The organism is Tardiphaga sp. 709 (assembly GCF_032401055.1).
Taxonomy (GTDB): Bacteria; Pseudomonadota; Alphaproteobacteria; order Rhizobiales; family Xanthobacteraceae; genus Tardiphaga.
The window spans coordinates 2,968,877-3,025,404 of sequence record NZ_CP135529.1 but is presented as its reverse complement, the minus strand read 5'-3'; the positions used below and the strand labels follow the sequence as shown (position 1 = coordinate 3,025,404).

54 protein-coding genes, 1 tRNA gene and 1 pseudogene (1 of these 56 cut by a window edge) are annotated in these 56,528 nt (G+C 61.9%); 33 read left to right on the top strand and 23 right to left on the bottom strand.

The features are described from left to right. Window positions 1–151, top strand: partial view of an alkylphosphonate utilization protein gene (locus RSO67_RS14885; RefSeq protein ID WP_011665834.1) — the 3' portion only. 68 nt of this gene lie to the left of the window's left edge; 151 of the gene's 219 nt are visible here — the last part of the coding sequence; its start codon lies beyond the left edge, outside the window; the stop codon is at window positions 149–151. 12 nt (window positions 152–163) lie between these two features. On the opposite strand, the gene RSO67_RS14880 is transcribed toward RSO67_RS14885, so the two are convergent. The 4 genes from RSO67_RS14880 to RSO67_RS14865 all read right to left on the bottom strand — a co-directional run bounded on the left by RSO67_RS14880 (window position 164) and on the right by RSO67_RS14865 (window position 1,848). Continuing rightward, on the bottom strand, window positions 164–370 hold the full coding sequence (locus RSO67_RS14880) for a type II toxin-antitoxin system HicB family antitoxin (RefSeq protein ID WP_315844058.1): 207 nt from the start codon (window positions 368–370) through the stop codon (window positions 164–166). Further along, a complete protein-coding gene (locus RSO67_RS14875; protein WP_315844057.1) occupies window positions 370–564 on the bottom strand; it encodes a type II toxin-antitoxin system HicA family toxin in 195 nt (64 codons plus the stop codon). Before RSO67_RS14875 ends, RSO67_RS14880 begins: the two co-directional genes overlap by 1 nt. 89 nt (window positions 565–653) lie before the next feature. Next, a complete protein-coding gene (locus tag RSO67_RS14870; RefSeq protein WP_089267679.1) occupies window positions 654–983 on the bottom strand; it encodes a potassium channel family protein in 330 nt (109 codons plus the stop codon). A gap of 169 nt (window positions 984–1,152) precedes the next feature. Further along, the gene (locus RSO67_RS14865) at window positions 1,153–1,848 is read right to left on the bottom strand and encodes a DUF1013 domain-containing protein (protein ID WP_315844056.1); all 696 of its coding nucleotides are present in this window, start codon (window positions 1,846–1,848) and stop codon (window positions 1,153–1,155) included. A gap of 245 nt (window positions 1,849–2,093) precedes the next feature. On the opposite strand from RSO67_RS14865, the gene ispH reads away from it, so the two are divergent. Genes ispH through rnhA form a run of 3 tightly spaced genes read left to right on the top strand, consistent with a single transcriptional unit; the run spans window position 2,094 to window position 4,491 of the window. Beyond that, window positions 2,094–3,059 carry a 4-hydroxy-3-methylbut-2-enyl diphosphate reductase gene (gene ispH / locus RSO67_RS14860; RefSeq protein WP_315844055.1) on the top strand — a complete coding sequence of 322 codons (966 nt, stop codon included), beginning with the start codon at window positions 2,094–2,096 and terminating at the stop codon, window positions 3,057–3,059. Between the two features lie 5 nt (window positions 3,060–3,064). Then, window positions 3,065–4,045: a homoserine kinase gene (locus RSO67_RS14855; protein WP_315844054.1), complete on the top strand. Its 981-nt coding sequence runs from the start codon at window positions 3,065–3,067 to the stop codon at window positions 4,043–4,045. After that, window positions 4,042–4,491 (top strand): ribonuclease HI, encoded by a 450-nt coding sequence (gene rnhA, locus RSO67_RS14850; RefSeq protein ID WP_089267674.1) that lies wholly within the window; start codon window positions 4,042–4,044, stop codon window positions 4,489–4,491. Before RSO67_RS14855 ends, rnhA begins: the two co-directional genes overlap by 4 nt. A 155-nt stretch (window positions 4,492–4,646) precedes the next feature. On the opposite strand, the gene RSO67_RS14845 is transcribed toward rnhA, so the two are convergent. The 6 genes from RSO67_RS14845 to RSO67_RS14820 all read right to left on the bottom strand — a co-directional run bounded on the left by RSO67_RS14845 (window position 4,647) and on the right by RSO67_RS14820 (window position 12,360). Next, complete coding sequence (locus tag RSO67_RS14845; RefSeq protein WP_089267673.1) at window positions 4,647–5,132, bottom strand: peroxiredoxin; 486 nt, start codon at window positions 5,130–5,132, stop codon at window positions 4,647–4,649. Window positions 5,133–5,237: 105 nt separating this feature from the next. Continuing rightward, the gene (locus RSO67_RS14840) at window positions 5,238–5,783 is read right to left on the bottom strand and encodes a DUF924 family protein (RefSeq protein ID WP_315844053.1); all 546 of its coding nucleotides are present in this window, start codon (window positions 5,781–5,783) and stop codon (window positions 5,238–5,240) included. Between the two features lie 53 nt (window positions 5,784–5,836). After that, on the bottom strand, window positions 5,837–7,525 hold the full coding sequence (locus RSO67_RS14835) for a long-chain fatty acid--CoA ligase (RefSeq protein ID WP_315844052.1): 1,689 nt from the start codon (window positions 7,523–7,525) through the stop codon (window positions 5,837–5,839). Between the two features lie 135 nt (window positions 7,526–7,660). Next, window positions 7,661–9,145 carry a D-alanyl-D-alanine carboxypeptidase family protein gene (locus RSO67_RS14830; protein ID WP_410001858.1) on the bottom strand — a complete coding sequence of 495 codons (1,485 nt, stop codon included), beginning with the start codon at window positions 9,143–9,145 and terminating at the stop codon, window positions 7,661–7,663. Between the two features lie 239 nt (window positions 9,146–9,384). Beyond that, window positions 9,385–11,181 carry a glucan ABC transporter ATP-binding protein/ permease gene (locus RSO67_RS14825; protein WP_315844051.1) on the bottom strand — a complete coding sequence of 599 codons (1,797 nt, stop codon included), beginning with the start codon at window positions 11,179–11,181 and terminating at the stop codon, window positions 9,385–9,387. A 105-nt stretch (window positions 11,182–11,286) separates the two neighbouring features. Beyond that, the gene (locus tag RSO67_RS14820) at window positions 11,287–12,360 is read right to left on the bottom strand and encodes an ABC transporter substrate-binding protein (protein WP_315844050.1); all 1,074 of its coding nucleotides are present in this window, start codon (window positions 12,358–12,360) and stop codon (window positions 11,287–11,289) included. A gap of 235 nt (window positions 12,361–12,595) precedes the next feature. Between RSO67_RS14820 and RSO67_RS14815 the strand changes: the two genes are divergently transcribed. From RSO67_RS14815 to RSO67_RS14800, 4 genes are all read left to right on the top strand, one after another. Then, window positions 12,596–13,027: a hypothetical protein gene (locus RSO67_RS14815; protein WP_116660111.1), complete on the top strand. Its 432-nt coding sequence runs from the start codon at window positions 12,596–12,598 to the stop codon at window positions 13,025–13,027. 150 nt (window positions 13,028–13,177) lie between these two features. Continuing rightward, window positions 13,178–13,576 (top strand): phosphoribosyl-ATP diphosphatase, encoded by a 399-nt coding sequence (gene hisE, locus RSO67_RS14810; protein ID WP_068729301.1) that lies wholly within the window; start codon window positions 13,178–13,180, stop codon window positions 13,574–13,576. Between the two features lie 67 nt (window positions 13,577–13,643). Further along, entirely contained in the window at window positions 13,644–14,225 is a 582-nt protein-coding gene (locus tag RSO67_RS14805; protein ID WP_089267665.1) for a YqaA family protein, read from the top strand. 46 nt (window positions 14,226–14,271) lie between these two features. Beyond that, window positions 14,272–14,859: a hypothetical protein gene (locus RSO67_RS14800; protein ID WP_315844049.1), complete on the top strand. Its 588-nt coding sequence runs from the start codon at window positions 14,272–14,274 to the stop codon at window positions 14,857–14,859. A gap of 2 nt (window positions 14,860–14,861) precedes the next feature. Here the strand turns inward: RSO67_RS14800 and RSO67_RS14795 are convergent, their stop codons facing one another. Further along, window positions 14,862–15,425, bottom strand: a complete 564-nt coding sequence (locus RSO67_RS14795; RefSeq protein WP_315844048.1) for a TetR/AcrR family transcriptional regulator — start codon at window positions 15,423–15,425, stop codon at window positions 14,862–14,864. Window positions 15,426–15,580: 155 nt separating this feature from the next. On the opposite strand from RSO67_RS14795, the gene RSO67_RS14790 reads away from it, so the two are divergent. From RSO67_RS14790 to RSO67_RS14755, 8 genes are all read left to right on the top strand, one after another. Then, complete coding sequence (locus tag RSO67_RS14790; protein ID WP_315844256.1) at window positions 15,581–16,225, top strand: glutathione S-transferase; 645 nt, start codon at window positions 15,581–15,583, stop codon at window positions 16,223–16,225. A gap of 234 nt (window positions 16,226–16,459) precedes the next feature. Continuing rightward, window positions 16,460–17,428, top strand: a complete 969-nt coding sequence (locus tag RSO67_RS14785; protein WP_068729293.1) for an NAD(P)H-dependent flavin oxidoreductase — start codon at window positions 16,460–16,462, stop codon at window positions 17,426–17,428. Window positions 17,429–17,452: 24 nt separating this feature from the next. Next, the gene (locus tag RSO67_RS14780; protein ID WP_315844047.1) at window positions 17,453–18,226 is read left to right on the top strand and encodes a thioesterase family protein; all 774 of its coding nucleotides are present in this window, start codon (window positions 17,453–17,455) and stop codon (window positions 18,224–18,226) included. 90 nt (window positions 18,227–18,316) lie between these two features. Next, window positions 18,317–19,804 carry an ATPase domain-containing protein gene (locus tag RSO67_RS14775; RefSeq protein WP_315844255.1) on the top strand — a complete coding sequence of 496 codons (1,488 nt, stop codon included), beginning with the start codon at window positions 18,317–18,319 and terminating at the stop codon, window positions 19,802–19,804. Between the two features lie 59 nt (window positions 19,805–19,863). Beyond that, window positions 19,864–21,858, top strand: coding sequence for an ATP-binding protein (locus tag RSO67_RS14770; protein ID WP_315844046.1), 1,995 nt, complete (start codon window positions 19,864–19,866; stop codon window positions 21,856–21,858). Window positions 21,859–21,972: 114 nt separating this feature from the next. After that, a complete protein-coding gene (locus RSO67_RS14765; RefSeq protein WP_068729285.1) occupies window positions 21,973–22,221 on the top strand; it encodes a hypothetical protein in 249 nt (82 codons plus the stop codon). Between the two features lie 103 nt (window positions 22,222–22,324). Beyond that, window positions 22,325–22,984: a hypothetical protein gene (locus RSO67_RS14760; protein WP_315844045.1), complete on the top strand. Its 660-nt coding sequence runs from the start codon at window positions 22,325–22,327 to the stop codon at window positions 22,982–22,984. Between the two features lie 136 nt (window positions 22,985–23,120). Then, a complete protein-coding gene (locus RSO67_RS14755; protein ID WP_315844044.1) occupies window positions 23,121–24,749 on the top strand; it encodes an inorganic phosphate transporter in 1,629 nt (542 codons plus the stop codon). 110 nt (window positions 24,750–24,859) lie between these two features. Here RSO67_RS14755 and RSO67_RS14750 read toward each other — a convergent pair whose 3' ends face one another. Beyond that, window positions 24,860–26,020, bottom strand: a complete 1,161-nt coding sequence (locus tag RSO67_RS14750) for a patatin-like phospholipase family protein (protein ID WP_093758150.1) — start codon at window positions 26,018–26,020, stop codon at window positions 24,860–24,862. Window positions 26,021–26,225: 205 nt separating this feature from the next. Here RSO67_RS14750 and RSO67_RS14745 point away from each other — a divergent pair, with 205 nt between their 5' ends. The 4 genes from RSO67_RS14745 to RSO67_RS14730 all read left to right on the top strand — a co-directional run bounded on the left by RSO67_RS14745 (window position 26,226) and on the right by RSO67_RS14730 (window position 30,356). After that, a complete protein-coding gene (locus tag RSO67_RS14745; RefSeq protein WP_315844043.1) occupies window positions 26,226–27,008 on the top strand; it encodes a 3-hydroxybutyrate dehydrogenase in 783 nt (260 codons plus the stop codon). Between the two features lie 36 nt (window positions 27,009–27,044). Continuing rightward, window positions 27,045–27,818 (top strand): acetoacetate decarboxylase, encoded by a 774-nt coding sequence (locus tag RSO67_RS14740; protein WP_315844042.1) that lies wholly within the window; start codon window positions 27,045–27,047, stop codon window positions 27,816–27,818. 139 nt (window positions 27,819–27,957) lie between these two features. Further along, window positions 27,958–28,989, top strand: coding sequence for a transporter (locus RSO67_RS14735; protein ID WP_315844041.1), 1,032 nt, complete (start codon window positions 27,958–27,960; stop codon window positions 28,987–28,989). Between the two features lie 5 nt (window positions 28,990–28,994). Next, window positions 28,995–30,356, top strand: a complete 1,362-nt coding sequence (locus RSO67_RS14730; RefSeq protein WP_315844040.1) for a carbohydrate porin — start codon at window positions 28,995–28,997, stop codon at window positions 30,354–30,356. Between the two features lie 6 nt (window positions 30,357–30,362). Here the strand turns inward: RSO67_RS14730 and RSO67_RS14725 are convergent, their stop codons facing one another. The 3 genes from RSO67_RS14725 to RSO67_RS14715 form a co-directional block, all read right to left on the bottom strand. Next, window positions 30,363–31,376 (bottom strand): LLM class flavin-dependent oxidoreductase, encoded by a 1,014-nt coding sequence (locus tag RSO67_RS14725; RefSeq protein ID WP_315844039.1) that lies wholly within the window; start codon window positions 31,374–31,376, stop codon window positions 30,363–30,365. 98 nt (window positions 31,377–31,474) lie between these two features. Beyond that, a complete protein-coding gene (locus RSO67_RS14720) occupies window positions 31,475–32,389 on the bottom strand; it encodes an alpha/beta hydrolase (protein WP_315844038.1) in 915 nt (304 codons plus the stop codon). A gap of 189 nt (window positions 32,390–32,578) precedes the next feature. After that, window positions 32,579–33,853 (bottom strand): hypothetical protein, encoded by a 1,275-nt coding sequence (locus RSO67_RS14715; protein WP_315844037.1) that lies wholly within the window; start codon window positions 33,851–33,853, stop codon window positions 32,579–32,581. Between the two features lie 288 nt (window positions 33,854–34,141). On the opposite strand from RSO67_RS14715, the gene RSO67_RS14710 reads away from it, so the two are divergent. Beyond that, window positions 34,142–35,359 carry an MFS transporter gene (locus RSO67_RS14710; protein ID WP_315844036.1) on the top strand — a complete coding sequence of 406 codons (1,218 nt, stop codon included), beginning with the start codon at window positions 34,142–34,144 and terminating at the stop codon, window positions 35,357–35,359. A 260-nt stretch (window positions 35,360–35,619) separates the two neighbouring features. Here RSO67_RS14710 and RSO67_RS14705 read toward each other — a convergent pair. Then, a pseudogene (locus RSO67_RS14705) lies at window positions 35,620–36,058 on the bottom strand (IS3 family transposase); the annotation flags it as partial. Window positions 36,059–36,217: 159 nt separating this feature from the next. Between RSO67_RS14705 and RSO67_RS14700 the strand changes: the two are divergent. From RSO67_RS14700 to RSO67_RS14690, 3 genes are all read left to right on the top strand, one after another. Continuing rightward, window positions 36,218–37,438, top strand: a complete 1,221-nt coding sequence (locus tag RSO67_RS14700) for a hypothetical protein (RefSeq protein ID WP_315844035.1) — start codon at window positions 36,218–36,220, stop codon at window positions 37,436–37,438. 78 nt (window positions 37,439–37,516) lie between these two features. Beyond that, entirely contained in the window at window positions 37,517–38,998 is a 1,482-nt protein-coding gene (locus RSO67_RS14695; RefSeq protein WP_315844034.1) for a hypothetical protein, read from the top strand. Window positions 38,999–39,098: 100 nt separating this feature from the next. Then, window positions 39,099–42,035 (top strand): L,D-transpeptidase, encoded by a 2,937-nt coding sequence (locus tag RSO67_RS14690; protein WP_315844254.1) that lies wholly within the window; start codon window positions 39,099–39,101, stop codon window positions 42,033–42,035. Between the two features lie 280 nt (window positions 42,036–42,315). Here RSO67_RS14690 and RSO67_RS14685 read toward each other — a convergent pair. Next, a tRNA-Leu gene (locus RSO67_RS14685) sits at window positions 42,316–42,400 on the bottom strand. 177 nt (window positions 42,401–42,577) lie between these two features. On the opposite strand from RSO67_RS14685, the gene RSO67_RS14680 reads away from it, so the two are divergent. Continuing rightward, window positions 42,578–43,117: a disulfide bond formation protein B gene (locus RSO67_RS14680; RefSeq protein WP_315844033.1), complete on the top strand. Its 540-nt coding sequence runs from the start codon at window positions 42,578–42,580 to the stop codon at window positions 43,115–43,117. 31 nt (window positions 43,118–43,148) lie between these two features. Here the strand turns inward: RSO67_RS14680 and RSO67_RS14675 are convergent, their stop codons facing one another. The 3 genes from RSO67_RS14675 to RSO67_RS14665 form a co-directional block, all read right to left on the bottom strand. Further along, a complete protein-coding gene (locus tag RSO67_RS14675) occupies window positions 43,149–45,416 on the bottom strand; it encodes a TonB-dependent siderophore receptor (protein ID WP_315844032.1) in 2,268 nt (755 codons plus the stop codon). A gap of 189 nt (window positions 45,417–45,605) precedes the next feature. Beyond that, a complete protein-coding gene (locus RSO67_RS14670) occupies window positions 45,606–46,670 on the bottom strand; it encodes an AbrB family transcriptional regulator (RefSeq protein WP_315844031.1) in 1,065 nt (354 codons plus the stop codon). Between the two features lie 115 nt (window positions 46,671–46,785). Continuing rightward, a complete protein-coding gene (locus tag RSO67_RS14665) occupies window positions 46,786–47,061 on the bottom strand; it encodes a PsiF family protein (RefSeq protein WP_410001857.1) in 276 nt (91 codons plus the stop codon). A 195-nt stretch (window positions 47,062–47,256) separates the two neighbouring features. Between RSO67_RS14665 and RSO67_RS14660 the strand changes: the two genes are divergently transcribed. From RSO67_RS14660 to RSO67_RS14640, 5 genes are all read left to right on the top strand, one after another. Next, the gene (locus RSO67_RS14660) at window positions 47,257–47,778 is read left to right on the top strand and encodes a hypothetical protein (protein ID WP_315844030.1); all 522 of its coding nucleotides are present in this window, start codon (window positions 47,257–47,259) and stop codon (window positions 47,776–47,778) included. A gap of 78 nt (window positions 47,779–47,856) precedes the next feature. After that, complete coding sequence (locus tag RSO67_RS14655; RefSeq protein WP_315844029.1) at window positions 47,857–48,243, top strand: CidA/LrgA family protein; 387 nt, start codon at window positions 47,857–47,859, stop codon at window positions 48,241–48,243. Then, window positions 48,240–48,962, top strand: a complete 723-nt coding sequence (locus tag RSO67_RS14650) for an LrgB family protein (protein WP_315844028.1) — start codon at window positions 48,240–48,242, stop codon at window positions 48,960–48,962. Before RSO67_RS14655 ends, RSO67_RS14650 begins: the two co-directional genes overlap by 4 nt. A gap of 165 nt (window positions 48,963–49,127) precedes the next feature. After that, window positions 49,128–49,907 (top strand): sulfite exporter TauE/SafE family protein, encoded by a 780-nt coding sequence (locus tag RSO67_RS14645; protein ID WP_068729255.1) that lies wholly within the window; start codon window positions 49,128–49,130, stop codon window positions 49,905–49,907. Window positions 49,908–49,940: 33 nt separating this feature from the next. Further along, window positions 49,941–50,618, top strand: coding sequence for a DsbA family protein (locus RSO67_RS14640; protein ID WP_315844027.1), 678 nt, complete (start codon window positions 49,941–49,943; stop codon window positions 50,616–50,618). 89 nt (window positions 50,619–50,707) lie between these two features. Here the strand turns inward: RSO67_RS14640 and RSO67_RS14635 are convergent, their stop codons facing one another. Continuing rightward, window positions 50,708–50,923, bottom strand: coding sequence for a hypothetical protein (locus tag RSO67_RS14635; protein WP_315844026.1), 216 nt, complete (start codon window positions 50,921–50,923; stop codon window positions 50,708–50,710). Window positions 50,924–51,057: 134 nt separating this feature from the next. Between RSO67_RS14635 and RSO67_RS14630 the strand changes: the two genes are divergently transcribed. Together RSO67_RS14630 and RSO67_RS14625 are read left to right on the top strand one after the other, a co-directional pair. Beyond that, window positions 51,058–51,714, top strand: a complete 657-nt coding sequence (locus RSO67_RS14630; RefSeq protein WP_315844025.1) for a DNA-3-methyladenine glycosylase 2 family protein — start codon at window positions 51,058–51,060, stop codon at window positions 51,712–51,714. A gap of 116 nt (window positions 51,715–51,830) precedes the next feature. Beyond that, window positions 51,831–52,925, top strand: coding sequence for a DUF2855 family protein (locus RSO67_RS14625; protein ID WP_315844024.1), 1,095 nt, complete (start codon window positions 51,831–51,833; stop codon window positions 52,923–52,925). A gap of 10 nt (window positions 52,926–52,935) precedes the next feature. Here the strand turns inward: RSO67_RS14625 and RSO67_RS14620 are convergent, their stop codons facing one another. Beyond that, window positions 52,936–54,690 (bottom strand): chloride channel protein, encoded by a 1,755-nt coding sequence (locus RSO67_RS14620; protein ID WP_315844023.1) that lies wholly within the window; start codon window positions 54,688–54,690, stop codon window positions 52,936–52,938. Window positions 54,691–54,911: 221 nt separating this feature from the next. On the opposite strand from RSO67_RS14620, the gene RSO67_RS14615 reads away from it, so the two are divergent. Further along, window positions 54,912–55,469 (top strand): HNH endonuclease, encoded by a 558-nt coding sequence (locus RSO67_RS14615; protein WP_089267641.1) that lies wholly within the window; start codon window positions 54,912–54,914, stop codon window positions 55,467–55,469. Between the two features lie 26 nt (window positions 55,470–55,495). Here the strand turns inward: RSO67_RS14615 and RSO67_RS14610 are convergent, their stop codons facing one another. Continuing rightward, window positions 55,496–56,473: a tripartite tricarboxylate transporter substrate-binding protein gene (locus tag RSO67_RS14610; RefSeq protein WP_315844022.1), complete on the bottom strand. Its 978-nt coding sequence runs from the start codon at window positions 56,471–56,473 to the stop codon at window positions 55,496–55,498. Window positions 56,474–56,528 lie beyond the last annotated feature (55 nt).

Below are 56,528 nucleotides of genomic sequence, written 5' to 3'. Positions count from 1 at the left end.
GGACCTCAAGCTGAAAGGCTCGTCCACCGTGCTCAAGCGCGGCACCGTGATCAAGAACATCCATCTCACCGACAACGAAGACGAAATCGAAGGCCGCACCGACAAGGTCAAGGGCCTGGTGCTGCGCACGGAATTTCTGAAGAAGGCGTGACGGCTACGAGCTTCAAGTCTCGATGTAATCCGCGATGCTGGTCGGCGCGGGCACCGGTAATCCGTCTTCTTTGAGGCCTTCAACGTGGAAACGGATAGCATCCCGGATCTCGGCTTCGACGATCTTTACTGTATCCCCCGTTGCGACGCAGCCGGGCAGGTCCGGCACGTATGCGGAATAGTTGTTGTCGGTCTTCTCGATGACTACGGCGTAACGCATTAAGGCTTCTCCGTCAGTGCCGCCTGCTTCAGGATACTTCTAAATGTGCCAGGTGCAAGATCGTCGGAAGGCTTGCCGGCGATCGTGACGCGCCCCGGCTTCGTTGAATGTTTGAATTGCCGGTGGCTGCCGCGCATGGCGACCAGAAACCAGCCGTCATCCTCGATCAGTTTGATCGCGTCCCGGACCTTCATGGTGTCGAGCCTGCCCCTGCGACAACCCGGTAGGACGGCAGATTATCACATCCAGATACTTAGTGGAGAACGTTCGCGCATTCTTCATTCTACTCCCGCCCTTCCTCATGCTCGCGGAATGTCGAGAGTCGCGACAGGAATGCGAGCATCAGTCCGATGCCACAGATCGAGAACAGCATGGTGAAGATCTTGGCGATGGCAGTGGTCGGCGACAGCGTGGCGTCGCCGACGGTGGTGAGCGCCATCGCGCTGAAATAGGCGGCGTCGATCCACGGCCATCCTTCCACGGCGTGAAAGAACACGGCGCCGCCGGTCATGGCGATGGCCAGCAGAAACAGGATCGCGCGAAATTCCGGATCCCGCAGGCCGCGGCGAAAGCCGGCCAGCAAGCGCACCAGACCAAGCCAGAGAGATGCCATCGCAGCGTTGCCCCATGCGCCCCCGCGCAGGTTGGATGTCGCAGGATTCGATGACGTTTGGAAAGCGAAGATTGTTGGACGCCGCACGCCAACAAAAAACGCGGCGGGATGAACCGCCGCGTTTTCAATTCTGTCCTTGCCACCGCGCATCTGTGCGCAGCGCAGGCGCCTATTCGTCGTCGTCCTGCTTCTTGCCGCCGCCGATGCCCTTCAGCTTGGCGAACACGGCATCGACATTGAGGTCGCCGCTGCCGCTCTCGGCGGTCTCCAACTCGTCCTTGCGGGTGGTTTCCGAGGCCGGCAGCAGGGTCGCGCCGCCGTAAGCCTGATCGGTCGGCTTTTCCTTGGCTGCGCGCTGCACTTCGAAATCGAGTTCGATCTGCGAGCACAGGCCGAGGGTCACCGGATCCATCGGGGTCAAGGTCGAGGCATTCCAGTGGGTGCGGTCGCGGATCGAGGCGATGGTGGTCTTGGTGGTGCCGACCAGACGCATGATCTGGCTGTCCTTGAGCTCCGGATGGCTGCGGACCAGCCACAGGATCGCGCTCGGGCGCTCATGGCGGCGCGACACCGGGGTGTAACGCGGGCCCTTCTTCTTGGCGGCCGGCGGCAGGATCACCTTGCTCTCTTCGAGCTTGAGCCGGTAATTCTTGTCCTTCTCGCCCTTTTCGATCTCATCGCGGGTCAATTGCCCGTTGGAAATCGGGTCCATGCCCTTGATGCCCTGGGCGGCGTCGCCGTCGGCAATGGCGCGGATCTCGAGCGGGTGCATCTTGGTGAAATCGGCGACCTGATCGAAGGTCAGCGCCGTATTGTCGACCAGCCACACGGCCGTCGCCTTTGGCATCAGCGGGGCATTGCTCATGGCACATCTCCTTTGCGCTTCGCCCACCTCTTTCGGAGGCGAAGCCGTCTGGTCATCGGTGATGACGGGAATTAAGGCTCTATATAATCTGTCCGAGGGCAACCGCGCAATGCCCGGCAGTTCGGCCTTGACAGCGCCGCAAACCGGCCCCAAGTCCTTATTCAGACAAGCTCTTTGGCTGAATTTTGCCAATCTGACCCATCGCACCTGCCATTTTGGTGCCCAGGCCCCTGGATCGCCCCGATATGACGAGCAAACCGTCCCTGAAAATCGTTCTTTGTTCGCCGCGCGGCTTCTGTGCCGGCGTGGTCCGGGCGATCGATACGGTCGAACGCGCACTCGCGATCCATGGCGCGCCCGTCTATGTCCGGCATGAGATCGTCCATAACAAGTATGTGGTGGACAGCCTCAGGACCAAGGGCGCGATCTTCGTCGAGGAACTCGCCGAAATCCCGGACAATACATCCGCGCCGGTAGTATTTTCCGCCCATGGCGTGCCGAAATCGGTTCCCGAGGATGCCCGTCAGCGCAATTTCTTCTCGCTGGACGCGACCTGCCCGCTGGTGACCAAGGTGCACCGCGAGGCGGCGATCCACTTCAAGCGCGGCCGTGAGATCCTGCTGATCGGGCATTCGCATCACCCGGAAGTGGTCGGCACCGTCGGCCAGCTGCCGCCTGGTGCTGTGCAGCTCATCGAGACGGCTGGTGACGCACAGACCTTCCAGCCGAAGGATCCGAACAATCTCGCTTTCGTGACCCAGACGACGCTGTCGATCGACGACACCGCCGAGATCGTCGAAGTGCTGAAGAGCCGCTTCCCCACGATCAACGGGCCGCACAAGGAAGACATCTGCTACGCCACCACCAACCGCCAGCTTGCCGTGAAGAAGGTGGCGCCGGTGGTCGATGCGCTGATCGTGGTCGGCGCGCCGAACTCGTCGAACTCGCAGCGTCTGCGCGAAGTGGCCGAGCGCGAGGGATGTCGCGTCTCGGTGCTGGCGCAGCGCGCCAGCGATCTCGACTGGAGCATGTTCGAGGGCATCACCAGCCTCGGCATCACCGCGGGCGCCTCGGCGCCGGAAGTGATCGTCGAGGAAATCATGGACGCCTTCGCGCAGCGTTATGAGCTGCATGTGGAGACGGTGTCGGCCGCTGAAGAAAACGAATTCTTCCCGCTGCCGCGTTCGCTGCGTCCCGAGGCCGCGGCGTAACCGCGATGGCGGTCTATACCGATGTTGCCGCCGATGATCTCGCGGACTTCCTGAAGAGCTACGATGTCGGCGAATTGCTCTCCTACAAGGGCATCGCCGAAGGCGTCGAGAATTCCAACTTCCTGATGCACACCTCCAAGGGCGCGTATATCCTCACGCTCTATGAGAAGCGCGTCGCGGCGGATGACCTGCCTTACTTCCTCGGTCTGATGGCGCATCTCTGCGTGCGCGGCGTGAATTGCCCGCAGCCGCAGAAGAATCGCGACGGTGCGGTCTATGCATCGCTCGCCGGTCGGCCGGCGGCGATCATCAACTTCCTCGAAGGCATGTGGCCGCGTCGTCCCAATGCGATGCATTGCGCCGGTGTCGGCGAAGCGCTGGCGAGGATGCATGTCGCCGGGCGCGATTTCCCGCTGGTGCGCAAGAACAATCTGTCGGTCGATGGCTGGCGCGGTTTGCTCGCACTCGCTGCACCGCGCGCCGATACGGTTCAGCCCGGGCTGCGCGCTTTCCTGCAGACCGAACTCGACTATCTTGCCGCGCATTGGCCAACCGATCTGCCGGAAGGCGTGATCCATGCGGATCTGTTTCCGGACAACGTGTTCTTTCTCGGCGACAAGCTCTCCGGCCTGATCGACTTCCCGTTCGCCTGCAATGACATGCTGGCCTACGACGTGGCGATCTGCCTGAACGCATGGTGCTTCGAGCCGGATCTGTCCTTCAATGCCACCAAGGCGCGCGCTTTCCTCAATGCCTATGAGGCGGTGCGTCCATTGACCGGTGCCGAGCGCGCGGCGTTTCCGCTGCTGGCGCGCGGTGCGTCGATCCGCTTCCTGCTGACGCGGCTGGTGGATTTCCTCAATGTGCCGGAAGGCGCCTTCGTGAAGCCGAAGGATCCGGTCGAGTATGTCCGCAAGCTGCGCTTCCACCAGTCGGTGACGTCGATGGCCGACTACGGCGTCGAAGTGGCGAGGCAGCCCGCGTGACCACTGCGACGCCTGTGACGATCTATACGGACGGCGCCTGCTCCGGAAATCCCGGCCCCGGCGGTTGGGGCGCGATCCTTCGTTTCGGCGATGCCGAGAAGGAGCTCAAGGGCGGCGAGGCGCACACCACCAATAATCGCATGGAGCTGATGGCGGCGATTTCGGCGCTGGAAGCGCTGAAGAAGCCGTGTTCGGTGGATCTGCACACCGACAGCCAGTATCTGCGCAACGGCATCATGAGCTGGATTCACGGCTGGAAGAAAAACGGCTGGAAGACGTCGGACAAGAAGCCGGTGAAGAATGTCGACCTGTGGCAGCGGCTCGATGCTGCGCTGAAGACCCATGACGTGCGCTGGCACTGGGTCAAGGGTCATGCCGGCCACGCCGAGAACGAACGCGCGGATCAACTCTCGCGGGACGGGCTGGCGGAGAATCGCGGGCGGTAGAAGCGGACGGCATTTTGCGCTGACTGCACACCAAACTCTGCCGTCATGCCCGGCGAATGCCGGGTATCCACGTCTTGGCCCGCGGCGATGACGTGGATGGCCGGGACAAGCCCGGCCATGACGAAGTTCGTGGTTCTCTAATCGAAGATCTCAGCTCAGAGCTGACCCAGCAGCGTGTCGCCGCCGGAGACTTCGACCTTGCCCGGTGCCGGCTCGAGGTTGAGCTTGGTCACCTTGCCGTCTTCCACCAGCATCGAATAGCGATGCGAGCGGATGCCGAGGCCGTTGCCGGATGCGTCGAGCTCCATGCCGATCGCCTTGGTGAAGTCGGCATTGCCGTCGGCGAGGAACACCGCTTCGTCGCGCAGGTCGGTGTCTTTCTTCCAGGCGTTCATCACGAACACATCGTTGACGGAGATGATCGCGATGGTGTCGACGCCCTTGTCCTTGATGGCATAGGCGTTGAGGAAGATGCTCGGCAGATGCATCTTGTGGCAGGTGCCGGTATAGGCGCCGGGCACCGCGAACAGCGCCACTTTCTTGCCCTTGAAGATGTCGTCGGTGGTCTTCACGGCCGGACCTTCGGAGGTCATGACACGGAGCTTGGACTCGGGCAGCTTGTCGCCAACTTGAATGGTCATCGTCGATCTCTCCTGAAATGCGGGTGAGTGTGTTTAGACCGGCTGCATGACGCGGGCAATATTATGTGCTGCGCAAAACTTGGCCTGCTGCGCGCCATGATGACGTCACCCGCCGAAGCCGCCGGCATCCAGAAACGCCTGCTCCTCCGCAGTGGTGCTGCGCCCCAGCACCCGGTTACGGTGGGGGAAACGGCCGAAGCGCCGGATGATGTCGGCGTGCTCGTCGGCATATTTCAGATTGTCGGTCTCGCCGGTGGCGCGAAACAGCGCGCAGCAGCGCTCCTGATCGGCGAGGTCTTCCGAATGCATCAGCGGCATATAGACGAACTGCTGCATCTGCTGGTCGACGCGCTGATCGACGCCGCGTGCGACGGCCCTGATCGTGAGGTCGCAAGCGAGGCGATCGCTGGAAAAGGCCCGCGCGTCGTTGCGGAACATGTTGCGGGGAAACTGGTCGAGCACGAGGATCAGCGCGAGCGTGCCGTCGTCACTTGCTTCCCAGGATGCAAGGCTGCCGGCGACGGCGTCATCCCAAAGCGCGCGAAAGCGGCGGGTGATCTCGGCATCGAAATCGTCGTTCTTGGCGTACCAGCGCTCCCAGCCGGCGTCTGTCCAGAAGGCGATGATGTCGGCGGGAGTCGTTGCAGTCATGCTGAAGTCCATAGGGGGGCCATGCGAAAGCGGGCCCACCCTATAGCAGTGTGTCAGGCCGCTGAGGCCTGCTTCTTCTCGTCGCGGAGTTCGCGGCGCAGGATCTTGCCGACATTGGTCTTCGGCAGAGCGGTGCGGAATTCGATCTGTTTCGGCACCTTGTAATTGGTGAGCTGGGTGCCGCAGAACTTGATGATGTCCTCGGCGGTGACGTTCGGGTCCTTCTTGACGACGAAGGCCTTCACCGCCTCGGTGGTCTTCGGATCGGGCACGCCGATCACGGCGCATTCCAGCACGCCGGGATGGCTGGCGATGACGTCCTCGACCTCGTTCGGATAGACGTTGAAGCCCGAGACCAGCACCATGTCCTTCTTGCGATCCACGATCTTGGTGAAGCCGTCGGGGCTCATGATGCCGATGTCGCCGGTGCGGAAGAAGCCGTCCGCGGTCATCACCTTGGCGGTCTCGTCCGGCCGGTTCCAGTAGCCCGACATGATCTGCGGACCTTTGGCGCAAATCTCGCCGGGCTCGCCGAGCGGGACTTCGTTGCCGTCGTCGTCGCGGATCGAGATGTAGGTCGATGGCACCGGCACGCCGATCGAGCCGTTGAACTGATCGACGTCGGCCGGATTACAGGTCAGCGTCGGCGAGGTTTCCGACAGGCCATAGCCTTCGGCGACGAAGCAGCCGGTCGTCTTCAGCCACCGTTCGGCCACCGCCTTCTGTACCGCCATGCCGCCGCCGTTGGAAATCTTCAGCTTGGAGAAATCCACCTGGTCGAAACCGGGCGTATTCAGCAGGCCGTTATAGAGCGTGTTGACGGCCGGGAAGCTGTTGACCTGATACTTCATCAGCTCCTTCACGAAGCCCGGCATGTCGCGCGGGTTCGGGATCAGGAGGTTGACGCCGCCGGCGCGCACGGCCAGCAGGAAGCAGGCCGTCAGCGCGAAGATATGATACAGCGGCAGCGCGCAGACGATGAAGAGCTGGTCCACATGCGGCGGCTTGCGCAGCGCCGGCTGCAGCCAGGCATCGTTCTGCAGCACATTGGCCAGGATGTTGCGATGGCGCAGCGTCGCGCCCTTGGAAACGCCGGTGGTGCCGCCGGTGTATTGCAGGAACGCGACGTCGTCGGGTCCGAGCACCGGCTTCTTCATCTTCATGCTGCGGCCGGCGGAGACTGCATCGTTGAACCAGACGGCGCCCGGCAATTCGTAAGCCGGCACCATCTTCTTTACGCGGCGGACCACGAGATTGACGATCACCCCCTTGAAGCCGAGCATGTCGCCCATGCTGCCAAGGATGACGTGTTTCACATTGGTCTTGGCGATCACCTGCTGCACCGTGGAGGCGAAGTTCTCCAGCACGATGATGGCTTCGGCACCGGAATCCTTGAGCTGATGTTCGAGCTCGCGCGGGGTGTAGAGCGGGTTGACGTTGACCACGGCATAGCCGGCGCGCAGCACCGCGGAGGTGGCGATCGGATATTGCAGCACGTTCGGCATCATCAGCGCGACGCGGGCACCCTTGGCGAGGCCCTTGCTCTGCAGATAGGCGCCGAGCGCCAGGGACATTTCGTCGAGCTCACGATAGGTGATCGACTTGTCCATGCAGATGAAGGCTTTGCGATCGCGGAATTTGGCAAAGCTCTCTTCGAGCAGATCGACCAGCGACGGATACAGGCTGACGTCGATGTCGGCTGGCACGCCTGCCGGATATTGTTTGAGCCAGATACGCTCCATGACACTTCCCCCTCGATTTGATTATTTCGTCGAAGTATTGAGCAAAGCTGCCCTTGATAGCAAGGCGCGGCGCAACATGACGCGGCCGGAAACCGGCTGCGTTAACGATGATAGTTGAGCCTTGTCGACGAAGGTCTAAGTGCGCGGAGCTGCCGCAGCCGGCTTGGCTTCGCCGGTGGTAGCCTTCGGTGCGGGTTTGGCCGCTGCCTTCGGCTTGGCCGGCGTTGCGGCCGGAGCGGTGGTGGCTGCCGTGGCAGGCTTGCCGGCTGCAGGTTTGGCTGCCGCTGCCGGCTTTGGCGCGGCTGCATCGGGCTTGACTGCTGCCTGTTTGGACGCGGCGGGTTTGGCCGCAGGCTTGGCGGCTGGTTTCGCCTCGGCCGATGCTGCGGTTTTGGCGTCCTTGGTGTCGGCTGCCGCGTCAGGCTTCTTGGCAGCGGTCTTGGTGCCCTTCTTGCCTTTGGGCTTCGGCGTCTGCCGGGCTTCTTCCACCGCATTGGCGGCGATCAGGTCGGCCCCCACCTTCTTCGGTCCGGTATAGACGATCACCGGTTCGACCGGCGCGGCGGCTGCGGCGATCATGTCGACCGGGCGCAGCGTCGGCGGCTGCAGGCCGGCGGTGAAGAACGACATGGCCTGGCTGCCGGCTTCGTTGCTGGCGACGACTTCGTCATCGGCATCGCTGGCCGGGCGCTTGCGCTTCGGTCCGCACATTTCGTCGCGGAGGTTCGGAGGCGCGGCGTCGATCGGCGCGAGCGCGTCCACGGTGCCGAGCGCCGGTCGCAGCCAGGTGAGGCCGCCGGCGCCATTGTTGAAGCCGCGCTCCAGCAGCTGCGCGGCCTTGACGGCGCGGGCCTGGCCGGACGAGGCACCGAGCACCACGGCGATCAGCCGCTTGTTGCCGCGGGTGGCGGTGGCGACGAGATTGTAGCCGGAGGCGCAGATGAAACCGGTCTTCATGCCGTCGGCGCCGGGATAGCGGCCGATCAGCTTGTTGAAGTTCGGGGTGATGCGGCGGCCGAATTTGATCGCGGGAATGTGGACGAAATATTCATATTCCGGCAGGTCATGGATGATCGCGCGGGCGAGGATTGCAAGATCACGCGCCGAGGTGACCTGACCATCGGCCGGCAGGCCGTTCGGGTTGACGTAGTTGGTCTGCGTCATGCCGAGCTTCTGCGCGGTGGCATTCATCATTGCCGAGAAACCGTCGACAGAACCGCCAACGCCTTCAGCGAGCACGACGGCCATGTCGTTGGCCGACTTCACCATCATCATCTTCAATGCGTTGTCGATGGTGACCTGCGTGCCGGCGTTGAATCCCATCTTCGATGGCGACTGTGCCGCGGCGATCGGCGACACCGTGACCACCGTATCGAGGCTGATGCGTCCCTGCTTCACCGCCTGCAGCGTGACATAGGTCGTCATCAGCTTGGTGACGGAGGCGGGGTACCACGGATAGGTCGCGTTTTCGGCCTGCAGCACCTTGCCGGTATCGGCTTCGACGACAAGCAGCGCTTCAGCGCTCGCAGCGCGAGGCGCGGCCACGCCGAACGCAAGTGTCGCGGCGAGAACGAACCAGTTAAGTGATAGCAGGCGGCGCGATGCGAAGTGAAACTGCACTATCCGATTCCGGTCCTTTGCGGCCCGCCTGCAGTGCCGTGACACCGCGCGCAGCAATTCTTGGATTTGAGGTTCGGGGCTCTCAGGTCGGTTTGGCGTCACGCGGTGACAGAAGCAAACCTATACCGGCCGGGAGCATCAGAACAGTGGCGAGCGGGTTAAATCGGTGATGAAAGGGGCCAAATTTCGGCCGTTCTCCCAAAGCCTTCACTTCCCCAAGTCGTCACTTCTCCAAAGGATTACAGCGGCTGGGCGGCGTCCGGTAGGGCCATGCTGGCGCGTGCGTCCTCCTGAACCATGAACTGGGCGGCGGCCAGACTGGCGAAATAGCCGCCCTGCATCACGAGTTCGTCAAAAGTTCCCGCTTCGATCACGCGGCCGTTCTCGAATACCAGAATGCGCGTGGCGTTGCGGATGGTGGACAGCCGGTGCGCGATCACGAAGGTGGTGCGGCCCTTCATCACTTCATCGAGAGCGACGTTGAGCTTGGCCTCGGTCACGGCGTCGAGCGCGCTGGTGGCCTCGTCGAGGATCAGGATCGGCGGGTCCTTCAGCAGTGCACGGGCGATCGACAGCCGTTGCCGCTCGCCGCCGGACAGCATGCGGCCACGTTCGCCGGCATTGGTGTTGAAACCGTTATCGCTGCGCTCGATAAAATCGAGCGCCTGGGCGCGCGCGGCGGCAATGCGCAGCTCTTCATCGGTCGCGTCCGGTTTGCCGACGCGCAGATTGTCGGCGATGGAGCGATTGAACAGCAGCGCCTCTTGGAATACGACGCCGATGTTCCGGCGCAGGCCCGACAGGGTGAGTGCACGGATATCCATGCCGTCGATCGAGATGATGCCGGATTGCGGATCGAAGGCCCGGTGCAGCAGTGCGATGGCGGTGGACTTGCCGGCGCCGGTGGCGCCGACGAGGGCGATGGTCTGGCCGGGCAGGGCCGTGAAGGACAGATCCGCGATGGCCGGCCGCTTGCCGTCATAGGAGAACGACACGTCGTTGAATTCCACCATGCCTTGCAGCCGGCCGGGATCCATGGCGTCGATGCGGTCGCGCACGGCAGGCACGGCATCGAGCACGTTCATGAAATCGCGCAGCCGCGGCGCTTCCATGAAGATCGTGTTGATGAAAGAGACCACCTGTTCGAGCTTCTGGATCAGCATCGTCGCAAAGGAGACGAACATCACGATCTCGCCCACGGTGGTGAGACCCTGCTGATGCAGCGCGATGCCGACGGTGAAGATCGCCAGCACGGTGATGGTGGTGGAGGCGCGCGTCATCACCGAGACCAGCGCCCACCACGACAGCACCGGCATCTGCTTTTCGAGCAACTGGCTGGAGACGCCGCGCAGGCCCTGCACCTCGGCATCGATGCGCGTGAAGCTCTGCACCAGCGCGACATTGCCGAGCGCATCGGAGGCGCGGGCGGACAGGTCGCCGTAATGCTCCTCGACGTCGCTTTGCATGCCCGAGGTCTTGCGCACGACCATGGTGGTCAGCACCGTGAACACGACGCAGAGGATTACGAGCAGGATCGCCAGCCGCCAGTTCAGATAGATCGACAGCGGCAACAGGACGAGCAGTGAGACGATGGAGGCGAAGTGCTCGCGGAAGAAGCCGAGCCAGACACGCCACAGGGCATCGGTGCCGGCCAGCATCACTTTCATCAAGCGGCCGGAATGCGTACCGGTGTGGAAGGTCAGCGGCAATTGCATGATGTGTTCGAAGTAATCGGTCAGCACTGCCTGGCGCTGGCGATGTGCGAGGCGATCCGCATGAAGCGCCACCACCGCGCCGCAGACGATGGTGAACAGGCCGAACGCGACCCAGGCCGCCAGCAGCGGCCAAGGCGATGCGCTGTCCGTCTGCATTGCGGCTGTCGAGAGATTGCCGGAGAGTACGTCGATGATCCGGCCGAACAGCACCGGTTCGGCGAATTGCGCGCCGGCCAGCAGCAGGTTGGCGCCCGCAAGGATCCAGCCGAGGCGCTTCTCCTTGCCGAGCAGCTCCAGCACACGGGTGTAAAGACGGATCATGGGAGGTCACTCAGCGCAGCGCGAACGGGATAACCGATTGCGCGTAGTCTAGGCGGGGATGGCAGCCGAATACAGCTTCGGGAAAAGTTGTTCAGTTGAACTTCTTCAGTTCATCTTGCGGCCGACCGAGCCCGGCAGGAAGCTGTCATCGAAGATGTCTGCGGCTGAGGGGCGCTTCTTGAAGGTAAAATCTTCGGCGATCTCGTTGAGTGACGCCTCAAAGCGGGCGGCGTCGATGCCACCCAGCCCGTCGCGGCGGACGTCGTCGGTCAGGATATTGTCGGTAATGGCAATGTGGAGCCGCGTCAGTTCGAGCTCGCGCGAACCATTCTCCATCTGGGTCATGACGTCGGTGATCGCCTTGGCCGGGTCCTGGATCGCCAACTGCGTCCCGGCGGTGACGGCACGAATGAATGCTTTCACGGCCTCGGGTCTGGCGGCAGCGAATTTCGGATTGACGATCAGCGCGAGGCCATAGGCGGCGGAGCCGAACTCGGCGAAACGAAACACTGCCAGGTCATCGGCGGGGACGCCGCGGTCGCGCAGGTTGACCGCCGAAAGATAGGAGAAGCCGGTGACCGCATCGACCTGACCGGCCGAGAGCATCGGTTCGCGCACCGCGGCGCTGATCCTCTCCTGCTTCACGGCAGCGAGCTTGATGTTGTTTCGTTTGGCCAGCGCCGGCCACAGCCGGATCGCGAGATCGCGGTCAGCGACCCCAAGCACTTTTCCTTCAAGGCTACCGAGCGAGATCACGCCGCGGCTCTTGCGGGCGACGATGGCATAGGGTGCTACATTGAGCAGCACGAAGACGGCTTTCACCGTTGCGGCATCGGAATCGCCGCGATAGCGGATCAACGCGTTGAGATCGGCCAGCGCCATGTCACTGGCACCGGAGGCGACCCGCGCGATGGCCTCCTTCGATCCCGCGGCTACGGTGGTGGTCACATTCAGGTTTTCGCCCCGGTACAGGCCGCGGGCATCGGCCAGCACGAAGGGTGCGGCAATCGCATCGACTGCACGATCGAGCGCAAACTGGATATTGGTCGGTGTTTTGTCGTCAGGCGTCTTGTCGTCAGCGGCGGCCTGTCCCGATGATGCGCAAAAAGCGACGGAGCCCAGCGCACTCAGCGAGAGGAGGACATGCCGCCGGGAAATGTTGGTCGCGTTTCTGGGCATCAAGATACTTAACGACTGACGGACCGGCAGTTACCCCGCCGGGCATGTCTGATTGATGGCGCCATGGTGCGACATCTTGCGCGTCGTTTCTAACCGTAAAAGGCTGAACGGGAGATGACTGCCCCGATTTGGACACCGATCGTTCAGCTGCCGTTGGGGTTGGGGAACCCATAGTGGCCGAAGTGGTTGGCTATACAGAGGCCCACAGGGCCAGACGACCATGGAGGACATTGAGATGTTCGTACGAAATGGATTGTTTAATAAGACTGGCCGCGCCGCCATCGTGGCGACCGTTGCGGCCATGACCATCTCGGCAATTGCGCCGACCGGAGCAATCGCGGCGCCTGTCGCCAAGAGCACAAGCCAGGCCGCGGCCACGCACGGCACCAGCGACGCGACCGATTTCAGCAGCGCGCGCCGTCGCCACTATCGCGGTGGCGGCAATGCTGCCGGCCTTGCGGCCTTTGGCGCCATCGTCGGTACCATTGGCGCAATCGCTGCAACGCAGAGCCGTCGCGACTATTACTACGATAACGGCCCGGGTTACGGATACTACGGCGGTGGCCCAGCCTATTATGATGGCGGTCCTGCCTATTACGGTGGCGTGCCGTATCGCGGCTATGGCGGTGGCCATGGTTACGACAACTCGCGTCGTATGACCTGGTAGTTCGCGATCGGTCACAACCTATTCCGTCATGCAACTGTCACTTAACTATCAAACGCCGGTCGCGCTTGCGGCCGGCGTTTTGACGTTGTTGCAGACACTTGAATGCCAGCCGTTAACGCGCTGGCTACAGCTTTGAGATAGTGTAGTTGCATGAGTGATTCGCTCGACCGGCTTTATCAGGCGGTGATCGCGGCCAAGGATCTCGATCCGTCGGTCTCGCGAACGGCCCGGCTTTATCAGCAGGGACCGGAAAAGATGGCGAAGAAGCTCGCCGAAGAAGCCATCGAGGTCGTCATCGATGCGGTCAATCGCAAACCGGACGCCGTGATCCGCGAAAGCGCCGATCTTCTCTACAATTTGACTGTATTGTGGGCGGCCGCGGGTGTGCGTCCTGAGCAGGTCTGGGCCGAGATGAGCCGGCGTGAAGACATGCTCGGTATCGCCGAAAAACTCCCGAAACCGCCGAAACGGCCCAAATCCATCGAGCAAAGCGCTGCACGGCGGCCAATTGTCGCGCTCGAAGGTCGTCGCCTCCGCAAGTTGAGCTGAGCTTTTCGTCTCGCGCGTGTCAGCCCGGCCATAGACAAATCGGCGTCAGGATGGTTCATCGCGGACCATGCTCAGACGAATGTATGACTGGTGTATCGACGCCGCCCACAAGCCCTATGCCCTCTGGATTTTGGGCATCGTGTCCTTCGCGGAAAGTTCGTTCTTTCCGGTGCCGCCGGATGTGATGCTGATTCCGATGGCGCTGGCCCGGCCGCAAAAGGCCTGGCTCTATGCGGGCATTTGCACCATCACCTCAGTGCTTGGCGGCGTGGTGGGATATCTCATCGGCGCGGTGCTTTATGACTCCGTCGGCCAATGGGTCATTCATTTCTATGGCTATGGCGACAAGGTCGAGGCATTCCGCGCCGGCTATGCCGAATATGGCGCATGGATCATCCTGCTGAAGGGGCTGACGCCGATCCCCTACAAGCTTGTCACCATCACGTCAGGCTTCGCCAACTATAATATCTGGATGTTTATCGCGCTGTCGGTGGTTGCCCGCGGCGTGCGCTTCTATGTCGTCGCCATCCTGCTCAACCGGTACGGCGTGTGGATTCGCGAGACCATCGAGAAGCGTCTGGGTCTGTGGGTTGCGCTGGGCGTCGGCGTTCTGGTGCTCGGCTTCATCATCGCATTCCGGCTGTTCTAGATCTGGATGCTTCCCCCGGCACAGGTGCCGGGATACATTTCGCATCATGTTCAATTTGACCTGTCTGTTTGCTCCGGTAACCCGCAACTGCGTCGTCGCTGCGATCGCGGCGCTGGCCGTCGGCGCAGCCACCGTGTGTGCCTGGTCGCAGGCCATGCAGCAGCAACCGATGCCGCAGAAGTCGATCACGATTCAGGTTGTCCCGGCTCCCTCGGCGCCACCCCCGCCTGCCGCGGCTTTCGCGCCGGCGCCGATGGCTGAACAGGCGCCGCCGCCGTCACCGCCCCCGGCGCCCGAGAATCCCGGCCTGTTCAACGAGATCGGCAAGCTGTTCAAGAATTCCACCTCGCTGCTGCCGTCGCTCCCCGCGATGCCGTCGCTCGGCACCGACAGCCTGACCAAGCTGAACACGGTGGTGAAGGGAAGGGTGGTTTGTCCGGTCGCTGCCAATGGCGCACCCGACTGCAAGGTGGCCTCGGACAAACTATGTCAGAGCAAGGGCTTCAAGGACGGCAAGAGCCTCGACACCGACGCAGCGCAAAGCTGCTCGCCAAGGGCCATGATCCCCGGCCGCGCGCCGGAGCCGGGTGACTGCAAGACGGAAAATTATGTCACCCAGGCGCTCTGCCAGTAGGTCTATGCCGGCAGGAGCCCCGCGACGCGATAGCTCTCGATGAGCGCGTCATAGAGCGAGACATCCGCGCGGCTTCTTGCCATCAGCTGGGCGCCGGTGATGGCAGCGAAGATGGCGCGCGCACGCGATTCGCTCTTCTCAGGGCTCGCGGCGGTCACAGCGACGAGAACCTTGCTCAGCCATGCCACATTGATATCGGTGAAGGTCTGGATCTCTTTCTTCACCGGCTCAGGCAGGTCGTCATATTCGGCGGCCATGAAGCTGCACAGGCACATGCGGTTGCCGCTCTCCAGCGCCTTGCGGAACGTGCCGGGATATTGGCGCAGGCACGCGGCCGGATCGGTGGACTCGGCCAGCAGCGCCTCCAGATAGGCGGCCGAGTCCTCCCAATAGCGCTTGGCGACGGCGGCGCCGAGATCGGCCTTGCTCGGGAAGTGGTGGTAGATGCTCGCGGCCTTGATGCCGACCTCTGCCGCGAGATCGCGGAAATTCAGGCCGCTGTAGCCATGGGCCTGCGCGGTCAGCTTGGCTGCCGCCAGAATGGCTTCCCTGGAATTCGAACTCATGTCCCGGTCTCACAACCCCGTGTCTGCAGCCTACCAAGCGATAGATAGGCGTTGACGCCTGTAAATCAAAGCCATAAATTAGCCTACCAACTGATAGGTAGGATAAATTAATGAAAACCCAGATCTCCAATGGCGACGCGACAAAGCTGCCGATGATGACAATTCACGATTGGCACACCGGGCCCTATCCCGGACGTGTCCGGATCGCTCTGGCGGAGAAGAACCTTCAGTCGCGCGTCCAGTTCGTGTCGGTTGATCTCTGGAAAGGCGAGCACAAGAAGCCCGAATTCCTCGCCAAGAACTATTCAGGCACGTTGCCGGTGCTCGAACTCGACGACGGGACCCTCATCGCTGAATGCACGGCCATTACCGAATATCTCGACGCGCTTGACGGCGCGCCCGTGCTCACCGGGAGGACGCCGCGCGAGAAGGGCACGATCCACATGATGAGCAAGCGTGCCGAATTGGAGCTGCTCGACGCCATTAGCGTCTATTTTCACCACGCCACACCGGGGCTCGGACCCGATGTCGAGATTTATCAGAATGCGGAATGGGGCTTTCGTCAGCGCGACAAGGCCCTCAGGGGGATGGCGTACTTTGACGGGGTGCTGAAAAAGCAGCCGTTCATTGCCGGCGAGTTTTTCTCGATGGCCGATATCACGGTAATCGGCGGTTTGATCTTCGCCGGTCTCGTGAAGCTCGAGGTGCCTGCGGAGTACGAGGCTCTCCACGCCTGGTACGCAAGGATGAACGAGCGTCCCAGCGTCAAGAATCGTGTGACGATGTCAGAACCCGCTTGATCGGGCGCTTGCCGATAATCGATCAGTCATCCCGATAATGGGGCGCCACCTGGATAGTGGGGCGCCCCATTATTCCGCGTACTGAAACCAACGCCGTTCAGCCCGGCTTTTTCTGCCGCAGCGCAATTGCCATCCGCCCCAGGCTTCTGGCATCGTCCGGCGGCCTCCCGGATCGACCGGGGGCAGGCGCGCCCGATCGCGCACAAATCAAGAAAAGAAGTCGAGGAATTTTCCATGTCGATGCCGGCTTTGTTCAAGAACCGCCTGTCGCTGCCCGTGATCGGTTCGCCGCTGTTCATCATTTCGGTGCCAGATCTCGTCATCGCGCAGTGCAAGGCTGGAATCGTCGGCGCGTTTCCCGCGCTGAATGCACGTCCGGCGGCGCTGCTCGATGAGTGGCTGCACCGGATCAAGGAAGAACTCGCCGCGCATGACAAGGCGCATCCGGATCGGCTCTCCGCACCCTTCGCGGTCAACCAGATCGTGCACAAGTCCAACAACCGGCTCGAGCAGGACATGGCGCTTTGCGAAAAGCATAAGGTGCCGATGATGATCACCTCGCTTGGCGCGCGTGAGGAACTCAATCAGGCAGCCCATGCCTGGGGCGGCATCGTGTTCCATGACGTCATCAACCAGCGTTTCGCGCACAAGGCGATCGAGAAGGGGGCTGACGGCCTGATCCTCGTTGCGGCAGGCGCCGGCGGTCATGCTGGCGAGATTTCGCCGCTCGCGTTCGTCGCCGAGACCCGGCAGTGGTTCGACGGTCCGATCGCACTGTCGGGCGCCATCGCCAACGGTCGCGCCATTCGCGCCGCGCGTATCCTCGGTGCCGACTTCGCCTATATCGGTTCGGCGTTCATCGCCACCACCGAAGCCAATGCGGTGCCGGGCTACAAGGACATGATCGCGGCCTCCGGCTCGGAAGACATCGTCTATTCGAATCTCTTCACCGGCGTTCACGGCAACTACCTGAAGCCGTCCATCGTCGCCGCCGGCATGGATCCGGACAATCTGCCGGAGTCCGATCCGACCAAGATGAATTTTGGCACCGACGCGTCAGGCGAGCGTGCCAAGCCAAAGGCCTGGAAGGAAATCTGGGGCAGCGGCCAGGGCATCGGCAGCGTGTCGAAGGTCGTGCCGGTGGCCGAGCTCGTTGCGCGCTTCAAGAAGGAATACGACGAAGCGATCGATCCGCCGCTCTGATCCTGCATTGAGAAGGCCGATCTGATGGACGCTATCTATCGCGTGGACGGCAACCATGTCGTCACCAGCCCGCATGCTGCGGGTCCGTGGAACGAGACCATGCAGCACGGCTCGGCGCCATCGGCGCTGGTGACATGGCTTGCCGAGCAGATGCCCACCGCAAGCCCGATGCATGTGACGCGTGTCACCATCGACTTGTTGCGGCCGGTGCCGGTGGCGCCCCTCACCTTCGAGACCGAGGTGCTGCGGGAAGGCCGCAAGATTCAGCTCGTTGGCGTCAGACTGATGGCGAATGGCACAGTCGTGGTGCGTGCGACGGTGCTGAAGATCAGGGCGGAGGCACAGCCGCTGCCGCCAGAGGTCACTGATCCGCCGGTCACGGTGCCGCCGCCGGATCAGGGCGGGTTGCTTGAGCCGCGTTACGCCAGCAGTCCCTTCGTGACCGGCATGACCATTCGCGCGGTGCGCGGCGGCTTCCTGTCGCTGGGGCCGGGCGCGATCTGGTACCGGGCCAACCGGCCGATCGTCGAAGGCGCTGGCCTCTCGCAGGTGATGCGTGCCGTGATCGCGGCCGACTTCAGCAACGGCTCGTCACCGGTGCTGAGTTTCGACAACTGGACCTTCCTGAATGCCGATCTCACCGTGAGCCTGTCACGTCCGCCGGTGGGTGACTGGATCCTGCTGGACGGGGAGAGCTGGATCGGGCCGGATGGCGCCGGTCTTGCTGCGTCGAAGCTCGCCGATATCAATGGTTATTTCGGCCGGGCAGTGCAGAGCCTGGTTATTGAGAAACGTTGACGATCGGCGCGCTTTTAGAATTTTTGTCCTGGACAGGGAACCGATTGATATTGCCCCGGTTATCGCGCGTCAGGGGGCAGTATGAGTTCGATGCACGTGCAGGACGACAAAGCCAAGACCGGCATCTGGGGATTGGATAATATCCTCTCCGGCGGATTCTCCCGAGGTCACATTTTTCTGGTCGAAGGCGCGCCGGGGACAGGCAAGACCACGGTCGCGTTGCAGTTCTTGCTGGAGGGCGCGCGGGTCGGAGAGAAGGGTCTCTACATCACGCTCTCCGAGACCGAGAGTGAGTTGCGCGATGGCGCAGCGTCCCATGGCTGGACCCTCGACAAAAGCATTGAAGTCTTCGAGCTCCTGCCGCCGGAAAGCCTGCTTGACGAGGATCAGCAGCAGAGCCTGCTCTATTCGTCCGACCTCGAACTCGGCGAAACCACCAAGCAGATATTCGAGGCCGTGGAACGCACTCAGCCGAGCAGGGTCGTCTTGGACAGCCTGTCGGAAATCCGGCTGCTGGCGCAGAGCTCGCTGCGTTATCGCCGCCAAATACTGGCTATCAAGCATTACTTCGCGAAATTCGGCACGACGGTGATGTTGCTCGACGACCTCACGGCGGAAGTGGCCGACAAGACAGTGCACAGCGTCGCGCATGGCGTGCTGCGGCTGGAAGAACTGGCGCCCTCCTACGGTGCCGAACGTCGGCGTGCGCGGGTGATCAAGTATCGCGGTGTCAAGTTTCGCGGCGGCTACCACGATGCCACCATCACCACGGGCGGCCTCAACGTCTTTCCTCGGTTGGTCGCGTCCGAATTCCGCAACAGCATGGATCGCAAGACCAAGTCGAGCGGCATTGCGCAGCTCGATCAACTGCTCGGCGGCGGTATCGAAACAGGCTCGAGTACATTGATCCTGGGGCCGGCAGGCACGGGCAAATCGCTGACCGCGATCGTCAACGTGGTCGCAGCGGTGAAGCGCGGCGAGAAGGCGGCCATGTTTATCTTCGACGAGGAGCTTGGACTGCTGTTCGATCGGATGAAGGGGATCGGAATCGATCTCGCCGCCATGCAGGAAAGCGGGCATCTGTTCGTCGAGCAGGTCGATGCCGCCGAATTGTCGCCGGGTGAATTTGCGCATCGCGTCCGTCGTCAGATCGACGAGCACAACATCAAGACCGTCGTGATCGACAGTCTCAATGGCTATCAGGCCTCGATGCCGGAAGAGAACTCGCTGATCCTGCACATGCATGAGCTACTGCAATATCTCAACCGCAGGGGCGCAGCGACCTTCATGACGGTGGCGCAGCACGGCCTCGTCGGCGATATGAAGGCGCCGGTGGACGTCACCTATCTCGCCGATACCGTGATCCTGCTCCGTTACTTCGAGGCACGCGGCAGCGTGCGCCGCGCGATGTCTGTGATCAAGAAGCGAACCGGCGCGCATGAGTCGACCATTCGCGAGTACCGGATCGACGGGCGAGGTCTCACAATCGGCGCGCCGCTGAGCGAATTCCAGGGCGTGTTGCGCGGCGTACCCATCTATAGTGGTCAAAGCGCTCTGCTCGAGGGATCCTCGGCGTGAAACCGGGACGTTCCTCCGAACGCGCTGTCATCCTTGCTCCCACAGGGCGTGATTCTGCAGTGGCTGCCGCCTTGATCCGCGAGGCCGGTTTTTACGCGCAGCCGTGCGAGGACTTCCTGTCGCTGCTCGAGGAGATCAAGGGCGGCGCCGGTGTTGCCGTGATCGCCGACGAGGCGATCAAGACCGTCGACCTACGCGGCCTCGGCAACTGGCTGCACGATCAACCGTCGTGGTCCGATTTTCCGATCGTGCTGCTGACGCGTCAGGGCGGCGGACCGGAGCGCAACCCGGATGCCGCGCGGCTCGGACAGTTGCTCGGCAATGTGACGTTCATCGAGCGCCCGTTTCACCCGACAACCCTGATTTCGATCGTCGGTTCGGCCGTCCGCGCGCGCCGGCGTCAATATCAGACGCGTGCCATTCTCGAAGACCTCGGCGACAGTCAGGGGCTGCTGCAGACGGCGCTCGATGCGGGACGGCTCGGCACGCTCGAACTGCATCTGCCCGAACTTCGGCTTGAGGTCTCGGATACGACCAAGGCATGCTTCGGCCGCCGGCCGGATCAGTCGTTCACGTTCAGCGAGTTGCAGGCCGCGGTTCATCCCGATGATCGCGAGCAACGCCAGCAGGCGCTCGATGCGACGCTGATGGCCGGCGCGGACTACAATGTCGAATACCGCAATATCTGGCCGGACGGTTCGGTGCATTGGGTCGAGACGCGTGCGCGCATGGTCCGTGGGCCTGATGGCAAGCCGAAAACGCTGGTCGGCGTCTCCGTCGATATCACGGCGCGGAAGTCTGCCGATATCGATCGCGACAATTTGCTGGAGCAGTTGACGGCGGAGCGGTCCGCGCTTGCCGAGCTCACGGCGACGCTCGAACAGCGCGTCGAGGAACGCAGCAACGACCTGATGAAGGAAGTCGCGGCGCGCGAGAAGGCGCAGGACCAACTGCGTCAGGCGCAGAAGATGGAGACCATCGGCCAGCTCACCGGCGGCGTCGCGCATGACTTCAACAATCTGCTGATGGCGGTGATGGGCAATCTCGATCTGCTGCGCAAGCGCATGCCGGACGACCCGCGCCTGAAACGACTGGTCGATGGCGCGATGCAGGGCGCCGAGCGCGGCGCCTCGCTGACGCAGCGGCTACTGGCCTTTGCACGGCAGCAGGATCTGAAAGCCGTGGCCGTCGATCTCGGTGCCCTGGTCCGCGGCATGAGCGATCTGCTCGAGCGCTCGCTCGGGCCGCGCGTCGCGCTGCGTCTCGATATTCCCGACGATTTGCCGCGGGCGCAGATCGATCCCAATCAACTCGAACTCGCCATCCTCAATCTCGCGATCAATGCGCGCGACGCCATGCAGGACGGCGGCTCCATCGATATCAAAGTGAAGAAGCACCGGGTCGGCAAGGGCGACCCGGTTCTGAAGCCCGGCGACTATCTCAAGGTGTCGATCATCGACAATGGCGCGGGCATGTCGCCGGAGACGTTGAAGAAGGCGATCGAGCCGTTCTTCTCGACCAAGCCGGTCGGCAAGGGGACCGGTCTCGGTCTGTCCATGGTGCACGGTCTGGCTGTACAGCTTGGCGGCACGCTCGATCTATCGAGCGTCGTCGGCAAGGGAACGACGGCGACCCTCGTGCTGCCGGTCACCGACAGGAAGCCGGAGGCGGTCGATACGGCCAATGTCATGCGCCATGCCGCGCGCTCTGCCGTGATCCTGTTCGTCGATGACGATCCCCTCATCGCGATGTCGACAACGGAGATGCTGGAGGATCTCGGCCATCGTGTGATCCCCGCGAATTCGGGGCGGCATGCGCTGGAGATTTTGAAAAGCGACGAGCCGCTCGATCTGATGATGACCGATCACATGATGCCCGGCATGACGGGCATCGAGCTTGCGGCTTATTCCCGCGAAATGCGGCCATCGCTGCCGATCCTGCTCGCCACTGGCTATGCGGATTTGCCCGAAGGCGCTCAAGTCGATCTGCCGCGGCTTGCCAAGCCGTATCATCAGGATCAGCTCCGGGATCGGCTCGATCAACTGCTGGGCTGAGCCTCCCCGCAGCGGTGGTATCAATCTGCTCACGGCGCAGCGAAATTAACCATTCGTTAAATCCTGTGGAACCAACAATGCCCTGATCGGGAATCAACCGATTCAGGGGCCATCATGGATATCGAAGCCTATTTCGCGAAGACGCCGGCCACGATCGAGGAGATCAAAGCACGCGTGGCCGCAGCTTTCGGCCGTCATCCGCTGTGCCGCGAGGTGCAGTTCGACATCGTCAGTACGCCCCGCGCCGGAAAGGGCGCGAACTGGACCATCAGCATGCAATCGGTCGCCCCGGATGCGCTGTGGGAAGCCTCCGATATCGTGAGCGACATCCAGGAAGCCTATGTTCTCGCCAACGCCGCCTGAGCGTCTAGAAGTATTATAACACCGTTATGGTATGGTTAGGCCTTAATTAATCTCCATTTGTGAGGACAGGTACCTCTGGTAGTCCTGAATTTCGGAGACTGGCTTGACGCGTGCGCTGACCCTTCTTGTGCTGGGCTGCCTGTTGCTGACCGGCGTGGCTGTTGCGAGCATCCTCGGTCGCGATAGCATCCCATCGCTGTCGCTGTCATATGACGACAGTGCCGCGCAAAATTCGGTCGCGGTGTCGCGTGGACCGGTTTCCAACTCCCAAGGCAAGAAAGACAGGCTGCCAGTCGCCGGCGCCATGATGGCGTCGCTCGATCCGCAGCAGGTCCCGAGCGTTGACGGCAGTCCGTTGCGCCAAGCCTTTGCATCCGACAGTCCGATCGAAGCACCCGGTTCGACGTTGCTTGCGCCGATCGTGGTGCCGCAGCCGACCGCCAAGCCGGTGCAGAAGACCTATACGCTGCTCAGCGATGCGCAGATTTCGGCGATCAAGACGCGGCTCAATCTGACCGCATCGCAGGAATCCTACTGGCCCGGCGTCGAAGCGGCGCTGCGCAACGTGGCGCGCAGGATCCACGAGACCAAACAGGCCAATTCTTCAGCCGGCGCTCCGCCGATCGATCCCGATAGCGACGAGGTGCAGCAACTCAAGTCTGCTGCGATGCCGTTGCTGTTCCAGTTGCGTGAGGATCAGAAGCGCGAAGTCCGTGCTTTGGCGCGCATGATCGGACTCGAAAAGGTCGCGTCGGCGATCTGAGCGCCTGTCACATGCCGGTCCGCCGGCGACGCATGACTGTCGCAACCCGTAACAGACAAATTGTCGCGCCTGTCATCCGGGTTTCGCATCCGTGGTGCAGAGATTAACGCCTCTTAACCTGTAACGGGGGCGTTTCATGACCGATTTCACACTCAATCAACCCATTTCCGGAAGCGGGCCAGTCGAGCCGGCATCGCGGCCCAATCTCGACAAGGGCTTCAACCCGCTGACGATGATCCTGTTTTTCGGCATTCTCGCCGCCGGCCTCCTGTTCGTCGCCTACAGCATCTATGTGGACGTCAATGCCACCGGCACCCGCGTCACCAGCTATCTGCCTTACCTCCTGCTGTTCGTGGCGCTGCTGATCGCGCTCGGCTTCGAATTCGTCAACGGCTTCCATGACACCGCCAATGCGGTGGCCACCGTGATTTACACCCACTCGCTGCCGGCGGAATTCGCCGTGATGTGGTCAGGCTTCTTCAACTTCCTCGGCGTGCTGTTCTCCACGGGCGCGGTGGCTTTCGGCATCGTTTCGCTGCTGCCGGTGGAATTGATCCTGCAGGTTTCCAGCGGCGCCGGCTTTGCCATGGTGTTCGCGCTGCTGATCGCAGCGATCATCTGGAATCTCGGCACCTGGTATCTCGGCCTGCCGGCCTCCAGCTCGCACACGCTGATCGGTTCGATCATCGGCGTCGGTATTGCCAATGCGCTGATGCGCGGCCGTGACGGCACCTCGGGCGTCGATTGGGGCAAGGCCACCGAAATCGGCTATGCGCTGCTGCTGTCGCCGCTGTTCGGCTTCGCCTGCGCCGCCATCCTGCTGCTGGTGCTGAAATTCCTCGTGCGTAACCCCGCTTTGTACGCAGCGCCGGATGGCAACAAGGCGCCGCCGCTGTGGATCCGCGGCATCCTGATCGCGACCTGCACCGGCGTGTCGTTTGCGCATGGTTCGAATGACGGTCAGAAGGGCATGGGCCTGATCATGCTGGTGCTGATCGGCACCGTGCCGACCGCCTATGCGCTGAACCGCGCATTGCCGGAATCCCGCGTCGCCCAGTTCCAGGTCAACTCCATCGCGGCCGCCAAGGTGATCGCAGCCAAGGGTGCCGGCCACAGCATCATCGGCGATCCCCGTCCGGCGGTGACCACCTATGTCTCGCAGCGCAAGATCAGCGAAGGCACCTATCCGTCGCTCGCCGTTCTCGTGCAGCAGGTCGGCGATCAGGTCCGCAGCTATGGCACGCTCGACAAGGTGCCTGCGGAATCCGTCGGCAACACCCGTAACGACATGTATCTCGCATCGGAAGCCATCCGCTTCCTGATGAAGGACAAGGAAAACGACCTCAACAAGGAAGATGTCGCGACGCTCAATGCCTATAAAGGCTCGCTCGATGCCGCGACCAAGTTCATCCCGGATTGGGTGAAGATCGCCGTGGCCATCGCGCTCGGTTTGGGCACCATGGTCGGCTGGAAGCGCATCGTCGTCACCGTCGGCGAGAAGATCGGCAAGACGCATCTGACCTATGCGCAGGGTGCTTCGGCCGAACTCGTGGCTGCGGCGACCATCGGCGCGGCTGACGTCTTCGGCCTGCCGGTCTCGACCACCCACGTGCTGTCGTCCGGCGTCGCCGGCACCATGGCGGCGAATGGTTCGGGCCTGCAGATGGCCACCATCCGCAACCTGTTGATGGCCTGGGTGCTGACGCTGCCTTGCGCCATCATGCTCTCGGCCAGCCTCTACGTGCTGTTCAGCCAGCTGTTCTGAGAACAGACGAGGCCGCTGCGGAAACGCGGCGGCCTCGTTCTTTCAAATCGCCAAAGAAAAGGCCCGCGCATCATCTGCGCGGGCCATTTTTTATTGGGACGTATCGTCGATCAGGAACTGCTCTCGCGATGCACGTCATGCACCACGATGCCCTTGCCTTGCTCCGGCAGCGCCAGCCAGTCGCGGCGCTTCAGGGTGCGGCGGGTATCGTCGAGGCCGCTCTGCCAGTGCTCGCGCATCGAGGTCGCCGAGAACTCGTGGTCCTTGGAATCGCCTTCATAGGCTTTCTGCTGATAGATCATCTGCAGGATGGTGATCTCCGGCAGATCCGAAAGACTGTCGCGCCGCGCGCGCTCCTCGTCGCTGAGCTGGTCGTCGGGAATGCGCTGTAGCACCTTGTAGAGCTCCGACTTCAGATTGTTCATACGTCGGTAGATGTCGGTGTTGTGGCGGGTGCGGGACGAATAGACGATGTCCTTGTGCCGGGCCAGAACCTCCTGGATATCGCGCGGCAGCACGCCGCGGGCGCTGAACAGGTCGACCTGGAAGACCAGCGAGTTCATCCTGTCTTCCTGGTCGAGCAGGTGCTGCAGCGGCGTGTTAGAGACGATGCCGCCGTCCCAGAAATGATCAGTGCCGATCTTCACCATCGGCAAAGCTGGCGGCAGTGCGCCTGATGCCATCACGTGTTCGGGCGCGATGACTTCCTTCTTGTTGTCGAAATACAGGAAGTTGCCGGTGATGACATTGACCGCGCCGACGGCGAAATGGGTTTTGCGCGAATTGATCAGGTCGAAGTCGACCAGTTCGAGTAGCGTGTCGCGCAGCGGCGAGGTGTCGTAATAGCTCGTCGCCGTCTTCGCACCGGCCGGACTGAACCACGGATTGACCTCGTGCGGTTTGAAGAAACCGGGCTGGCCGAGGGTCGTGGTCATGAACGAGCTCGCGAGATTGCGGGCCTTGCGGTAGACGTCGCCGTCCGGTGTGTAGTGCCAGACCTTGCGGGCGGTGATGCGGTCCCAAAAAATCTGCAGCTTCTCCAGTCGATCTTCCGGCGGATTGCCGGCGATGATCGCCGAATTGATCGCGCCGATCGATACGCCGCACACCCAGTCCGGCTCCATGCCTTGCTCATGGAGCGCCTGATACACGCCGGCCTGATAGGCGCCGAGGGCGCCGCCGCCCTGCAGCACCAGTGCTACACGATCGCAGCGGTCGGGGCGCCAGCCGGTCTCGACAGTCGTATCTGAATCGGGTGTCCGCGCATCCATCTGGGTCTTCTCCTCAACGATCACATGATGTTCGCGGCAGAATTCAGATGAGCAGTGACGGCGTTGTGACAAATAGCAAATTCGAGGACTGCGCATCAGTCCATGAAACGCGTCACGCGGCTGAAGGAAATTCCTCATACCGCCGTCAAACAGGATCGCTAGCAAAGCAGCAGATATTAACGTTTGCTTACGAAGGGCTGCGCGCATGTTGTCTGGAAAGTCCGCCATCATCACCGGCTCCACCAGCGGCATCGGCCTTGGTATCGCGCGCGGCCTCGCGGCCAGTGGCGTCAATATCGTGCTCAACGGCTTCGGCGATGCCAATGAGATCGAGGCGATCCGCAGCGAGATCGCTGATAGCCATCAGGTTCGGGTGCTCTATAGCGGCGCCAACATGGCCGACGGCAACGACATTGCGGCGATGATGACGCAGGCCGAGCAGGAATTCGGTGGTGTCGATATCCTGGTCAACAATGCCGGTATTCAATATGTCGCGCCGCTCGAGGAATTCCCGGTCGAGAAATGGGATGCGATCGTGGCGATCAACCTGTCGAGTGCGTTTCACACCACACGTCTCGCCATCCCCCACATGAAGGCGAAGTCCTGGGGCCGCATTGTCAACATCGCCTCAGCCCATGCGCTGGTTGCCTCGCCGTTCAAGTCGGCCTATGTCGCGGCCAAGCATGGCATTGCCGGTCTGACCAAGACGGCGGCGCTGGAAGTCGCCGAACACGGCATCACCGTGAATGCGGTATGCCCGGGTTATGTGATGACGCCGCTGGTCGAAAAGCAGATCCCGGAGCAGGCCAAGGCGCGCGGCATCACCGAGCAGCAGGTGATCTCCGACGTGCTGCTGGCCGCCCAGCCCACCAAACGTTTCGTGACCGTCGAAGAACTGTCTTCGGTCGTCAATTTCCTCTGCACCGACCACGCCCGTTCGATCACCGGCATCACGCTGCCGGTCGATGGCGGGTGGATAGCGCACTGAGTTCAATCCAGCGATTTCACACCCAAGGAGTTTCCGATGCGCCAGGAAGACATCCTCCGTTTGCCGTCGATGCCGATGGCCGGCCCGAGCTATCCCGCCGGTCCCTATCGCTTCATCAATCGCGAATTCCTCGTCATCACCTATGAGACCGATCCGGACCTGATCCGGATGGGTTTGCCCGAGCCACTGGAGCCGATCGAACAGCCCATCGTGCATTATGAGTGGATCAAGATGCCGGACTCATCCGGCTTCGGCAGCTATACGGAAACGGGCCTCGTGATCCCCGCGCGTTTCAAGGGTGAGGACGTCAATTTCGTCTCGCAGATGTATCTGGACGATGATCCGCCGATCGCCGCCGGCCGCGAGATCTGGGGCTTTCCGAAGAAATACGCGCATCCGAAGCTTGAAGTGGTCAAGGACACGCTGACCGGCACGCTGGAATATGCCGGGCAGCAGGTTGCCATGGGCACGATGGCCTACAAGCACGGCGCCATGGCCGGCAATGGCGAAGCGACGCACGCCACGCTCTCCAAGACCCAAATCAATCTGAAGCTGATCCCCGGCGTCGATGGCAGCGCGGAAGTCTGTCAGCTGGTAGCGATCAACCTGACTGATATCACTGTGAAGGGCTCATGGTTCGGCCCGGGACGCCTGCATCTGGTCCCGCACGTGAATGCGCCGGTCGCCGACTTTCCGGTGCGCCGTGTGATCGGTGCGCATCATTTCCTGGCCGATCTGACACTGCCCTATGGTCGTGTCGTCCATGACTACAACAAGCAGAGCGACGCGCTCGCCGAAGCCGCCGAATAACGGTGGCTGACATATCCCTGTAACAAGGGTGTCATTAAGTGCCTGCGGCGGACTGACACAGTCGGAGAGCCGCAGGCAGATATTCTATTTTTTTGGTGGCGCATGCGTATGGCGTGGCGTGAAAAACGGTGGGTGTCCGATGCAGCTTGAAGTGCCGGTCACAACTGCGGCGGTGTCGTCCACACTTGGCTCGGCCGATCGGATTCCGGGTCTGGTCTGGGCCTTCCGCATCCATTCCGACGGCAAGCCCGAGCCATTGCCGGTCGATGCGGGTATCGACATTGCCCATGGCGGATTGCTCTGGCTGCATTTCAACCTGACTGACGCGCGCGCGCTGCAATGGCTGGCGCAGATCTCCCTGCACGCGCCGGAGCAGGCCCGTGCCTTGCTGCTGTCCAAGGACACCTATCAGCAGCTCCATGCCACCGACGACAGCATCTATGGCGTGATCTCGGACCTGTTGCGCGATATCGACGAGGCAACCGAAGACACCGGCTATCTGCGCTTCGTGATGACCGAACGCCTGTTGATCAGCGGCCGTCATCATGCGCTGTGTGCCGTTGATGCCACGCGTCGTTCGCTTGAGCAGGGCCAGCGTATCGACAGCATGGCCTCGCTGCTTGAGACGATCGTGGAGAATGTCGCCGACACCATGGATGGGGTCGCCGACAGTTTGGCGCTGTCGCTCGACGAGATCGAGGAACAGGTGGTCTCCGGCGATTCGCGGGACATGCTGCAGAAACTCGGTCGTCTGCGCCGGACCTGCGTGCGGCTGCATCGGCAGCTTTCCGGGCTGCGCATCGTATTCCAGCGGCTTGAGGCCAAAGGTCAGCGCGAGCTGAAGCCTGCGCTGCAATTGCGCGCCGGCAAGCTGGCGCAGCGGCTCGACGGGCTGGATCATAATGTGGTCGAGATGCGCGAGCGCAGCCGGTTGCTGCAGGAAGAGCTGCATCTGCAGATCGAGGAGCGCGGCAATGAAAGCCTGCGTGTGCTCTCGGTACTCACCGCACTGCTGCTGCCGCCGACGCTGGTCACCGGCATCTTCGGAATGAACACCAAGGGCCTGCCGCTGACCGATGTTGAAACCGGATTTTTCTGGGCGGGCGCGCTGATATTGATTTCGTCAGCATCGGCCTATGCCGTGATGAAGCGCCTCAAGATCATCAGGTAGCTATCATGGTTGGTGTGTTTCCGTGCTGGATGGCCCGTGCGATGATGGTGCTCGTCGGCCTTGTCGCGTTTGGGACGCTCTCGCTGTCATCTGCGTATGCCGGCGATTGGCGCGATAACGGCCTGAAGCCGATCAATGACCGGCTCGCCGAATGGGGCGTTGCACTGTCAGCCACCTATATCGGCGAGGCGCTCGGTAATGCCTCCGGCGGCATCCGGCGTGGTGCGGTCTATGAGGGGCGTTTCGATTTCGGCGTCGATGTCGATCTCGACAAGGCGGTCGGCTGGAGCGGCGCGACCTTTCACGCCAATGTCTATCAGATCCACGGACCTGGCCTGTCGCGCGACTATATCGGCAATCTGATGCTGGTCAGCGGCATCGAGGCGCTGCCGGCGACGCGGCTTTATGAATTCTGGATCGAACAGTCGCTGTTCGGCGGCAAACTGCTGGTGAAGGTCGGTCAGCAACCCTCCGATATCGAATTCATCGACAGCAAGTATGACGATATCTTCGTCAATTCGGCGCTGGGCTGGCCCGGCATCACCGGCGTGATCCTGCCGGCGGGCGGACCGTCGCCGCCGCTCGCCGTGCCGGGCGTTCGATTCAAGGCTAGTCTGTCGGATGCGTTTACGGCCTATCTGGCGGTGTTCAATGGCAGTGCGGCCGCGCCCGGCCCGAATGATCCGCAAATTGCCAACGCGCATGGTCTCGCATTTCGTGTCAACGATCCGCCGTGGATCATCGGGCAGCTGAAATACAGCTACAAGCTCGGGCCGTCTGAGCTGCCCGGATCGATCACCGGAGGCGGCTGGGTGCATCTTGCCGAATTCGATGACGAGCGCTGGACCGCGCAGGGCCTGTCGCAGGCCGATCCAGCCGGCACCGGTGAACCGCTGATGCGGCGCGGCAATAGCGGCGTTTTCGCCGTTTACGAACAGCGGCTCGCCTTCAGCGCACTCGGGCCTGACAAGGGCATCGGCTTCTTTGCGCGCACGTCGATCAGCCCGTCGGATCGCAACCTGATCAGCTTCTATCTCGATGGCGGTATCCAGATATCAGGCTTCTCGGCCGAGCGGCCCGACGACAAGTTCGGCATCGCCATGACCTATGCGCGCGTTTCTGACGGTGCCCGCGGGCTCGACCGTGACGTACAGCGTTTCACCGGCATCGCGACGCCCATTCGCGATTTCGAAGCCGTGCTGGAAATGACCTATCTCGCTGCGGTCGCGCCGGGCGTGGCGGTGCAGCCGGTGTTTCAATATGTGATGCATCCGGCTGGCGGCGCCGTCGATCCCAACGATGCCACGCAGACAAAGCGCATCAAGGACGCCGCGGTATTCGGCGTCCGCACCACCATCAATTTCTGAAGCGTCTCAGCAGGCCGTTTCAGCGGGTGTCTTGTTGAGACCCGCAGCGGCGTCGGCAATCATCTCATAGGACTTGAGCCGCGTGGCGTGGTCGTAGACGTCGGAGACGATCATCAGCTCATCCGCGCCGGTCTCCTCGACCAGCGCAGCGATGCCGGCGCGCACGGTTTCCTTGGAGCCGATGATCGATCGCCGCAGCATGCCCATGGCCTGCATCTTCTCGGCCGGCGCCCAGTAGGTCTCGATATCGTCGATCGGCGGCGCGCTCAGCCCGCGGGTGCCGCGGAACATGTTGGTGAACGACATCTGCTGCGTGGTCCACAACCGCTTCGCTTCCGCATCGGTGTCGGCGGCGATGATATTGACGCCGACCATCGCATGCGGCTTCGTCGACTGTTCGGAGGCTTCGAAGTGCTGGTGATAGATCTGCAGGGCCTGCAGCAACTGGTCGGGCGCGAAATGCGAGGCGAAGGCGTAGGGCAGGCCGAGCGCCGCGGCGAGCTGCGCACCATAGGTCGAGGAGCCGAGAATCCATAGCGGCACGTCGGTGCCTGCGGCAGGCACCGCCTGCAGGCGCTGGTTTGGGCCGGCCGGTGCGAAATAGGCCTGCAGCTCCTGGATGTCCTGCGGGAAATTGTCGGAATTCTGCAGTGAGCGGCGCAGCGCCCGCATGGTCATCTGGTCGGTGCCGGGTGCGCGGCCGAGGCCGAGATCGATGCGGCCGGGAAACAGCCGCGCCAGCGTGCCGAACTGTTCGGCGATGACGATGGGGGCATGGTTCGGGAGCATGATGCCGCCGGCACCGACGCGAATGGTTTTGGTCCCCGCTGCGATATGGCCGATCACCACTGAGGTCGCGGCGCTGGCGATGCCGATCATGTTGTGATGTTCGGCGACCCAGAAGCGCTGATAGCCCCAGCGCTCTGCATGACCGGCGAGATCCCTGGAATTGTCGAGCGCGCCGCGCGCATCGGTGTCCTGGGTAACGCGGACGAGGTCGAGGATCGAAAGTGCGGTCATGCTGGGGCTCCCATTGCCCTTGCCATGTGGGCATGGCTGGGGCCGATTGCCAGCCGGTTGCGCGGCGGGCATGGCAGCTCGGCGTTACTCCCGAACGGTCAGGTCAGGCCCGCGTGGAAGGCGCGGACGATTGCGGCGCATTCGGCCGGCTTTTCCATCTGCATGAAATGCGAGGCGTCAGGCACGGTGGTGAAGGCGAAGCCGCCATCGCGCGCGAAGGCACGCTCCATGTCGACGAACGGGCTGGTTCTCGTCTTCGGTTCACCGGCGACGAGCTGGACCGGCAGCCTGACACTGCACATCCGCTCCCAGGCGTCCGGGAGATCCTGCATGGTGAAGATGCTGGCCTCGAATTCCCTGGCGCAGGCGAGTTCATGGAGATGCCTGTCGTCGTTCCAGCGCAGCGTGGACGAGGCGAGTGCTTGCAGTCCGGCATCGTCGACGCCGGCAAATGCTGAGCTGCGGCGATAGGACTCGAACAGCTCCTGCACGTTCGGAAAGGTGGTGCGACGCTGCGCGGCGCGTCCGGCGAGCCTGTCATTTTCCGTGCGGAAGCTCTGGAACTCCGGATAGCTCGCTGGCGGTGTTGCAGGTGGCTCGAAGCCGACGATGCCGATCCACGGCGTCTCATATTCGGCGGCATGCAGCAGGGTCGTCAGCGCGCTCATCGAATGAAACGCACCGAGGCTCGGCGCCGCGCCGAGTTCGCGTGTGATCCCTTGCATGATCGCCTCATAGTCGCGAATGAGCTGCGGCCAGACATGCGGGATGGGCTGACGATACGGACTGCTGCGGCCGTGATGACGGAAGTCGAACACCACGGTCTCGTAGTCATCCGTGAAGAGGCGCCAGAAGCTTTGAAAAGCATCGATGGCGAGACCGTTGCCATGGCTGCAGATGATCCGTGGACCTTTTCCATAAACGCGGATGCTGGCTGTGGCGCCATCTTCGAGCAGAACCTGAAAAGCGTGCGTCTCGGCCGCAACGGCCGGAGCGGAAGGCGCATAGTCCATATGGGGGAGAATCCGTTATATTTTGGAGCAGAAGGCGAAGCTGTCGCATGCTTGGCCGGACCGCAGAGTCTGAAAGACCTTGTCTGAAAGACCTTGTCTGAAAGACTTTGCTGCTCACCGTCAGTTCGTACGCAGTTGCAGGATACAAAGCGCGGCGGGGCGGTTCAAGCCACACCCGGTCATACCAGCTCAGCTGGAACGCCGGACGATTGCCACGCGCCCGTCGAGCGGGATCGTCGCGTGCCCGTCGGTCACCGGGACGCGGCGCCACTCGGCATCGTCATTCGGACGGTTGAAGAAGAGCGAAGCAGCAGGACCCTCGACGGCGATGTCGATCGGTTCCGTGGGCACCGGGATGTCTTCGGCCTTCTCCACATTCCAGCAGCGCACCGCGCGCCACACCGCAAGCAGCGGTTGTCCCTGCGCATCCTGAAACGCGATATGCCGCAGGTCCGGTGCCGTGGATGCCACACGGAGCGGCGGACTATTGCTGGCGCGGCGTGCGCCTTTCAATGCGGACAGGAGATTCCGGATCGCATGATAGCCGGGCTTCGGCGAGCCGTCATTGCGGACAAGCCCCCAATGATGCTCTCCGTCGTTGGGATCGGTGCCGCCATCGAAGAATTCGTAAAGGAATGTCCGAAGAATGCCGAGGCGGAAGTTGTTGAGCAGCAGCCGCGGCAGATAGAGCGCCGCCGCCGTCTCCGACACGCCGGACGTGCCGGGCTTCACGACGTTGCAGTAGCCGCATTCGGTTGCCAGTGCGGGCGCGCCGGGTTTGAACGCGTCGCGCATATTGTGCAGATACCACGACACTGCGGCGTAATCGTCGGATGTCTCGGGCTCCTGTGCACGCTGCACATAGGAATGGATGGCGACGGCATCGCTGAATTGCGCGGCCGGGCGCAGCAGCGCGACGTCGGCGGGCTTCCAGTTGATCACGCTTGGCGACAGCAGCGGCAACTCCGTCGCCGCATATCGCGCGCGCAGCGCATGGTGCACCTCGCGCTGATAGTTCACGACGACATTGCTCCAGCCCGGCTTCGCCAGCGGCAGCGACAGAAACCAGTCGCTGTTGCCCTCGTTCTGGCCCTCCATCGCCGAGACGCGCTCGATGCCCAATGCGGCGAGATAGGTCATCATCTCCGGCACGGTGTTGGTCGCCGGCGACACCACAACATTGAACAGGACGCCCGAGCGTTTGTTCAGCGCGCGCCAGCGATCGAGATCGTTGCTAGGTCGCAACTCGTCGCGCAGATGGCGAATGCCTGATGCCGCGAGCAGATCGTGAAACCGGTCGAAATGACTCGCATATGGCTCGCTGCTGATATGCACATTGACACCGACACTGTCGGTGAATGTGTCGGACGGGCCGGGAAGCGGCAGGGCAGCCAATGGATCGGAGCGCAGCATCATCGATGCCGCGCCTCCCATCAGGATGGCTCGTCTGCTCAGGCCGGGCATTTCGATCTCGCACGTTTGAAGCCCCAGTGACGCCTCGGGGCAGTCTGGGCCTGTTAGACTTAATAAACCGCCGATCGACAAGAGATGTTCTCGTCAGCGATCAACCGAATCGGTCCGCTGGCCCGCAAGATCACTGTCATCGGTGCAACGAACAACCGCGCGCTGGTTATGCTTTCGGCAAACCACCAGCGCGCTCGCAAAAACGTGAGCTGCGACGGCCCTCGGCCTGTCGGCTCCGGCCCGTCCCGTGCGTCTTCCACTCAGAGAGCGCTAACGTGGAGACCAGGAATGACCAATTCTCACTATCGCTGGGTAATCGTTGCCGCGGGCGGCCTTCTGGGCTGCGTCGCGATCGGCGGCATGTTTTCGCTGCCAGTGTTCCTGCAGCCGATCGCGCGGGATACCGGCTGGTCGGTCACCGGTATATCCAGCGCCATGACAATTGGCTTCCTCGCGATGGCTGTCACCAGCATGATTTGGGGCACCTTGTCCGACCGATTGGGGCCACTCCCAGTAGTGTTGAGCGGGTCGGTCGTGCTCGCGTCAAGCCTGGCGCTGGCGAGCCTCGCGACATCTCTGGTCGCATTTCAATTTGTCTTCGGGCTGATGGTCGGCGGCGCTACCGCCGCGATCTTTGCGCCGATGATGGCGACGGTCACCGGCTGGTTCGATACGCATCGCAGCCTGGCCGTCTCGCTTGTTTCGGCGGGGATGGGCATGGCGCCCATGACCATGTCGCCGCTGGCGGCCTGGCTCGTTTCGAACCACGATTGGCGCACCTCGATGCAGATCGTGGCCCTCGTCGTGGCCGCGATCATGATTCCAGTCTCGCTGCTGGTGCGCCGCGCGCCGGCGCTGGAGGGCGCGCCTCCCGCTCCATCCGCCGAGCCGGTGCAAGCAGAGATGTCGCGCGCGCAGGCGCTACGCTCGCCGCAATTCATCATCCTGCTGCTGACGAATTTCTTCTGCTGTGCCACGCATTCTGGGCCGATCATCCATACTGTGAGCTACGCGATCAGCTGCGGCATACCGATTGTCGCTGCAGTCACGATCTATAGCGTCGAAGGTTTGGCAGGGATGGGCGGCCGTATCGCCTTCGGCCTGCTCGGCGACCGTTTTGGCGCCAAGCGTATACTGGTCCTTGGCTTGCTCGCCCAGGCGTTCGGTGCGCTCGGTTTTGTCTTCGTGCGTGAGCTCGGCGGGTTCTACACCGTGGCAGCGGTCTTTGGCTTCATCTACGCCGGCACCATGCCGCTCTACGCCGTTCTCGCGCGCGAAAACTTTCCGCTGCGGATGATGGGCACAGTGATCGGCGGAACGGCCATGGCCGGCAGCCTTGGCATGGCGACTGGACCTCTCGCCGGAGGTTTGATCTACGACGCGTTCGCCAGCTACGCTTGGCTCTATATCGGCTCCTGGATTATGGGGCTTGGCGCTTTCCTGATCGCAATGACATTTAGGCCGATGCCGGTCGTGAAAGCGGAGCCCGCCGCCCTGACGGCATGAGGACAAATCCTCCAGTCGTCGTTTGCGGGTAACGCGCTTTTCGGAAATATAGCCCGTCGTCAACGGATTATGCTAATGGACTGTTGGTGCTCTGGCCGGAATCGAACCGATCTTTATTCATCTGATATCTAATGCTAATTCGCATTGACTGCCGCTATGGGAAGCTGATTCCTGGTAGAACTTGAAGGTGGCGGTCCTCAGACCATGAGAAAGGTCACGGAGCGAAAAGTTTAGCTGCTGTCGGTTTGATGGACACCCGGTTACGCTAATCCCACCTTGCGCTCGAACTCAACAGAGCTGAGATAGCTGATGGTCGAGTGCCTGCGGGTGGCGTTGTAGAACCTCTCGATGTAGTCGAACACATCGGCTCATGCGTCATCTCTGGTCCTGTAGGTTTTGCCTTCTCTCCGCTCTGCCTTGAGCGTGAAGAAGCGCTCCATTGCCACATTGTCCCAGACATTGCGGAGCGCTCATGCTGCATACGATGCCATGGTCTGCCATCAGGCGTTGGAAACGGCTCGCTGGTGTACTGGGCGGCCCTGGTCGGAGTGATGCAATAGCGCATCCGGCTTGCCACGCCGCCAGACTGCCATCACCAATGCGTCCGTCAGGAGCTGTGCCGTGATGGCGGCACTCTATCGACCAGCTCACCATGCGGCGCGAGAACAGGTCGATTACCGCCGCCTCATAGAGCCAGCCGAAACACCCAATCCAGGTCTCGCCCAAATCGGCAGCAGCTCAGCCTCAATGATCGCCCTCTAGTTGAAATACCTGAGCCATTGCAATCTTCGCTTGACCGCAATGTTAGGTTGATTAATCTCGGTCCCAATAGTTCCGTTTTCGCAAGGGGGGGCGAGAATGGCTAATGGATTTCTTTGCGCTATTTTTTGGTATCTGCTGGGCCTGACACTCTTACTATTTCTTCTGTGGGCTTTGCTTCATCTGACAAGGCCGAAAAAGGATCCCGCAGATCCCGTCCCGGCGCCGGTGGAAATACTCTGGCTCACGCCTGCGTGCGTTAAGGCACTCGGACGTTGCAGTCAGCCGTTGCGCTTGCGATCGATGTCTGCTGACGGCATTTCGGCGCGACTGGACCGATACAATTTTGGGGAAGAAAGCCCGCCGACGCGCGAGCAGTATTCCACATGGCCCGAGCAAGCCGATCTCATCTGCCAGGGCAAGTTCAAGGAGCTTGCAGAACGTCAGAAAGAGTTGAGAGAGAAGTATCGTGTTGCGGGAAATCAGCCCGAGCCGGCAAATTTGGCGGCATCGCGCGGTGCCTGGACAGCTCCCGATGCCCTTCTGGTTTTCGTCTTCATCTGCGCATTGTTGACCGCCCTCTGCTGGATTTTGACGGATTTCCTTCGCGCGTGCGCGCCCACGCCGTGCGAGCCGTGCAAGACTGTCTGCCTAAAGTGTGAGAAGCCGCCTGCGCCACCACTCAAGCTCTCAACAGACCAATTATTTGAATATGCCGAAGCCAAGGTGGTCGATTCGCAGCGGCTACGTAGCTTCCTGGAGGACAGTCTCAAGCAATATAAGGGAGCCAGGCTTACGATTACGGGACACACTGATCCCATTGGTGGAGCTTGCTACAACGAAGACCTTGCTAAGCGCCGGGTCGATGCGATTGAGGCGATCGTCCATCAATTCTTCCCCGCGGATCAGGTTAATCAGCCCGCGGGCAAGCTATTTGTAACGATGGATGAGCTCCCCGATCCGGACAGGAAGATTGCCGATACGTGTCTCGATACTTTCCACAGGAATGTGCCGCCTAACGAGAAGCCTCTTCGCTACTTCGACGACAAGACGGACGCGAAGGAAAAGAAGTGTACGAAAGATCCAAATGATTGGACGCCAAATTACATATGGGGCCGCGCATGCGGCGGCGAGGGCGACGGCGACGAAAAGAAATGTCTGGAGAAGTACAAATTTGAGAACTCCACGTTGATTGCGATGAAACGAACGGCCCATTTCTATAAGCTTCAACGTTGCTTGGCTCCTCTTCGCCGCGTCGAAATCAACATCGATAACAGTCCTCGCGCTGCTGGGGAAATCGGACGCGGGGCAGGAAAATGAGCAGACTCAAGAAGATCGAGGGGAATCTCACATTCGGTGACGAGGCAAACGTCGAAGAGTTTGCGAAGACGATCTCGGTTGCTTCGCAACAGATTTACGCCGGGCGCGAAGCTGGAAGGAGAGAAGCCGGAAGAGGATACGTCTGCCAACACGCCCGTGTCCGGAGCTGTAACTCCAGCCGCAGGGGTGCCGGCAGCCGCAAGCGATGAGCAGGAAGTCCTGCCGTCGGCTCCCTTCATTGTCACGCTTACCTTTGAAGAGAGCTACACAAAGCCGGTCCATCAAAGGATCTGGGATACCATCGAGGAGAACCTTCCAAAACTGGAAGAAGTTTTTCTTCGTATTGCAAGCGGTGCCGCGGCCGCGGCGAGCCCGGTCAAGCTTTTTGCAGAAGTCGTTACTGAGTTTCTGAAAAAATCTGCACAGGGTGCGGCTGCCGCCCTGTCGGCACCAGGCTCCCCGGCACCAAAAGAGGACGAGCAGAGCAAAAAGAGAAAAGTTGCTTTTGACCAGATCGCTGCCCAGATCAAGGACTGGCAGTCGAAAAAGAAGGGGCAGGTCTTCAAGGAGCTGGACGTCACGTCGACCGATGTCGAAAATGTCTACAACGCAGTTTCCAACCTCGCTGCGAGCAAGGCTTCCCCTGGTGCCTATGGCTTGACACAGCTCGTCGGCTGGCTCTCGCCGAAGTCCGATACGGATAAAACCCCTACCTGGAAATTCGAGATCCAGGGTGAGGTTAAGTACGAGTCGGCGATCTACCGCGACGGTGGACGCTTCGACGTGCTCGGCCCGAACGGAGCCCAACTCGCGACAAAGTGGCTATCGGCGGACGAGATCGAGGCTCTGCTCGACAGCAACAGCCCGGACGTGATCAAGATGGAGAAGGTCGCCGACCTTCTCCGAGCGCTCGATCGGCAATCGGCCAAAGAAGACAAACTGAGACGGTCGCGAACCATCCGGGGACGCTTTTGGCTGAGCAACGGCCAGCCATTCGGCGTCCGACAGGTGGCAATTCTCGCGCCGCCCGCTTTTGACAAGCCCGTGGGCGAGTGCGCAGCTGAGGTAATTTTTCCGGAAGACCCGAATGGGTGCTGCGACGACGAGGATGAACGTCCCGAGGTCATTCGCACGCCCGTTGCGCTGACGTTTGGAAATACCGACGAGACCGGCTATTTCGAGCTTTCCTATGTTGAACCTGAGGAGTGGAGCAAGGCTGGACCTCGTTTCGCGCTGGTTCAGATCAGCGGCGTGCACGCAGCCCTTGCCGTTGCCTTAGAGTCCGGTGGGCGGTTTCCCGACCCGTTGCTGCTGCAAGTCAACGAAGCGCTGCTGCACGTCCCGAATGAGGAAGATTCTGATCCAGTGGCTCGAGAAGGAGTCCGAACACGAAGATTGCGGCGGGAATTGTTACAGCGAGCCCAACCGGGCGCTGGACGAATTCGAGTTTTCGGTCGTTGTTCGTACGACGGATCCGCTGATTACGCGAAAGCGCCTCAAACGAGTGGATGGCAAGGAAGCACTGGAGAACGATCCGGCGTTCCCCGAAGGGCCAGATAGACTATTTCGCACAGGCCTGAATCGGGATCACCGCGTTGTCTGGGACGTCGCTCCGATCATTGCCGAGGCGGAGACGATCGCTCACGGCCGTATTCTGACGATGAAGCAGGTCTGGAGGGCAGACGGCTATTCGCTTGGCGATCTCCTGTATTCCCTGCCGCTTGCGCCGTTGCAGAAGAAGAACATCGCCATCATCGACTGGAACCGGTCGGACAGCTTCCGGCGCGACGAGTCGCAGACAAACGTTGATGCCCTCAGCAACACTTTCGGCCGTGAACGCGACATTTCCGAGATTGCCAACTCGGCGATACACGAGAGCATGCACGGCAGTTCGTCGTCCGGCAGTCGGTCGTCCAGCTCCGGCGGGGGTATTTTTTTCCCCGTCCTTGGCTTTGGCTCGGCATCCGGCGGCTCGTCGGGCAGTTCGTCTGAATCGAGCCAGGACTCAACCAAAACACTGGCGGCGAGTTTCCTGAACAGTCTTCGCGACAAGACACAGCAATCGGCCAATTCCTACCGCGCCCAGCACATTACGGTGGTGCAGCAGATTGATCAGTCGGAGCGACAGACGATTGTTACCGAAACGGTCGCCAATCGTAACGCATGTCATGCGCTGACCATCCAGTACTTCGAGGTGCTGCGGCACTACAAAGTCGATTTCGAGCTGGCCTCCGTTCGCGAGTGCCTTTACATCCCGCTGCCGCTGGACGCCTTTGATAATGATAAGGTCAACAGGTGGCGTTCCTCGATCGAGAGGGGCTTGATCAACAGCGTTCACGTAGCAGGGATTCGGGCGCTTGAGCGAAGCGAGCATGGCGGACCCTTCCCAGACGGTCAGTTTGCTGACGGCAAACTGGAGAGACTAGGCGGCGAGATTTCCCTTCTGCTGGAATTCCGACTTCCCGCTGTTGTCGGCACGGCAGCAAAAGATGCGCCGGCGATGAATTTACCTCCCGGCTACGAGGAGTTGCAGCCATACCTGCAGTCCTGTCTCGCGTTGGAGCCCAAGGACCGAAATGACTTTTTCCAGAGCACCGTCGCCCCGATCATGGCGAGGAAGATTGTCGAGGGGCTGCATTTCTTCGCCTCCGACGCTTCGGATGCGCGTTTCGATTTGAATCTCAAAGCGGCGCTGGCGAGCCCTTACACTTATGGCCGTGAGCACGCGGTTAATATCTCTCTGCCCAAGGACTGGATATCTCCTCAGCCCCAGCGGAAAGCTGTCTCCTCGCTGGTCATTGAGAGCAGCGTGCTGATACCCGATGAAGCAGCGGTGGTGCTCAAGACGGCTGCGTTCAACTACAGCACACTAGGCGCCAACTTCGCCCTCGTTCCCCTGATCATGCCGAACCAGCGACTGTTGACGAACGCGGCTGGGCGCGTGGCCGCCAGATTAATGACGCCGCTCCAATATGAGGAAACCCGGGTTCTGAAGGTGGAAGATGAGGCAGCGATCAAAGCACTCGTCCGTCATCTGAACGAGAACCTGGAATATTACCATAAGGCGATCTGGTGGTTCATGGATCAGGACCGCCGCTTCACGCTGCTGGACAGCTTCATCGCGCCGCACTCGGGCGGCCGCAGCGTGGCCTCGGTCGTCGAGAACCGCCTGATCGGCATCATTGGCAACTGCCTGGTCATGCCGGTGGCCCCGGGAATCCGGCTTGATTATCTCAACGACGTGAAAAAGAACGACAAGCATACTTCCTCCGCCGGCACCGATGAACTGCTTGAAGCCTATCGGCCGCTGATACCGAACCCGGCCGTCAGGATTTCCGTTCCGACCAAAGGCGTGTTTGCCGAGTCGGTCATGGGGCGATGTAACGCCTGCGAAAAGATCGATAACTCGCGCAACTGGAAATACTGGGAGCATCGGCTGCCGGATGAACCGACGGCGATCGAGCCGATCTCGACGGCTTCCCGCAACCAGCCTGTCACGAATCCAACGGCAACGCCAATGACGGCGCCGATCATCAATCAGGTGCACACGACGATGCAGTCGGCGCCTGATCCGAGCGGCCTTGGCAAGATGCTCGAGGTTCTCGGCAATCCCAACACGTTCAGGGATATGGCCGGTCTTGCAGGAACGCAGCAAAGCGCCAGGGAAGCTTTGGCGTCCTCCTTCGAGACCACAGGCAAGTTCGGCGAACTCGCCGCCCAAGCGATGATGCAAGCGCAGGATACGATCATCAAAGCCGTGGCAACCTATCTCACAGGGGGAGCGGCGGCGGGGTCCTTCCTTGATTCTGCGCCCGGCATCAAGCAGTCGATCGGCAAGGATGTGAAGGCGGGCAGGATTACGCCCCAGCAAGGTCAGCAATCAATCGCGAAGCTGAACGACGCACTTGTCGACGCCTTTCAGCCCAACGGCAACCAAACGCTGTTTGATCACCCCGAGGTCTCCGACGCGGTCAACGCGGGCGTAAATCGCGGAGCGTCTTTGTCTTTGTCTCACGGTGGATCGCGCTTGGACATTGGTGAAGCGCCCGAGCAGGCCAGCTATGAATCGGACGGCGGATCAACGCCTCGTCGATCCTGGCCGCTTCGATGGCTGCTGCCCAGTGCGGAGGCCGCCTCGCCAAGACGTAATAGGTCGCAGGGGAAGCCCAAAACACAGTTGGCCCAGCTCGATTTCAAGCGTAACGGCGAGGGCACTCTGACCTTCGGCGGCCGAACCGTTCCCTGTCTCGGAATGCCTCTCGAGAAGTACCCGAAATTCAAGGACGTTGATAACATTACAGGTAAGCGAGACAAGAAGGGACATTATGCCGGTGGCTATAAGTTCGAAGTTTGGATAAGCCGGCATTACGTCGATGACCGGGGACAGCCCTTTCCAATGAAATGGGCGGTGACATTGAATGTCGCACACGGAATTTTTATTCATGAAGGCAAGCCTACGTTGAAGGCCAATGGGGGACCCTCGCACGGCTGCGTGCACCTCGACGAAGGGGACGCGAAGGACTTCTACGATTGGATCGATCGACCGACCCGAATTCAGACTTCCTACCCATGGCCTGGCCCGGGTCAACACAAGTAGCGGTGGGGTTAATCTCTAATCTGGTCCATACCATCTCAGCACCAGACGACGATTTGGAGGAAGAAACGCCACATGCCTCGCGACCATGCGGTCGCTGACGAGCATTCACCGGGCGGTTGCGGATCGGTGCTCTAGATCTTCGAGCGACCATCGGTTCTTGCTGATTGTTATTTTCGCGGCGCCGCTTGCCTTCAAATTGGCAAGGTGCGCGGTCCCCTGAGAAGCCGCAAGAAGCACCTGGCGACAACATGTTTGCTTTGCCGCCTATGTGCAGCGCGCTTGGTGCCCCTGGCCGGAATCGAACCAGCACTCCTTGCGGAACTCGATTTTGAGTCGAGCGCGTCTACCAATTCCGCCACAGGGGCATCCGGACGCCGGCCGGGGCCGGGGGTCGCGAAGCGGGCGGAATATAGCGGGCGCGGGCGGCGGGTCAACCTGCGGTTTGGCCAATAGGGCCGCCGCGCACACTCCAGTGTGATCGGGGCTGTCTCGACAGGGTGGTGGCCCCGGGATAGGACGCAACAGCCACTCCGGAGAGCACCGTGACTGCCCAGACCGCCCCTCAATCCACGCCTACCTCTGCGTCGTCAAATCCGGCGCTGGTCGCCGCACTGGCGGTCGGCCTGATCGCGCTGGCGACGCTGGCGGGAGCCTGGTTCTTCCAGCTGGTGCTGGATATCCGGCCGTGCCCGCTCTGTCTCGAACAGCGCTATGCCTATTATCTCGCGATTCCCCTGGCGGTGCTGGTGGCGATTGCTGCCGCCAGGGACGCACCGCGCGGCCTGCTTGTGACCGGCCTCGTTGTGCTGGCGCTGGCGGCGCTCGCCAATGCGGTGCTCGGCGGTTATCACGCCGGGGTCGAATGGACATTCTGGCAGGGGCCGACGGATTGTTCGGGTCCGGTGGTCGATCTCGGCAAGGCCGGCAGCCTGCTGGAGCGCCTCGACACCGTGAAGGTGATCCGCTGCGACGAGGTGCAGTGGCGTTTCCTTGGCCTGTCGCTGGCCGGCTACAATGTGCTGATCTCGCTGCCGATGGCGGCGATCGCACTGTGGGGCGCGGGCAAGACCGTACGGCGCTGATCCGCCGCCGGCCCTGCCTGTTGAGGCACCGCTACCAGCGATAGCGCAGCGTGCCGATCACCGTGCGTCCCTGGCTCAAATAGCAGTAGCCGGAATTGCAGACCGCAACCTGCTCGTCGGCGGCGTTGTTGGCGTTGATCGAGGCCTGATAGCCCGCAAACTTCGGTCCGAGCTTGGCGAGATCATAACGCGCGGCCAGATCGAACAGCGTATAGCCGTTGTTGCGTGAGGTGTTGTCGTTCGACGTCCAGGTCGCGTCGATATAACGGACACCGGCGCCGAGACCTAAGCCTTCGAGCGAACCGTTCAGGAAGGTGTAGTTCATCCAGCTCGACGCGGTGTGCTTCGGTGTCACCGCGGGGGTCTTGCCGAGCTCCGACGCGATTGAGCTCCTCGTGATCTCTGCGTCGGAATAGGTGTAGGCCGTCACCGTTTCGAGTTCGGGCGTGAGCCGTGCGCGTGCCTCGAATTCGAAGCCCTGCACGCGGATTTCGCCGACTGAGGCGTAATAGGCGATACCGTTGATGTAGCCGGCGAGCTTGGCGGCGTTCTTCTCCTTGAGGTCGTAGATCGATGCCGTGAGCAGCACGTCGGGCCGTGGCTGATACTTCACGCCGCCTTCGATCTGTTCGCCTTCGGATGGCGCCAGCACGATGCCGTCGAGGCCGAGCGAGGTCTCCGGCTGGAACGAGGTCGCATAGCTCACATAGGGCGCGATGCCGTTCTCGAAGTGATAGAGCAGGCCGGCGCTGTAGGAGAATGCACTGTCGTTGCGCGCGCCTGTGACGACGCCCGTATAGGAATTGGTTTGCGTGCGATCGGTCCAGTCCTGACGGCCGCTGAGCGACAGGTGCCAGTTGCCGAGCCGCATCTGGTCCTGCAGATAGACGCCAACCTGTTCCTGCGTCGAACGCGAACCGGACGTATAGCCCGGGGTTGGGCCGGCAATGCCGTAGACGGGATTAAGGATGTTGAGCGCATAGCCGGGATTCACGGCGCCCAGGCCGAGCTTGAAGTCCCAGGTATTGTGATCGTAGTTCACGCCGAACAGTGTGCGGTGGACGACCGGGCCGGTGGCGAAGTCGGCCTGCAGCGCATTGTCGGTCTGCCAGCTCGTCTGGTCGTCGCCGACGGCCACGGCACCGCGGTCATAGACGGTCGATGTCGGCGTCGCGAAGCTGCCGCTGACATAGCGCGATTCCGCATGCAGCACGCCGAATCGCGTGTGCTGGCGGAACGTGAAGACGTCGTCGAGGCGGTGCTCAAGCTTGTAGCCGACCTGCGCCTGCTGCTGTCGCAGATAGTCGTATTTCGGATCGCTCGAGCGCAATTTGAGCGTCGCGCCGTTGACGTTCACCAGCTGGCCGTCGCGATTGAGCATGGCGACGCTGGCGTCGGTTTCGTCCTTCTGCAGGATGGCATAGGCCGTCAGCGTGGTGTCGATGGTCGGTCGCCAGGTGATCGATGGCGCCAGCATCAGCCGCTCGTCGGCGATATCGTAATTGGTCTCGCCGGCGCGGCCGACGCCCACCAAGCGGTACAGCAGCGACTTGTCGGAATTGGCGCCGCCGATGTCGAATGCGGTCTGCATGCGGCCATAGGTGCCGCCTTCCAGTGAAATCTCGTTGACCTGATTCTCGACCGGGAATTTCGATCGGCGATCGACGAGGCCACCGGGGACAGACTGCCCATAGAGCACGGCAGCCGGACCCTTGATCACCTCGACGCTGTTGAGCTGATAGGGTTCGGTCCGGAATGTGGTGAAGCCGGAGGGGAACTGCTTCAATCCGTCGCGGAAGTCGCCGAGCGTCGTCGTCGAGAAGCCGCGGACATAGATCTGATCGAAACGCGGATCGTAACCGAAGCCGCCGGTGGTGACGCCGGCTGTATAACGAACCGCCTCCGGAATGCTGGTGACGCCGCGATCATCGAGTTCCTTGCGGTCGATGACGCTCACCGAACGCGGTGTGTCGATCAGCGGCGTATTCGTCTTCGATGCCGAGCTGGCCTGACCTGCGACATAGCTGTTGTTGTCGGCGCTATAGATGCGCTCATTGACCGATGGCGCGGGCGCAATCTGCGGCGTCGTCGCGCGTGCGCGCCGCGTTGCGCGTGCCGTTGTCTGCGATCTCGTTGCTGTCGTGCTGCGCGCGCGTTGCGGCTGCGGAGCATCCACCGTGACTGGCGGCAGGTTGGCCTGCGCGAATGCGTCGCGCGGAAGATCCGTCGCCAATGCCATCACACTGACGGTGCAAAGCAGTGCAGTCTGCTTCGTCGATTTTCTTGTTCTCAATTTCATTTCAACGCCTCGATGATGCTGGTCACGCCAGCTTGATCGAGCGTCTAACTTGATTGGTTCTTTGGCGCACTACGATGCGCGATAGAATACGTCTAGACCTTGCGATGCAGGCATCTGCAATCGCTGCAAGGCGCTCATATTTGTTAGATCAATTCCATTGTTTCGATCGGTGTCTGCGAAGATCGAAGATCAATCGTCGATGTCGTCCTGCGCCTTGCCGAACAGATGCACGATGCCGGGCGTGACGATCGAGACATAGATGAAGCGCGACAGATGATGCGCGCCGACGAACACCGGATCGATATGAAGGGTCAGCGCCAGCGCGAGCATGGCGTCCATGGCGCCGGGCGCGAAGGCGACGACGACATCGCTCAGTTTCACAGTCGTGGTCAGCGCGATGATCGTCACGAACACGGCAGAGATGGCGATGGCCACCGTGAATGAGCCGAGCGCGGCCCAGACATGGCTGAGAATGGTGCGCGGCGAGATCTTCCCGAAGCGCGAGCCGATCAGGCTGCCGATGCCGACGAGGGCGGTGATGTAGGCCCATTGCGGCAGCGTGCCGTGAACCCAGCCGGTGCCGTGCAGGACCGACGAGGCCATCATCGCGCCGAACATCCAGCTCGCCGGAAACTTGATCCATCGCATGAACAGCGAGACGGCGATGGCTGCGGCGGCGAGTTCGGCAAGCGCCAGCGGCGAGGCTTCCGGTCCGCGCGATGGCAGCGGGCCGTGACCCATCAGGCCGGTGGCGGCGAGCAGCAGCGGCACCATGCCGGTGAGGATGATGACGCGGAAAATCTGCACGACCGCGATGCCGGGCACGTCGGCATTACGCTCGGTGGCCAGCATGATGATCTGCGACAGCGCGCCGGGGCTGCCGGCCAGCAGCGCGGAGGTGCGGTCCCAGCCATGGACGCGCTGCAGATAGATACTGCTGCCGAAGGTGGCACAGAACGTGGCCAGCGCCAGCAGTGCGATGGTCACCGGATAGGCGCTGAGATTGTGCACCATCTCCGGCGACACCATCGAGCCGAGCGACAGGCCCAGTGTCATCAGGATGACATGGGCCATCGGCTGCGGCAGGCCGACTGGGCGGCCGAGGATGCCGTAGGCGGCGACCGCGATCATCGCGCCGGAGATCAGCCCGCCCGGCAATTCCGCCAAATAGAATAGCGCGCCGCCAATCGTGCCGATGACGAGCGTCTCAAGGGTGGTGCGGATCTGCAGGGAGCTGGGAAGAGCGATGGCCATTTGCACGGGAAGCTGAAGGAGCCCGCTTTATGGCAAAGTCCGCATCTGGCGACAAATGCGATGTGGTCTACCTGTCCCTCGCTTTCCGGGCGAGGGACAGGCGGATGACGAGAGTTTAGTTCGGTTTCGCGGTCTTCTTGCATTCCGAACGGAATTTGCGGCGGGCGTCGCCATGCAGGCCCTTCGCGTCAGCCTGTTTCGAACATTCAAGCGACGCCGCCGTGCGGGGCTTCTCGGCTGTCTTGTCGGCAGGCGCCATCTTGTCGGCGGGGGCCGCCTTGGCGGGCGCAGTCTTGGTGGCCGCCGGCGCAGGTGTCTGAGCGGTGGCCGCGCCGAGCAGGAGGAAGGAGGCGACGGCAGCGGTAGCTAGGCTGGAAGCGAATCGGATCATGGCAGCACCTCGAATTGAACAGGGAGGACAGGGTGGGCGCGCCGGGCTGAACGGCAGGTGAATGAGTTGAAATATATCTGACGGTGCGATCACGATAATTTTTCGCAGGGAGCTGCGATCTCGTTGCCACATGCAGCGGTAGCGATAGGATGCGGTCGTCCACTTTTACTTAGTGTAGCAAAGGGAGAGAACACCATGACGATGCCCGTCAAATTCGCCTGCGCGATTGCAATGTCCGGTTTTGCTCTGCTTGCCTTCAGTCCGGCCCATGCACTCACCGCGACTGAATGCAGTGCAAAATATCAGGCGGCCAAGACCGCCGGCACGCTGAACGGCCAGAAATGGAACGACTTCCGCAAGGCTGAATGCGGGACCGATGCCGCTGCGACGACGCCGGCCGCCGCGCCTGCTGCAACCGCGGCGCCGAAGGCTGCCGAAGCCAAACCTGCCGAAGCCAAGCCTGCGGCTACGCCGAAAGCTGCTGCAGCCCCCAAGCCGGCAGCGACAACAGCTGCGGCTCCGTCAGGCCCTGCCACCTTCCCGTCGGCGGTCGATCCGAAATACGCCAAGGAGACGGCTGGCAAGGCGCGGATGCACACCTGCGTGGATCAGTACAATGCCAACAAGGCCGCCAATGCCAATGGCGGCATGAAGTGGATCGAAAAGGGTGGCGGCTACTACAGCGAATGCACCAAGAAGCTGAAGGGCGCCGCCTGATCGGATCAGCCGTGCGCTGAGGTTGATCGACATCACTTGCTTCGCGGGCGATAACGATTCGTCATCCGCGGAGTCCCCATGATTGCCAGTCTGTCCCTGATCCTGCTGTGCCAGCTCGCTGGCGAGATCGCCGTGCGCGCTTTTGCATGGCCGGTGCCCGGCCCGGTGCTCGGCATGCTGTTGCTGCTCGTTCTGCTGTTGCTGCGCGACCGTGCCGTGCTGTTCGCGAAGGGGCCGCTGCAGGGCGGCGGGGTGGAGAATGCCGCCAAGGGCCTGCTTGCACATCTGTCGCTGATGTTTATCCCCGCCGGTGTCGGCGTGGTGCAGAAGCTCGATCTGCTGGCCGAGCATGGCACGGCCATCGTCGGCGTTCTGGCGATTTCGGTGGTGATCACGCTGCTGGTGACGGTGGCGACGTTTCTCGTCATCAGCCGGGTCATGACGCGCGGGCGAAGCGCGTCATGAGCGCCAATCCGTTCTCACTCTGGGTCTATCTCTCGCAGCAGCCGCTGCTGTGGCTGACCGTGACGCTGCTGGTCTATGCGACGGCGGATGCGCTGTCGCTGGCGACCGGCCGGCATCCGTTCGCCAATCCGGTGTTCCACTCGATGTGGATCATCGCCGTGTTCCTGCTGCTGACCGGGACGTCCTACACGACCTATTTCAGCGGTGCGCAATTCGTGCACTTCCTGCTCGGTCCGGCGACGGTGGCGCTGGCCGTACCGCTCTACGAAAATCGTAAGGTGGTGGCGGCGGCAATCGTGCCGATGCTGGCTGCGCTGGTGGTCGGCTGTGCCACGGCGATCGTCTCGGTCGTGTTGCTGGCGAAAGCCTTTGGCCTGCCGAACAACGTGGTGCTGTCGCTGGCGCCGAAATCGGTCACCGCCGGCGTCGCCATGGGCATCAGCGAGTCGCTCGGCGCTGACGCATCGCTGACCGCGGTGGCCGTGGTGCTGACCGGCATCATGGGCGCGATCATCGTCACGCCGATGATGAACCGCATGGGCATCACCGATTATCGTGCTCGCGGCTTTGCCGTCGGATTGGCGTCGCATGGGATCGGCACCGCACGGGCTTTTCAGGTGGATGCCGTGGCCGGCGTCTTCGCCGGCATTGCCATGAGCCTGAATGCGCTGGTGACCTCCCTGCTGGTTCCGCTTGCCGTCACCCTTCTGGTGCGCTGATGGTCACGACAGCGTTTTCCCGGCAGGCGGATTTGTGATGCTGACTGCATGGAGCCGGGCTGGAAAGGTCACTATGGTCACGCCGTTGCGCGCATGATCCGAACAAGTGGACACTGATTTTTTCGAAAGATCATGCTCAGATGAGAAGATGAGAATCAGCCGTTCATGATGACTGTGATGCAGGGGGCGCTCGGCCTGGCTTCGGGCGCACTGGTCGGCTTCTCGCTCGGCCTGGTCGGTGGCGGCGGCTCGATCCTCGCTGTGCCGCTGATGGTCTATGTCGTCGGCGTGCCTGAGCCGCATGTCGCGATCGGCACCAGCGCCATTGCGGTCGCGGCCAATGCGGCGGTCAATCTCGGCAATCATGCGCGTGGCGGCAATGTGCACTGGTCCTGCGCGCTGGTGTTTGCTGCTGCAGGAATCGCCGGTGCGCTCGGAGGCTCGATTCTCGGCAAGCAGGTGGACGGGCAGAATTTGCTGGCGCTGTTCGCGGTCCTGATGCTGGTGATCGCCGTGCTGATGCTGAAGACGCGCGCCCAGGTCGGCGAGCACCGCGTCGAGATCAGCATGTCGAACACGCCTTCGCTGCTTGCGCTGGGTCTTGTCACCGGCGCGCTGTCCGGCTTCTTCGGAATCGGTGGCGGCTTTCTGATCGTGCCGGCGCTGATGGCGGCCACGGGCATGTCGATCATGAGTGCGATCTCGTCATCGCTGGTGGCGGTCACCGCCTTCGGTCTCACCACGGCATCGAGCTATGCCTGGTCCGGGCTGATCTCCTGGAAACTCGCGCTGGTGTTCATTCTGGGCGGTCTGCTCGGCGGACTGTTGGGAACCAGCCTGGCGCGGCATCTGTCGCTGCGGCGGGGCGCGTTGAATACCGTTTTTGCGTCTATCATTATCGTCGTGGCGCTCTATATGTTGGCCCGCAACATCTACATCACCTGAGCGCTGGCGCATGATGCGTCTTCGGAGAACATCATGACCGCCGCAATCCGCGATACCTCGAAGACCGCCACGACGCGCCGCGCGGCGCTCGGGCTTTTCGGTGGCGCCATGCTGCTCGGCGCGTCCGGCAAGGTGCTCGCGGCATCTGGTGCCGCCAAGGACGAAGATGTCCTCAACGAAGCCGCGGTACTCCGTGATCCGGACATCCCGGCCGCAGGCAACCCGAAGGGCGACATCACTATTGTCGAATATTTCGACTATCAGTGCCCCTATTGCCGCAAGATCGCGCCTGACCTGCGTGCCTTGGTGAAGGAAGACGGCAAGGTTCGCCTGGTGTCGAAGGACTGGCCGATCCTGGGGCCGGTGTCGGTCTATGCGGCCCGTCTCGTGCTCGCGGCGAGATACCAGAACAAGTTCATCGAGGCGCAGGACGCCCTGATCAGCCTCGATACCAAACTGACCGAAGCGATTGCGCGTGACCGGCTTGCCAAGGCCGGCATCGATGTCGATCGCGCCGTTGCCGATCTGCAGAAGAATCAGGATGCGATCGTTGCCAAGCTGAAGCAGATCGACGAGCAGGCGACGGCTTTCGGCTTTAACGGCACGCCATCCTTTATCGTTGGCAAGTTCCGCATTCCCGGCCCGATCACCAAAGAACAGTTCGTTCTCGCGATCGCCGATGCGCGCAAAGCTGCGGCTGCGAAGAAGTAAGCTTCATCGGGTTCAGACAGAAAAATGCCCCCGCTCATCGGCGAGGGCATCTTTGATCGGCCTAACCAGTCTTCTCGTTGCTGATGTGCTTACGACTTCACCTGCGAGGTCAGCTTGGCCCAATCCTGCCTGGTGCGCGTCTTCAGCGCCTCCCATTCATTGGCAGCGACGTCCCAGTTGACGATCGTCCGGCGCTCCTGCGCCGTCTGGCCGTTCGCCACTGACGAGGTCGACATCGAATCGTAGATGTAAACGCCGATGCCCAGGATCAGTGCACCCAGGATCATTCCAAAAAACGTCCGCATGGCGGTAGCCTCCATTGAGCACGAATAACGCGATGTCCGGAGCTTTGGTTCCCGGTTGCATGGTGCGCTATTGCCGCAGCGCATTCATTGGCAGCATTGATCTTGCGGTCACGCCGTGGTGATCCTTGGGAATCATGACCGTTCATCTCACCGACCAGTCCGTGCTCGACGACGCCGTCATGGAGCTGGTGAAGCGCGACCCGCGTCTGAAACCGATCCTGGCCATGGCCGGGATGCCGACGCTTCGGCAACGTGCGCCGGGCTTCGAGGGGCTTGCGCAGATCGTCTGCGGGCAGCAGGTCTCGGTGGCATCGGCTTCGGCGATCTGGGGCCGCGTCTCCGGCGCCTTCTCGCCATTCGATCATCACGCCATCCGCAAGGCACGCACCGATCGCCTGGGCCGGCTTGGCCTGTCGGCGGCAAAAATCAAGACGTTGAAGGCGCTGGCGCGTGAACTCGCCGAGGAGCGGTTGAATCTCGACGTGCTCGCCGAGGAAGACGCCGACGCTGCGCATAACACACTGGTCGCATTGCACGGCATCGGTCCCTGGACGGCCGACGTCTATCTGCTGTTCTGTCTCGGCCATGGTGACGCCTGGCCCGCCGGCGATGTCGCCATTCAGGAATCCATCAAGGTCGGGCTCGGTCTCAAGGAGCGGCCGACCGTGAAGCAGATGGCACCGCTGGCAGAACCATGGCGTCCGCTGCGCGGTGCGGCGGCGCATCTGTGGTGGGCCTACTATCACGCCATCAAGAAGCGCGAAGGCGTGATCGGCAAGGTTACGACGTAGGACGGCCTGTCTTAAACGGCGTTTGAAACGGACGTTGTTTTAAACAACTCCGCTGTCGCAAAACAGACATTGGCGGCGGGAATGATCGCAGCAGCAAAACGCTGCGGAGTTCGAACATGAGTACATGCACGCAATTCAATGTCGCTAAGAATGATTTTCAAGGCACGGCGCTGGTGCAGATGTCGCTGCCACGGCTGGACGAACTGCCCGATGATTGCCTTCTGGTCGAGGTCGAACGCTTCGCCTTCACCGCAAACAACATCACTTATGCGATGCTGGGCGATGTCATGAAATACTGGCAGTTGTTCAAGGCGCCTGACGGCTTCGGCAACATTCCGGTCTGGGGTTTCGGCAGAGTGATCGCCTCGATGCATCCGCAGATCGCCGAAGGTGAGCGGCTGTTCGGCTATTTCCCGATGGCCTCGCATCTGGTGATCGAGGCCGCGGATGTCAGCAAGCGCGGCCTGCGCGATGGCGCGGCGCATCGGCAGGGCGTGGCGCCGGTCTACAATGCCTATGCGCGGGTAACGGACGATCCGGCCTTTGCCGGGCGCAATGGCGACTATCAAGCGCTGCTGCGGCCGCTCTTCATGCTCTCGTTCCTGGTCGATGATTTTCTCGCCGAGGAGGCCTTCTTCGGTGCACGCACTGTCATTCTATCCAGTGCCTCGAGCAAGACCGCCTTCGGTCTGGCGCATCTGCTGCACAGCAAGCGCAAACCGATTCGTGTGATCGGCCTGACCTCGGCGGGTAATGCCGATTTCGTGCGGTCGCTCGGCTGCTACGACGATGTCGTGCTCTACGATCATATCGATACGCTGCCCGCCGATCAGCCGGTGGCCTTCGTCGATATGGCGGGCAATGCCGATCTGCGCGGCCGGCTGCATCGACACGTCGGTGACCAGCTCGTTTATAGCGGGCGCGTCGGGCTCACCCATCAGGATGCGGCGGAGGATGAGGAGCTTCCCGGCGCCAAGCCCTCATGGTTCTTCGCGCCGGACCAGATCCGCAAGCGCGCCAAGGAATGGGGACCGGGCGGTATCGATACCCGGTTCAACGCGGCGTGGTCGGGATTCCTGCCGCTGCTGGAGCAGTCGCTCGAGATTGCCGAGAGCCGCGGCCCTGTCGCCGTCGAGAATATCTATCGCGATACACTGGCCGGCCGGGTGTCGCCCGATCAGGGGCATATGCTGTCGCTCGCGGACGGCTGATGGCGGACAATCACATCTCGCCGAGGGCTTCGCGGCGGCGCTGCTCGGACTCTTCGGCATAGCGCCGTGTCGCGTGGGCTTCCGAGAGCGTGCCGAGCACGCGGTGGCTTTCGGCCTCGACCACCGCCAGCGATTCCGCTTCGGCGCCCTCGAATACCACCATGGCGTCACGGATGTTCATGTCCGGATGCAGGACGACGTCGCGGCAATGCAGCAGGCTGTCGAGCCGGAACGCCGTCACATCAGGCGAATGCGCTTCAGCGACGATGGCGAGGCCGACATAGCGGCCTTCGGGATCGACGGCGACGACCTGGGTCTTCGAGCCGAGCGGGAATTTTTCGCGGAATTCGTCGAGCGGCATGGTGGAGTCGACAGTCGGCACGTCCGGGCGGAGCAGGCGCTTGACGGTGAGATCGCGGATCCAGCCGACGTCCGCGGCGCTGCGGATAGTCTCGCCGCGCAGATGCAGGCGCCATGTGGCGAAGGAGTAGCCGAACAGCTCGCGGGTCATCTGGGTGGAGATGATGACGGCGACCAGCACCGCGGTGGTGAGCCAGAGATTGCCGGTGGATTCGAGCGCGATGAAGGACATGGTGAGCGGTCCGCCGATCACCGAAGCGGATAGCGCGCTCATGCCGATGATGGTGTAGACGGCGGGGTCGATGGTGAAGCCGGCGCCGATCGCATTGAAGCCGACCGCGAACAGATGACCGCCGAGGGCGCCGAGAAACAGCGTGGCAAAAAACAGGCCGCCACGAAAACCCGTGCCGAGCGAGACGATCGAGGCGAGCGTCTTCAGCGCCATCACAAAGGCCACCAATGCGACCGGATAGGCTGTCATGCCGCCGAAATGCAGCGCGCCGTGTCCGGAAGCCATGACCTGCGGCGTCAGCAGCGCCATCAAGCCAACCAGCAGCCCGCCCAGCGCCGGACGCAGCGGCGGCCACAATTTGATTTTGGTAAGCAGCGCTTCGGTCCAGGCGACGACACGCATGATGCCGATACCGAAAGTCGCGGCGAAGACGCCGAGCAAGGCCGCCACTGCGAGATCATGACCGAGCACGTCGCCGAACCGGCCGGCGACGACCCCAAGCGACAGTGGATCGAAGGCATGGGCTACGAAATAGCCAATCACCGCGGCGATGCCGACCGGCATCAGGCTGGCGGACGTATAGCCGCCGATCACCAGTTCGAAGGCATAGAACGCGCCGGCCAGCGGCGCGCCGAATGCGCCGGCGATCGCGGCCGCCGCACCGCAGCCGACCATCACGCGCTGGTCTCCGCGACGCAGGTGGAAGGCGCGCCCGATGGAGGCACCGAGCCCGCTGGCGAGCTGGGTGTAGCCGGCCTCGAGGCCGACCGAGGCTCCGACGCCGCTGGACCACACAGTTTGCAGCGCGACGATGATGCTGCCGCGGAACGACATCCGCCCCCCATGGAGCGCGTTGGCCTCGATGGGGTCGACCTCGCGGGCCGGTCGCCAGCGCAAAAGCCACAGGAAGGCGACGCCCAGCAGCAGCCCGCCAAAGGTGGGAACCAGAATCGCGCGCACCGGATCAATCCAGAACTGGCTGGAGAGCCGCTGGCCCCATTCCAGATTGAACAACACGGCGTGAAGGACACTGACCGCAGCGCTCATGGCGGCCACCACGAGACCGCCGATCACGCCGATCAGCGCTGCCAGAATCGCAAGGCTGGTTTCATGCGCACGGACAAAGGCGCGCAGCCGTTGCGGGGCCTCGAGATAGCGGGAGGAAGGGACCATCGGGCAGCGTCCGGTATTTGCGGCCGCGAACCGGGCGCGCGCCACGGGGTTTAGCGGCAGGCGCTGCGACAGACCACCCGCAGTTCCCAGAAAAGCGACCCAACGCGGCGCTTTTGTGAGGGGATAAGGTCTGCCCTATGCCCTTCACAACCCTGTCACGCTGCCTGTAGTATGTGGAGACAGGTTGCTTCGCAGCCATATGTGGGGGTCAGGAGCGTTACTTGAACGCACATGTCTCGCAAGGCGGTTGGCCGGTTCTGGTCCTCAATGCGGACTTCCGGCCGCTGAGTTACTACCCACTGTCGCTGTGGTCGTGGCAAGACGCGATCAAGGCAGTGTTTCTCGACCGTGTGAATATCGTAGAGCACTACGATCACGCGGTGCGGAGTCCTTCGTTCGAATTTCAGCTGCCCAGCGTGGTGTCGCTGAAGTCGTTCGTGAAGCCGACGACGCATCCCGCCTTCACCCGGTTCAACGTCTTTCTGCGCGATCGCTTTTCCTGCCAGTATTGCGGCTCGCATGACGATCTGACCTTCGATCATATCATCCCACGCTCCAAGGGCGGTCAGACCACCTGGGAGAACGTTGTTGCGGCGTGCTCTCCTTGCAATCTGCGCAAGGGTAACATGACGACTCAGCAGGCGCGCATGTTCCCGCGCCAGACGGCGTTCGCGCCGACGGTGCACCAGCTGCATCGCAACGGTCGGTTGTTCCCGCCGAATTATCTGCACGGCAGCTGGCTGGACTATCTCTACTGGGATACGGAACTGGATCCGTAGGGGCGTCGGGCGCTACGCCAAGATCGCTATTCCTGCTTCAGCTCGAGCTTGCGGATGATATCGCCCCATTTGGTGATCTCTCCGCGCACATAGGTCTGGGAGTCGGTCACCGAACCGCCGACGGCCGCGAAGCCGATGCGGTCGAATTGTTCGCGAACACCTGCATCTGCAAGGGTCTTGTTCACGTCGGCGTTGAGCTTGTCGATGACTGCCTGCGGCGTCTTGGCCGGTACCAGGAATGCCACCCAGGTTGCATCCTCGTCGTCACTCAGTCCGAGCTCGCGCGCGGTCGGGACATCCGGAAGCGATGGCATACGCTCGCGGCTTGTCACCGCCAGCGCCTTGACCTGTTTGCCCTTCACCAGCTCCATCGCCGCGGGCAAGGCGACACTGGCCAGAGGCGTGTGACCGCCCATCACCGCGTTGAGTGCGGGACCTGCACCCGTGAACGGCGCATGTACGATGTTGGCCTTGGCGTTGAGCCTGAATATTTTTTCGGCCGACAGATGCGGCGTGGTGCCGACACCGGCGGTGCCATAGGTGAAGTTTTCCTTGGCGGCAGAGGCGATCACCTCGCGCAAGGTCGATGCTGTGAGACTCGGTGCGCCGACGATCAGATTGGGTGTGGTCGCCGCGACCACCACGGTCTTGAATTCATCCGGCGAATAGCCGGCCTTTGCCGACAGGCTCGGATTGACGGCGAATGCGCTTGTTGTCACCAGCACGGTATAGCCATTGGCTTCGGCCCTTGCAGCCGCGGCAGCCGCGATATTGCCACCGGCACCACCGCGATTCTCGATCACGACGGGTTCGCGCCACAGGTCGTTCAGTTTCTGTCCGACAATGCGCGCGATGATATCGGCGGGGCCGCCCGGCGCGAAAGCGACGAGCAGGCGCACCGGCTGTGCCGGGTAGGGCTGCTGGGCGACGGCGGGACCGATCGCCGTCAGCAGCGCTGCGGTGATGACGACCGCGCTGGATGCGCGCTTGAAGAAGTGCGTCACGATATTCCTCCTCAATGTTTTTTCCGGGAGGCTTTTGCGCCTCCTCAACAGGTGT

Coding starts and splice junctions, on each gene's coding strand:
- RSO67_RS14775 (WP_315844255.1), top strand. CDS start 18,317: ATGCACGTGCAGGACGACAAAGCCAAGACCGGCATCTGGGGATTGGAT.
- RSO67_RS14780 (WP_315844047.1), top strand. CDS start 17,453: ATGGACGCTATCTATCGCGTGGACGGCAACCATGTCGTCACCAGCCCG.
- RSO67_RS14630 (WP_315844025.1), top strand. CDS start 51,058: ATGACCGTTCATCTCACCGACCAGTCCGTGCTCGACGACGCCGTCATG.
- RSO67_RS14790 (WP_315844256.1), top strand. CDS start 15,581: ATGACAATTCACGATTGGCACACCGGGCCCTATCCCGGACGTGTCCGG.
- RSO67_RS14865 (WP_315844056.1), bottom strand. CDS start 1,848: ATGAGCAATGCCCCGCTGATGCCAAAGGCGACGGCCGTGTGGCTGGTC.
- RSO67_RS14765 (WP_068729285.1), top strand. CDS start 21,973: ATGGATATCGAAGCCTATTTCGCGAAGACGCCGGCCACGATCGAGGAG.
- RSO67_RS14800 (WP_315844049.1), top strand. CDS start 14,272: ATGTTCAATTTGACCTGTCTGTTTGCTCCGGTAACCCGCAACTGCGTC.
- RSO67_RS14750 (WP_093758150.1), bottom strand. CDS start 26,020: ATGGATGCGCGGACACCCGATTCAGATACGACTGTCGAGACCGGCTGG.
- RSO67_RS14675 (WP_315844032.1), bottom strand. CDS start 45,416: ATGAAATTGAGAACAAGAAAATCGACGAAGCAGACTGCACTGCTTTGC.
- hisE (WP_068729301.1), top strand. CDS start 13,178: ATGAGTGATTCGCTCGACCGGCTTTATCAGGCGGTGATCGCGGCCAAG.
- RSO67_RS14735 (WP_315844041.1), top strand. CDS start 27,958: ATGCAGCTTGAAGTGCCGGTCACAACTGCGGCGGTGTCGTCCACACTT.
- RSO67_RS14655 (WP_315844029.1), top strand. CDS start 47,857: ATGATTGCCAGTCTGTCCCTGATCCTGCTGTGCCAGCTCGCTGGCGAG.
- RSO67_RS14665 (WP_410001857.1), bottom strand. CDS start 47,061: ATGATCCGATTCGCTTCCAGCCTAGCTACCGCTGCCGTCGCCTCCTTC.
- RSO67_RS14715 (WP_315844037.1), bottom strand. CDS start 33,853: ATGCCCGGCCTGAGCAGACGAGCCATCCTGATGGGAGGCGCGGCATCG.
- RSO67_RS14840 (WP_315844053.1), bottom strand. CDS start 5,783: ATGACTGCAACGACTCCCGCCGACATCATCGCCTTCTGGACAGACGCC.
- ispH (WP_315844055.1), top strand. CDS start 2,094: ATGACGAGCAAACCGTCCCTGAAAATCGTTCTTTGTTCGCCGCGCGGC.
- RSO67_RS14870 (WP_089267679.1), bottom strand. CDS start 983: ATGGCATCTCTCTGGCTTGGTCTGGTGCGCTTGCTGGCCGGCTTTCGC.
- RSO67_RS14710 (WP_315844036.1), top strand. CDS start 34,142: ATGACCAATTCTCACTATCGCTGGGTAATCGTTGCCGCGGGCGGCCTT.
- RSO67_RS14745 (WP_315844043.1), top strand. CDS start 26,226: ATGTTGTCTGGAAAGTCCGCCATCATCACCGGCTCCACCAGCGGCATC.
- RSO67_RS14815 (WP_116660111.1), top strand. CDS start 12,596: ATGTTCGTACGAAATGGATTGTTTAATAAGACTGGCCGCGCCGCCATC.
- RSO67_RS14700 (WP_315844035.1), top strand. CDS start 36,218: ATGGCTAATGGATTTCTTTGCGCTATTTTTTGGTATCTGCTGGGCCTG.
- RSO67_RS14795 (WP_315844048.1), bottom strand. CDS start 15,425: ATGAGTTCGAATTCCAGGGAAGCCATTCTGGCGGCAGCCAAGCTGACC.
- RSO67_RS14670 (WP_315844031.1), bottom strand. CDS start 46,670: ATGGCCATCGCTCTTCCCAGCTCCCTGCAGATCCGCACCACCCTTGAG.
- RSO67_RS14855 (WP_315844054.1), top strand. CDS start 3,065: ATGGCGGTCTATACCGATGTTGCCGCCGATGATCTCGCGGACTTCCTG.
- RSO67_RS14730 (WP_315844040.1), top strand. CDS start 28,995: ATGGTTGGTGTGTTTCCGTGCTGGATGGCCCGTGCGATGATGGTGCTC.
- RSO67_RS14640 (WP_315844027.1), top strand. CDS start 49,941: ATGACCGCCGCAATCCGCGATACCTCGAAGACCGCCACGACGCGCCGC.
- RSO67_RS14755 (WP_315844044.1), top strand. CDS start 23,121: ATGACCGATTTCACACTCAATCAACCCATTTCCGGAAGCGGGCCAGTC.
- RSO67_RS14620 (WP_315844023.1), bottom strand. CDS start 54,690: ATGGTCCCTTCCTCCCGCTATCTCGAGGCCCCGCAACGGCTGCGCGCC.
- RSO67_RS14650 (WP_315844028.1), top strand. CDS start 48,240: ATGAGCGCCAATCCGTTCTCACTCTGGGTCTATCTCTCGCAGCAGCCG.
- RSO67_RS14740 (WP_315844042.1), top strand. CDS start 27,045: ATGCGCCAGGAAGACATCCTCCGTTTGCCGTCGATGCCGATGGCCGGC.
- RSO67_RS14635 (WP_315844026.1), bottom strand. CDS start 50,923: ATGCGGACGTTTTTTGGAATGATCCTGGGTGCACTGATCCTGGGCATC.
- RSO67_RS14785 (WP_068729293.1), top strand. CDS start 16,460: ATGTCGATGCCGGCTTTGTTCAAGAACCGCCTGTCGCTGCCCGTGATC.
- RSO67_RS14835 (WP_315844052.1), bottom strand. CDS start 7,525: ATGGAGCGTATCTGGCTCAAACAATATCCGGCAGGCGTGCCAGCCGAC.
- RSO67_RS14880 (WP_315844058.1), bottom strand. CDS start 370: ATGCGTTACGCCGTAGTCATCGAGAAGACCGACAACAACTATTCCGCA.
- RSO67_RS14820 (WP_315844050.1), bottom strand. CDS start 12,360: ATGCCCAGAAACGCGACCAACATTTCCCGGCGGCATGTCCTCCTCTCG.
- RSO67_RS14805 (WP_089267665.1), top strand. CDS start 13,644: ATGCTCAGACGAATGTATGACTGGTGTATCGACGCCGCCCACAAGCCC.
- RSO67_RS14845 (WP_089267673.1), bottom strand. CDS start 5,132: ATGACCATTCAAGTTGGCGACAAGCTGCCCGAGTCCAAGCTCCGTGTC.
- RSO67_RS14660 (WP_315844030.1), top strand. CDS start 47,257: ATGACGATGCCCGTCAAATTCGCCTGCGCGATTGCAATGTCCGGTTTT.
- RSO67_RS14625 (WP_315844024.1), top strand. CDS start 51,831: ATGAGTACATGCACGCAATTCAATGTCGCTAAGAATGATTTTCAAGGC.
- RSO67_RS14690 (WP_315844254.1), top strand. CDS start 39,099: ATGAAGCAGGTCTGGAGGGCAGACGGCTATTCGCTTGGCGATCTCCTG.
- RSO67_RS14645 (WP_068729255.1), top strand. CDS start 49,128: ATGATGACTGTGATGCAGGGGGCGCTCGGCCTGGCTTCGGGCGCACTG.
- RSO67_RS14725 (WP_315844039.1), bottom strand. CDS start 31,376: ATGACCGCACTTTCGATCCTCGACCTCGTCCGCGTTACCCAGGACACC.
- RSO67_RS14825 (WP_315844051.1), bottom strand. CDS start 11,181: ATGATCCGTCTTTACACCCGTGTGCTGGAGCTGCTCGGCAAGGAGAAG.
- RSO67_RS14875 (WP_315844057.1), bottom strand. CDS start 564: ATGAAGGTCCGGGACGCGATCAAACTGATCGAGGATGACGGCTGGTTT.
- RSO67_RS14720 (WP_315844038.1), bottom strand. CDS start 32,389: ATGGACTATGCGCCTTCCGCTCCGGCCGTTGCGGCCGAGACGCACGCT.